We start from the raw sequence: 55,433 nt of genomic DNA, 5'->3' as shown, positions 1-55,433 counted from the left end.
CCGACGCCGATCTGGAAGGCGAGGGCAGCGACCGCCTGATCGACGCGCTGGCTCTGCACGGCGACGCGGCGACGGTGGCCCGCGGCCTGTCGGCCCACCTGGAGGCGGGCGCGGACCAGGTCGTCGTCCAGGTCCTGAACGAGGACCCGTGGCCCGCCTACCGCGCGCTGGCTGCCGAACTGCTGTGATCCTCGTCCGGCCGCCGGTTCGCCGGCGGCCGGACGCACTCCTTCTGAACCGATTCGACGTGCGGGAAAGTTTCCGTGGTTTCGGAGCGGGGACCGGTGTGCGGCGGCGGTACACCTCGTACGATGCGGTCGGGACCCATCCCTGCCAAGGAGGAATACCGATGCCCATCGCGACCCCCGAGGTCTACGCGGAGATGCTCGACCGGGCGAAGGCGGACCAGTTCGCCTACCCGGCCATCAACGTGACCTCGTCCGAGACCGTGAACGCCGCCATCCGCGGGTTCGCCGAGGCGGAGAGCGACGGGATCATCCAGTTCTCCACCGGCGGCGCCGAGTTCGCGTCCGGCCAGAAGGTCAAGGACATGGTCGTCGGCGCGACCGCGCTCGCCGAGTTTGCGCAGGTCGTGGCGGCGCGCTACGACGTCAACGTCGCGCTGCACACCGACCACTGCCCGAAGGACAAGCTGGACGGCTTCGTCCGCCCGCTGATCGAGATCTCGGCCGAGCGCGTCAAGAACGGCCAGAACCCGCTGTTCCAGTCCCACATGTGGGACGGCTCGGCGATCGACCTCGACGAGAACCTGGAGATCGCGACCGAGCTGCTGGCGAAGACGGCCGCGGCGAAGATCATCCTCGAGGTCGAGATCGGCGTCGTCGGCGGCGAAGAAGACGGCGTCGAAGCCGAGATCAACGAGAAGCTGTACACCGCCGAAGGCGACTTCCTGAAGACGATCGACGCCCTCGGGGCCGGCGAGAAAGGCCGCTACCTGCTGGCGGCGACCTTCGGCAACGTCCACGGCGTCTACAAGCCGGGCAACGTGAAGCTGCGCCCGGACGTGCTGAAGGGCGGCCAGGAAGCGGCGGCGAAGAAGCTCGGCCTCGACGCCGGCGCGAAGCCGTTCGACCTGGTCTTCCACGGCGGCTCGGGCTCGCTCCCGGAGGAGATCCGCGAGGCGGTGACGTACGGCGTGGTGAAGATGAACGTCGACACGGACACGCAGTACGCGTTCACCCGCCCGATCGTCGACCACTTCTTCAAGAACTACGACGGCGTCCTGAAGATCGACGGCGAGGTCGGCAACAAGAAGGTCTACGACCCGCGCTCGTACCTGAAGGCCGCGGAGGCCGGCATGGCCGCCCGCGTGGTCGAGGCCTGCGAGGCCCTCGGCTCGGCCGGTACGAAGGTCAAGTAAGCCGGATACGCGAAGGGCCGCCACGGTTTCCGTGGCGGCCCTTCGTCGTGTTCAAACCTCGACGACTTCGAGCAGGCTTTCGAGGCCCTGGAAGTCCTTCGCATTGCGGGTGTACAGCGGCAAGTCGTGCACGGAGGCGGTCGCGGCGATCATCAAGTCCATCTTGCGCGGTCTTGGATCGCGCCCGACGGCGATCACCATTGCGACGAATGTTCCGTACCGAGTGGCTGCGTCACCGTTGAAGGGTAGTGGGGTGAAGTCGGCGATCGCGGCGCCGAGCTTTTCGGTGCGAGCGGCGCGGACCGCGGGATCCTTGGCCGCTGCCAAACCTTGGTGCAGCTCGGCCATCGAGACTGCGGTCAGTTCGGCGACTGCCGGCAACTGCGATGGCTCCAGTAGCGCCAGATCGATGTAGACACAGGTGTCGAGCACGCCCACCTCGTGGTTCTCAGTCACGCGGCCGATCCCAGGGGTTGTCGTTGTCGCTCAATCGATCGTCGCCGAAGAACTCGTCGATGTCCTTGCGCATCTCCGCTGCATCGACTCGCGGTAGACGGCGGTGCTTGGCGATCAGTTCCTCGGTGGTGAGCCGGCGCCGCTGGGACAGCGGTCGCAACTCGGCGATCTCCACGCCGTTGCGCGTGACGTGGAAGGTCTCGCCGGCTTCGACGGCGTCCATGACCGCCGCGGAGCTGTTGCGGAATTCCCGCTGGCTGATGATCTTCACAAGAAGAGTGTAGCACCCTGTGCTACACCGTGACCCGCCTCGCGGCCAGCCTCCGGGTCACCGGCCCAGCCGCCGCCCACAGCACGAACACCGCCACCAGCGCCACCCCCGCGGTCCAGTACTCCACCGGGGGCGCCGACTCCGTGTGCGCGTCCCCGAGGACCCAGGGCCGGAACTGCGACTGCAGCCACAGCGCGCCGTACCCGAACGCCGTCACCAGCAGGGCCCCGGCTCCCGCCGTCAGCAAGGCGTGCCCGCGGCCGATCGTGAACGCCAGGTCCACCGCCAGACCCACGAACAGCAGGTAGAACGGGATCGTCGAGACCGGGAAGCCCAGCCCCAGCAGCAGCGGCCACATCACCGACCGGTACGCGAGGTACGCCAGCGCCACGAACGTCGCCGACCAGCGGCGGCCCAGGGTGTGGCGGGCCAGGGCCAGGATCAGCGCCATCACGCCGATGCCCCACAGCGGGTACACCCACTCCGGGATCGGCATCGTGAAGTGCAGGATCGCCGTCCGGTCGACCGGGTGGCCGATCTGGTTCGCCGCGAACGACAGCAACGACGGCTCGGCCTCCGGCGCGCCGCGCTCCCAGGCGCGCAGGCCGAGTATGCCGTACTCCTGCTGGCCGTTCGGGAAGAACGTGTTCTCCAGGAAGAACGCCCACAGCGCGAGCAGCACGCCGGTGCGGAAGCGGCCCGGCGGCGACAGCCGCAGCCAGCCCAGCAGCACGCCCGCCTGCATGATGCCCGTGCCCAGGTAGAGCATCATGTGCGACGGGCTCCACGCGGTCAGGTCGAGGCCGTTGACGCGGTGGTTGATGACGTCCAGCGGCGCCGCGACCAGGAACGTCAGCAGGCCGATCTGCATCAGCCGCAGTGACGTCTTGTCGGCGCCGAGGCCGGTGTAGCTGTGGATCGCCACCAGCACGACGATGATCACCGTGCCGACGGTGTTGATCAGGTGCGGCGGCGCCAGGTCGTCGCGCAGCCACATGAAGTGCCACGACATGTCCCACGACGAGCCGACGAGCTTGAACGCGAACGCCGCCAGCCACATCCCGTAGCAGAACCGGAGCACCCAGTCCGGTGTCGGCTGCCCGGGTGCGCCGCGGTGCCAGTACCGCGAGAAGAACAGCCGTGTCTTGCCGATGGGGCTGCGCGGGATCACGTCCGCGACCGGGACGTCCACTGCCTTCGCCATGCGGACATCATGGCCGCTCATGGTCACGAGCGGGCCAAGACAGTGGCAAACGACGCCAAAATCGGGGTTCACCCCTACGGGTGGACGATTTGCTTTCGCCCAGCGGCGGTTGGCAAGGTGTGCCGCCATGATGCCGAAACGAGTTGTCGCGGCGGTGCTGATCGCCGCCATGGTGCTGGCCGGCGGCGGGGTGCTGGCGGGCCTGTTCTTCTGACCCACCAGCCCCTGACCCGCGGGCGTGGGCAGAATGAGCGGCATGACGCACAACCTGCTCGGCCCCGAGCCGACGCTGCTGCCCGAGCACACCGCCGCCCAGGCCGCGCTCGACGCCGGGAACGACCCGGCGACCGTCGCGGCCGAACACCCCGACTACAGCGAGGCGTGGGCTTCGCTGGCCGAGAAGGCCTTCGAGTCGGGTGAGACCGTCGCCGCCTACGCCTACGCGCGCACCGGCTACCACCGCGGGCTCGACCAGCTGCGCCGCGCGGGCTGGAAGGGCTTCGGCCCGGTGCCGTGGTCGCACCGCCCGAACCAGGGGTTCCTGCGCGCCCTCGCCGTGCTCGGCAAGGCCGCCGGCAAGATCGGCGAGACCGAGGAGTACGACCGCTGCCGGACGTTCCTCGCGGACTCCGACCCGGCCGCCGCGGAAGCCACCGGCCTGAAGTGACCCACCGGTCGTGAGCGGCGGTCCGGGATCGCCGCTCACGACCGGGCCGTAGAACCAGTGAGGCAGGTCACCATGTCCAGCCCCGCGCCGCGCGGGCGGCCGCGGAAGCTCCCCGTCGGGGAGCAACGCGCCCGCGTGCTGCAGGCGACGGCGAAGGTCGTCGCGCAGCACGGGATGCAGGGCGCGACGATCGAGCAGATCGCGCGCGAAGCCGGCGTCTCGCGCCAAGCGGTCTACGAGCAGTTCGGCGACCGGACGGCGCTGTTCGCCGAGGTCGTGGCCGAGGTCGAGGAGCGGGCCTTCGCGGCCATCGCGCGGGCGTCGGCGGCCGACCCGCAGGCCGGGCTCCGGGCGTGGGCCCGGGCCAACTACGCCTCCATGGTCACGTTCGTCGCCGCCAGCCCGGAGGCCTACGGCGTGCTCCGGGCCGCGGAACGCGCGGGCGACCCCGCTCTCACGCGGCTGCGGGAGCGCTTGGCCGTCGTCTACGCCGACGCCAGCGCCAAGCGGTGGGCCGCGCACGGCATCGACTCCGGCCGCGCCGACCGGGCTTTGGTCACGCTCTTCTTCGCGATGACCGAATCACTGGTCCAGGCGACCTGGGACGGCGAACCGCCACCCCAGGACGCCCTGATCGACCTGCTGACCGAGTTCACCGTCGGTGGTGTCGCCCGTCTCCAGACCAAGGCGAGCGACGTCATCGACCGGCTGCGGTGAGCTAAGCCGCGGCCATTTCGAGGTCTGGCGACCCGATGACCCGGTTTCGCCCGCCGTGTTTGGCCGCGTACACGGCCGCGTCGGCGGACGCCATCACAGCCTCGATCGACGCCCCGTCGAGTGGGTACGCGGCGACGCCGATGGACGCCGTCTGCCGTTGGATGTCCACCGCCTCGCCCTCGTTGGTGGTGGTGCTGATGATCAGCTCGCTGACCCGTTGCCGGATGCGTTCCGCGGTCACGATCGCGTCCGCCTTGGACGTCGAGGGCAACAGCGCGACGAACTCCTCGCCGCCGAACCGGCCGACCAGGTCGTGCGCCCTGGTCTCCTGCCTGACCACGGCCGCGACCGCCTTGAGCACGTCGTCCCCCGCGAGGTGCCCGTAGGTGTCGTTGATCCGCTTGAAGTGGTCGAGGTCGATCATCATGGCGCCGAAGCTGCCGTTCTCGCGCTCCGCGCGGGAGATCTCGCGCACGGCGCCGTCCTGCCAGGTGGTGGCGTTGAGCAGCTGCGTCTTCTGGTCGGTGGTCGCGAGCTCCTCGAGCCGCTTGATCAGCACCGACCGCTGCAGCACGTACAGCGGCAGGATGACGAGCACCGAGAGCAGCGGCTCGGTGGTCAGGACCATGACCAGCAGGCCGCCGACGCACAGGGTGGCGAGCTCCAGCAGGTTGTCGTCCATGTTGCCGAGGCAGCCCTCGACGGTCGCCTTCTCGGGGGCGGCCAGGTACAGGCCGAGCCCGGTGAGTGCGGTGTTGGTGGCGAAGAACGCGATGGCGGCGAGCGCCACGGCCGTCATGCCGTGCCCGTGGAGCAGGTCCGCGACGCCCCCCGCGGCGAACCCGGAGAGGATCATCGTGGTCGCGTTGGCCGCGACGCGGTGAGATTCACCCGGACGGGTGCCGGACCAGCTGCGGAACGCGAGGTACACGTAGAGCAGGGTTCCCAGCACGGCGACCAGCTGCGGCGGCACCAGCAGTCCGGCGGGCAGCAACCAGACCGGCGTCATGTTGATGTGCGGGCCGTTGCTCAGGATCCGGCGCTGCCGTTCGATCCGCCTGCTGACCTCGGTCTGTGCCACCGCGAGGCCGGTGAGCAGCGCAAACGTCCCCACGTTCGCGAGCGTGACCGGTATCGTCAGTGTTGCGGTGACCGTCCAAGCGAGCATGACGGCGATCGCGGACAGCGTGGCCGCGATCCACGCGCGAGGCCTCGTCCACAGTGTCCAGTGCGCAACACCGTGTACCGAGTCTTGTCCAGCCTGTTCCCCCGATGTGACCATTTTTCCCCCAGCCCCTTGTGCAGGTACTCAGTGACAATGTACTCACGGACAGTTTCAGTCCGTTTGCCTGCTGTCCACAAGGGCTTTAGGTGTGTACTTTTTTCTTTGACACCGGAGTGAGAGGTGGCCAGCGATGCGCGGCAAAGATCAGTGACCGCACAGCGCACCGCAAGGTCGCGCAGGTCAAGCCCACGCGCGGAGCATGCCTAGGCAGGTTCTGCGCGTGCGGCTTCTTTGTCGATCCATCGATCAGGCTCCCCGGACAGGGCACGCGCCCACAGCACGGCCAGCGGCAACGTGAGGATGATCCCCGCGATGCCGAAGAGGCCGACCGTCGCGTGCGGGCTCAGCTGATCGGCCAGGACCCCGCCGATCAGCGGGCTGATCCCCATCATCGTCGTCAGGCCGGTGTTCGACAGGCCCATCACCTGCGCGCGCTGCTCGTCGGGCACGGCCAGCGTCAGTGACGCGGTCGCCTGCAGCAGGCACACCGTGCCGAACCCGCCGGACACGATGAACAGGACGATCGACGAGACCGGTCCCGGCGCGAGGAAGCAGGCGATCAGCGGGATCGCGCAGAGCGCCGACAGCGGGCCGATCAGTTTCGGCCGGGCCGACGCCGGGACCCAGCGGGTGTAGACGAACGTCGCGATCACGCTGCCGATCGGGTCCGCCGCGAGCAGCAGGCCGATCGACTCCGGGCCGCCGCCGGCCGCCGCGACGTACGGCGCCGCGATGCCCTCGTAGACCGGCAGGAACCCCATCAGCCAGGTGAACAGCACCAGCGTCCGCAGCGGCGAGTTGGCGAAGGCGACGCGGCCGCCGCCCCCGAGCGTCGCGAAGAAGGACTTGCGCTTCTCGTCGCGCGCCGCGGCCGGGCGGGCCCGCACGCCGAAGCGCACGAACGCCGCCGAGAGCAGGAACGTCGCGGCGTCGATGGCCAGCGCGACGTGCGGGTCGAGGGCGATCAGCAGCGCGCCGCCGCCGGCGAACCCGAGCAGCTGGGCGCTCTGCACGGTCATGCTCCGGATGCCCATCCCGACGACGAACCGGTCGCCTTCGAGCACCTGAGGCAGCATGGCCAGCTGGGACGCCTTGAACGGCGGGTTCAGCAGCGAGACCAGGCCGACCAGCACGCACATCAGCCAGAACGGCATCCCGGGCACGGCGACGAGCAGGATCAGCGCCGCGCGCAGGACGTCGACCAGCACCATCACGCTGCGGCGGGGGAAGCGGTCGGCCAAGCCGGTCAGGAAGATCCCGCCCAGTAGCGACGGGGCGTAGGTCAGCGCGTACGTGAGGCCGGTGAGGGTGGCCGAGTTGGTGCCGGTGAACACCAGGATGGACAGCGCGACTCTCGCCAGCTGGTCGCCCGCGATCGACAGCAGTTCCCCGAACCAGAGCGCACGGAACTCGGCGATTCCGAACACCTCGCGGAACGTGATCCGATCCGGCGGTGCTGCCATGCGTGTCTCCCGACCTCTTCTGCGGATCGTGCCCCGTGCATGACCGGCGGTGAGGGTGAGGACCGGACGGTCATGGGGTGGTCACGATACGTGATTTACCCAAGCCAGTGTCCCGTGACTGTTGGTGAATCTCTAGGTGCTTTCGCCGGTATCGAAGGTGTCACGGAGCTTTCCCGAACGTGTCAGACGATAGCCCGCAGTGTCTGAGTGGTCGCCCAGGAGTCACTAATGGATCATTCCGTACCCGTTGGCCCAGGACCAGAGGCAAAAGTAGCCACCTCGCGCGGGGCGAGGTGGCTACTGGGGGAAAGAGGCTCAGCCGTCGACGGCGAGGGCGTCCTCCGCGGGAGTCCGGGTCGTTCCGGCGGCCCGGGCCGCGTCCCGCTTGGCGACCTCTTCGCGGACGATCGGGATGACGTAGCGGCCGAAGTCGATCGTGTCGCCGAGCATGTCGTAACCCCGGGCCGAGAGGATCTCGACGCCCAGGTCGTAGTAGTCCAGCAGCGCCTGCGCGACCGTCTCCGGCGTGCCGACCAGCGCGTTCGAGTTGCCCGCGCCGCCCGTCGCGGCCGCCGTCGGCGTCCACAGGGCGCGGTCGAAGCGCTCACCCTGCGCCGCGACCGCCAGCAGCCGCTGGGAGCCGGTGTTCTCCGGCTCGGTCAGCTTGTGACGGCGGGTCAGCGGCTGCCCGCCCTTGGTGCGGTCCTTGATCGCGCCGACCGTGCGGTGGGCCTTCTCCCAGGCCAGCTCCTCCGTCGGGGCGATGATCGGCCGGAACGCGACCTGGATCCGCGGCACGTCCGTGCGGCCGGCGGCCAGCGCGGCCGCCTTGACCGACTCGATCTGCTCGGCGGTCTGGGCCAGCGGCTCGCCCCAGAGGCAGAAGATGTCGGCCTCGGCGCCCCCGGCGGCGTACGCGGCGGATGACGAGCCACCGAACGAGACACCCGGCCGCGGCTGCTGCACCGGCTTGACGTCGCTTACGTAGTCGGCGAAGCGGTAGTACTCACCCTCGAAGCCGAACGGCTCGTCCGACGTCCAGGCCTTCTTGATGATCTGGATGGCCTCGCGGGTGCGCCCGTAGCGCTGGTCCTTCGTCAGGTAGTCGCCCTCGCGCTGCTGCTCGTGGTCGTTGCCGCCGGTGATGAAGTGCACCGTGAGGCGGCCGTCGGAGATCTGGTCGAGCGTGGCGAACGTCTTCGCGGCGAACGTCGGGTACGAGACGTTCGCCCGGTGCGCCAGCAGGATCTGCAGCTTGTCGAGCTTCGTCGCGACGTACGCGGCGGCCTGCGCGGGATCCGGCGAACCCGAGCCGTACGCGAACAGCACGCGGTCCCAGCCGAAGTCCTCGTGCGCGCGGGCCAGGCGCAGCGTGTACTCCTTGTCGAACACCCCGCCCGAGCGGGCGTGCGTCTCCGATCCGTCGTGCGTGCCCCCGATGCCCAGGAACTCCACCGGCATGACGTCCACCTTCTCTCGCGTCGCTACCTCTAACGGCTACGCCTGGGCGCACCCGGGCGGCAACGACGTCCGCAGGGTGGAACCGGTCAGTGCCTCCGGTAGCGCTCGATCACCTCGATCGACGCGCGGACCTGGTCGAAGGTGGGCGGGATCGCCCGGTTGACCACGACGGTCAGGGACCGGCGTGGGACCACCACGAACTCGACGTCGACGCCGGCCGCCTCCGCGGCGGCCTCCACGACGTCCCGCCAGTGCTGCGGGTCGACGCCGTCCTGATCGCCCCATTCGTGGGCGTAGATCGCCCAGTTCCCCCTGAGCAGGGTGCCGACCACGTCCTGCGCGGTGTGGACGCGGTGCGGCGTGCCGATGTCACCGGTCAAGTCTTCGGCGTCGCGGCGACGTCGAGAAGGCCCGGGCGCCTGAGTGGGTGAGGGACAAATCCGCTCCTTCTCGCCGAGGGAAGACGCTGCGGCGGGGATTCGGCGCCCACGGCCGAAGTGTTTGGTGCGATCGGCGGAATTCCGCAGTGTGGGAAGGACGTCCGGCGCTTCGGCTCCGGCGTAGCTTCGAACGCGTGGCCGATCCAGCGCCGTTCACACTCGCCGTCGTGGGCGCCGGACCCCGCGGGGTCGGCGTCCTCGAACGGCTCGGCGCGAACGCCGCCGAACTGCTCGGCGGCCGGCGGCTCGACGTCCACCTGATCGACCCGTTCCCGCCGGGACCGGGCCGGGTGTGGCGCTACGACCAGTCACCGTTGCTGCGGATGAACTCCATGCCCGAGGACGTCACGATGTTCACCGACGACTCGGTGAAGATGGCGGGCCCGGTGCTGCCCGGGCCGTCGCTGCTGGAGTGGGCGCGGAAGGTGCGTGACGGCTCGCTCGAGGCCGAGGTGCCGCCGGACGTCGTCGCCGAGCTGACCGCGCTGGACGCCTTCCACTTCCCGACGCGGCGGCTGCAGAGCGCGTACCTGACGTGGGTGTACCGGAAGATCCTCGCTGACCTGCCCGACGGCATCGGCGTCGTCGAGCACGCGGCGCGCGCGGTGGACGTCGACGGCTCGCTCGTCCGGCTGTCGGACGGTACGGAGCTGAACGCGGACGCCGTCGTGTTCACGGTCGGGCACCTCGACGCGGAACCGGACGAGTGGGAGCGCGAGCTGGCGTCGTTCGCCGGGCGGCACGGGCTGGCCTACTACCCGGCCGGCTACACCGCCGACGTCGACTACTCCGGTGTCGCACCGGGGGAAACCGTGCTGGTGCGCGGGTTCGGGCTGGCGTTCGTCGACCTGATGCTGCTGCTCACCGAAGGCCGCGGCGGCCGCTTCGAGGAGCTGGACGGCGGCGGCCTGCGCTACCACCCGAGCGGCCACGAGCCGGTGCTGCACGTCGGCTCACGGCGCGGGGTGCCCTACCACGCGAAGATCGGCTACCGGCTGTGCGGGAAACCGTTGCGGCTGCCCAGGTTCTTCGACGCCTACGCCATCGACGAGCTGGCCGGGGCGCCGGGCGCGCTCGACTTCCGCGCCGACGTCTGGCCGCGGATCGCGAAGGAACTGGCCTGGGGCTACTACAGCGAGCTGTTCACCGGGCACCCGGACCGGGTGCGGCTGGACTTCGCCGTGTTCGCCGACGCCTTCGCCGACCTGGCCTGGGGGTCGCCGGAAATGCGGGAGCTCGTCGAGCGGGCCGTGCCCGCCGAGGAGGACCGCCTCGACCTCGACGCGCTGGACCGGCCGATGGCGGGCCGCGAGTTCGGCACGCCGGAGGAGTTCGGCAAGGAGCTGCGCGAATACGTCGAGGGCGACCTCGCGCGCCGCGCCGACCAGACGTTCAGTGCCGACCTCGGCGCGTTCATGGCGCTGCTCTCGGTGTACGGCCAGATGCCGGCGCTGGTCCAAAAGCGACGGTTGAACGCCGCCTCTCAAGTGTCCGATATGGACGGTTGGTTCCACGGCTTCTTCTCTTACTACGCCAGCGGTCCGCCGCCGCGCCGGCTGGAGGAGCTGCTCGCGCTGCACGAGGCCGGGGTGGTTTCGTTCGCGGGCGCGGAAATGCGCGTGACGGCCGATGCCGCGCGTGGCGTTTTTGTGGCGTCCGGCGCGAGCTACCCGGGCGAGGTCGAATCCCGCACGCTGATCGAGGCGCGCCTGCCGGGCCCGAGCGTCACGCGGGCGGCCGACGGCCTGCTGCGGCAGCTGCGGGACACGGGCCAGCTCGCCGAGGAGACGGTGGCGGACCCGGAAACCGGCGTTCTCCTGCCGTCGGGCCGGATCCACACCCGCGTCTCGGACTCCCGCCTGCTCGATGGCACGGGCAACCCGCACACGCACCGCTTCGCCGTGGGCCCGCACACGAGCGCCCGCTCGGCGGCGGCCTTCACCCGGCCGCGGACGAACGCGTCGTCGTTCCGCCAGAACGACGCGGTGGCGCGGGAGATCCTGGCGCTGGTCAGCCCGCCCAGCTGACGACCTCTTCGAGCACCTGCTCCGGCTCCGGCATCGCGACGATCTCCCTGGCGACGCCTTCGGCGATCTCGCGCGGCTTCGGGTCGTCCAGCAGTTCGCGGGCCGCCGCTTCGATCGCGTCCATCCGGATGGCCGCGCCCACCAGGGACTTCGCCGCGCCCAGCGCGGACAGCGTCTCCGCGTTGACGAACTGGTCGGCCCCCTGGGGCAGCACCAGCTGCGGCAGGCCGGCGGCCAGCGACGCGAGCACGGTGCCGGTGCCGCCGTGGTGCACCACCAGGCCCGCGTGCTTCAGCACCTCGGCCTGCGGCACGAACCCGGCGGCCCGCACCCGCGGCGGCAGCTCGCCCAGCAGCGCGGGATCACCGGGGCCGAGTGCCACCAGGACGTCGACCGGCAGCCGGGCCAACGCGTGGAGTGCGCCGCGCAGGACCTGCGTCGCGCCGAAGACGACCGTGCCCAGCGTCAGGTAGACGAAGCCGCCGGCCGGGAGGGGCGGGAGCGGGACGTCGGGGTCGAACGGCGTCGGGCGCATCCGGAACACCTTCGGCACGGCGGCCGTGCCCGGGTCGCGGACGCTGTCGGGCCAGACGTCGACGCAGGCGTCGCCGAACATGGCGTCCGCGGGCAGCGTGCCCCAGAGCGGCGCCAGCCGTTCGGTCGCGAAGGCCAGCAGCTCCGGCGGCATCGACCGGCCGATCACGACGGAGACGGCGGGGATGCCCGCCCGCCGGGCCGCGACCCCGGCGCCGACGTCACTCTGCTCGTAGACCACCAGGTCCGGACGCAGTTCCGTGAGCAGCGGCGTCAGGTCGTCGAGCAGCGCCAACGGCAGCAGCTCGGCGAACATCGTGATGCCGAGCTCGGCGAATCCGGCGTCCTCACCGTGGCGCCGCTTGGCCTCGGCTTCGGCGTCGCTGATGGAGATCCCGGCCCGGCGGGCCTCGAACCCGAGGTCACGCACGGTCTCGAGGAACGTCGCCCCGGTCCCGAACACGACGTCGTGCCCCGCCGCTTTCGCCGCGTTCGCGAGGGGAACCAGCGGGTACAGGTGGCCGTACGCCGGGCGGCACGAGAAGAGGATTCGCACCCCTCCGAGCGTACTGTCAGCTCCACACCCGCGACGGCAGTTCCTTCGCCACCACCGGCATGACGTCCGACGCGAACAGCTCCAGCACCGATCGCGCCTCGCCCGCGGACAGGCCGTCCACCGAGACCGCCTGGACCTCGTGACCGAACGACGCGTGATAGTCGCCGATCTTGTCGATCACCTGCTGCGGGCTCCCCACCAGCGCCGAGCCGTTGGCGATCTTCTCCTCCAACGTCGTGAACTCCGACTTGTTGTGCTGGTACGCGGGCGTCTTCGTCAGCGCCTCGAAGTACGGCCGGTACCCGTCCAGCGCCTCCTGGGACGTCCGCGCCACGTACAGCCCGCCCGCGCCCGAGCCCACCAGGGCATCGGCAGGCGGGTGGCCGTAGTGGGCCCACCGCTCCCGGTAGTGGTCGATCAGGTCCGCGTACTTCTTCTTCGGGTGGAAGCCGTTCGCGGTGAACAGCGGATCACCGAAGCGAGCCGCCAGCTCGGTCGACTCCGTGCTGGAAGCGCTTCCGTGCCAGATCCTCGGCCGGGCGTGGAACGGCCGGGGCTGGGTGGTGACGTCGGTCAGCGGCGGCCGGAAGGAACCCGACCACGTGACGTTCTCCTCGTAGAACAACCGCCGCAACAGCGCGAACTTCTCCGCCTGGTACTCCCACTGCCGTTCCTCGGACAGGCCGAACAGCGGGAAGTGCCGCGGGTCGTTGCCCTTGCCGATCATCAGCTCCAGCCGGCCGCCGGACAGCTGGTCCACCGTCGCGTAGTCCTCCGCGACCCGCACCGGGTCGAGCACGCTGATCACCGTCAACGTCGTCAGCAGCCGCACCCGGGACGTCCGCTCGGCGATCGCCGCCAGCAGGACCGGCGGGGCCGAGGACAAGAACGGTGCGCCGTGCCGCTCGCCGACGCCGTACGCGTCGAAGCCCAGCTCCTCGGCCAGGACGGCTTCGTCGATCACCCGCCGCAGCCGCTCGTGCTGCGAGCCACCGCCGGGGTAGTGCGCCACCAGAGAGAACAGCCCGAACTTCATCAGACCTCCTGGACCGAACGGCCGGGGATCGCGGCCAGCAGTTCCTTCGTGTACTCCGCCTGCGGCTCGTGCAGCACCCGGGACGCCGGGCCCAGCTCGACCAGGGCGCCCGCCCGCAGCACGCCGACCTGGTCCGCCAGCTGCCGCACCACCGCCAGGTCGTGCGAGATGAACAGGTACGACAGCCCCAGCTCCGACTGCAGCTCCGCCAGCAGCCGCAGGATCTGCGCCTGCACCGAGACGTCCAGCGCCGACACCGGCTCGTCGCACACCACCAGGTCCGGCCGCAGCGCCAACGCGCGCGCGATCGCCACCCGCTGCCGCTGGCCGCCCGACAGCTCCGACGGCTTCCGCCGGGCCACCGACGCGGGCAGCGCCACCTGCTCCAGCAGCTCGGGGACCCGGGTGCGCGGAAGACCGAACGCCCGCAGCGGCTCGGCGACGACGTCCTCGATCGAAAACTTCGGGTTCAGCGACGCGTACGGGTTCTGGTAGACGATCTGCATCCGCCGCCGCAGCTTGCGCAGTTCGGTGCCGGACAACGTCGTGATGTCCTGGCCGTCGAACTCCACCGAACCCGCCGACGGTGTCTCCAGCCGGAGCACCATGCGGGCCGTCGTCGACTTGCCCGAGCCCGACTCGCCCACCAGCGCCAGCGTCTGGCCGCGCGGGATGTCGAAGGAGATCCCGTCGACCGCGCGGATGCCGCCGTCGAACGTCTTCGCGAGGTCCCGGACGGAAACCAGCGGCTCGGCGGCCGGGGCGGGCGGGCGTGACGCGCTGGTCGTGCTCGCCGCCGCCGCCAGCAGCTGCCGGGTGTAGGGGTGCGTCGGCGCGCTGACGACCGAGGAACCCTCTTCGACGACCGAGCCCTGCGAAAGCACCACGATCCGCGACGCCCGGTCGGCCGCGACGCCCAGGTCGTGCGTGATCAGCAGGATCGCCGTCCCGGACTCGGCGGCCAGCGACGTCAGGTGGTCGAGGATCCGGCGCTGCACGGTGACGTCCAGCGCCGACGTCGGCTCGTCCGCGATGATCAGCTTCGGCCGTCCGGCCAGCGCCGACGCGATCAGCACGCGCTGCCGCAGGCCGCCCGACAGCTGGTGCGGGTACTGCTTCGCGCGCAGCTCCGGCGAGGGCACACCCGCACGTTCGAGCAGTTCGATGGCCTGCAAGGCAGCACCGCGCCGGTCGGCGAGGCCGTGGATCTTCAACACCTCCGCGACCTGGTCGCCGACCCGGTGCACCGGGTTCAGCGACACCGCCGGGTCCTGTGGCACCAGCGCGATCTCGCGCCCGCGCACCCGGCGCCACTGCTTGTCCGACAGGGAAAGCAGGTCACGGCCGTCGAAGGTGATCGAGCCGCCGTCGACGCGGCCGCCGCGGGGCAGCAGGCCGATCGCCGCGTGCGCCGTGGTCGACTTGCCCGAGCCGGATTCCCCGACGACGGCGACCACCTCACCCGCGGCGACGTCCAGGCCGACGTCACGGACCGCCGGGACCTTCCGGTACGACACGGCCAGGTCTTCGATGCGCAGCAGGGTCATCGCTCGCCTCCGTCCAGGGCGCGGGACAGCCGGTTCGCGGACAGGACCACCGCCGCGACCGTCAGCCCCGGGAACGTTGTCATCCACCAGGCCGTGGCCAGGAAACTGCGGCCGCCGGCGACGAGCGAGCCCCACTCCGGCGTCGGTGGGGTCGCGCCGAACCCGAGGAAGCTCAGCGCCGACACCTCGAGCACGGCCGTGCCGAGGGTGAGCGTCGCCAGCGCGAGCACTGGGCCCGCCGCGTTCGGCAGGACGTGCCGCAGCAGCACGCCGGACCAGCGCACTCCGCTGGCTCGCGCGGCTTCGACGAACACGCCGCTTCGCACACGAAGCACCTCCGCGCGCATGACGCGTGCGAAGGACGCGAGGTTCGCGATGCCGACGGCGATCGCGACGTTCGTCGTGCCGAAGCCCAGCGCCGTGACCAGGGCCAGCGACAGCAGGATCGGCGGGATGGCCAGGAAGACGTCGACGATCCGCATGATCACGGTGTCCGCCCAGCCGCCGCGGAACCCGGCGAGCAGGCCCAGCGCCGAGCCCGCGATCAGGGCCGTGAGCACGGCGATCGCGGTCGCGCGCAGCGAGAGCGACGCACCGTGGATCACCCGCGCGTAGACGTCGCGGCCGGTCTCGTCGGTGCCGAAGAGGTGGTGCAGCGACGGCCCCTGCAGCCGTTCGGCCGGGACGCCGGTGATCGGGTCGTACCCGGTCAGCAGCCCGGGCACGAAGGCCGCGAGCAGCACGAACGCCAGCACCACGACGGCGATCACGAGCCCGGGCTGCCGGGCCGCCGTCCGGGCCGGGGTGGCGAGGTCAACCACGGGCCACCGCCTCAGGGGTACGCGCGATCCGCGGATCGAGCAGCGGATAGAGCAGGTCGACGACCAGGTTGAGCACCACGAACACCAGCGCGGCCAGCACGATCACCGCCTGCACCACCGGGACGTCCTGGGCGGTGACGGCGGCGGCGGTGACCCGGCCGACGCCGTCGCGCGAGAACACCGTCTCGGTGATCACCGAACCGGCCACCAGGTTGCCCGCCACCACGCCGGCGACGGTCAGCGTCGGCACTGCGGCGTTGCGCAGCAGGTGTCCGAAGTGGACACGCCAGCGGCTCGCGCCCTTGGCCGCGGCGATCTCCGCGTACGGCTGCTCCTGCTGCGTGGCCAGGCTCTTCGCCAGCACCTGGCCGATGATCGCGCCGGTCGGCAGGGCGAGGGTGACCGCGGGCAGGATCAGCGCCGCGAAGCCCTGCGTGCCGAGCGCGGGCAGCAGCCGCAGCCGGAACGAGAAGAACTGGATCAGCAGCAGACCGACCCAGAACGGCGGCAGCGAGATCGCCAGCGACGGCAGGGACAGCAGCGCCTGCCGCAGCCAGCGGAACCGCGTGAACGTGCCGAGGAACGCCGAGCCGCCGCCGAACACGACCGCGAACACCAGCGCCAGGCTCGTCACCGCGAGCGTCGGCGGCAGGGCCGTGACGACCATGTGCGTGGCGTCGTCACCGGTCGCGACACTGCGGCCGAAGTCGCCGTGCAGCGCCGAGACCAGCCGTTTCAGGTACTGGACCGGCAGCGGGGAGTCGAGGCCGTACTCCGCGCGGGCCGCGGCGAGCTGCTCGGGCGTCGTCGACGACCCGGCCTCCCCGCCGGCGAGCTTCGCCGACACGGCGTCCCCCGGCAGCAGGTAGAGGATCAGGAACGACAGCGTGAACGCCGCCCACAGCACGAAGACCGCCTGCGCGACCCGGCGGAGCAGGTAGTTCCTCACGACAGCCACGCGTCGAACAGCTGCAGCCGTGACGAAGCCTCGAAGTCGACGGCGTGCGCCTTCGCGCTCTGCGCGACGACCTGGGTCAGCTCGAACACCGGCACCGCGTAGGCGTGGTCGACGATCAGTTTCTGCGCCTCGTCGGCGGCCGGCTTCCGCTTGGCGTTGTCCACAGTGGACGACTGGGCGTCGAGCGCGACGTCGAGCGGGTTGCCCGGCGTCAGCCGGCTGCGGTTGCCGGACTTCGTGGAGAACTGGCCGCGCAGGATGTCCGGGTCGGCGCGGGTCACGTTGTACCAGAGGAAGTCGTAGTTCCCGGCGAGCTGGATCTGCGTGGTCTCGGCGTTGGTGTGCTGCTCGATCTTCAGGTCGAAACCGATCTTGCGCAGCTGCTGCTGGATCAGCTCCAGCACGCTGCGGTTCTGGTTGAACACCGGCGAAAAAACGACGGCCGCGCTCAGCCGCTGCCCGTTCTTCGTGCGAATACCGTCGGCGCCGGGCACCCAGCCGTCGCCGTCCAGCAGGGCCGCGGCGCCCTTCTGGTCGTAGGCGAGCTGGGCGGACAGGTCGCTGTGCAACGGCGTCGCCGAGCCCAGGATGCTGGTGGCCGGCTTGTAGCTCGGCGTCAGCACGGTGTTCACGACCTCGGTGCGATCGACGCCCTTGAGCACGGCCTGGCGCACCTTCTCGTCGGTGAGCACGCCGCGGGTGGTGTTCGCGTGCAGGTTGAACACGACGCCCGGGTTCGGCCGGATGTTCTCGGTGAAGCCGTTGCCCGTGAACTGCGGCTCGTCGACCGGCTGGACGTCGGTGATCGCGTCGAGCTGGCCGGAGGCGAGGCTGCCGGTGCGGACGCCGGGCTCCGGCACGATCTTGTAGTCGATCTTGTCGAGGTAGGCCTCACCCTGGTGCTTGAACAGCGACGAGCCCCAGGTGTAGCCCTTGCGCTTGGCCAGCACGATCTCCTGGTTCTGCTTCAGGCTCTCGAAGACGAACGGCCCGGAGCCGATCAGGCCGGTGCCCTGGCAGCGCTGTTCGGGCGTCTTCTGGAACGCCGCGGGGGCCAGGACGGCGAGCGAAACCGTCGAGCTGGCCTGCAGGAACTGGGCGCTGGGCGCGGAGAACTCGATTCGCGCCGTCCGCGGGTCGACGACGGTCGTGCCCCGGTACCCGGCCAGGTAGCCGTAGCCGAGGGGCGCCTTGGTGCCGAGCGCCTTGAGGCCGTCGAAGCTGGTCTTGACCGCGGCGGCGTCGACCGGGGTGCCGTCGGAGAACGTCGCGCCGGAGCGCAGGTGGAAGGTGAACGCCGTCGAATCGGCGTTGCTCTCCCACTTCTCGGCCAGCCACGGCTTGATCTCGCCGCTCTTCGGGTCCTGGTCGGTGAGGGAATCCGCCAGCTGCCGGGACACGTTGATCGAGGCGTTCGTGGACGTCTGCTGCGGGTCGATGCAGTCGGGCGCGGACGAGATGCCGAGCCGGAGCGTGCCGCCGGCCTTGGGCGGCCCGGAAGCGGCTTGCTCGGTGCCGGCGGCGGAGCAGGCGGTCAGCAGGACGGGCAGGGTGAGCAGGGCCGCGGCGTTGCGGGCACGGGAAAGCGGGGACACCGACGGCCTCCAGGGGGGAGTGGTTGCGTCTTCAAGCAGCGACGCTAGTTCCGCCCCCGAGGCCGTCCCACAGAGCGAACCGGGGTCCCAATCCCTGACACCGCAGGGATTCCCCCTTGACAGCCGTGAAGGCCACCTTGAGGGACTCAGAGTCCCTCAAGGTGGCCTTCACGGCTTTGAAGTCAGGTCAGCAGCGGCCGAGCATGTCCGTCAGCGCCGTCTTCTCCGCGGTGTTGATCGTCAGCTTGAACTTGTACTTCACCGCGGTCCACATCTTCGCGTAGGTGCACCAGTAGCCGGTGAGCGGCGGCTTCCACTGGTCGGGCGACTTGTCGCCCTTCTCCTGGTTGACGTTGTCCGTCACGGCGATCAGCTGCGGGTCGGTCAGGTCGTTCGCGTACGCCTGGCGCTGGGCCGTCGTCCACGACGACGCGCCGGTGCGCCACGCGTCGGCCAGCGGCACCACGTGGTCGATGTCCACATCGGACGCGGCGGTCCAGGTCTCGCCGTCGTACGGGCTGAACCAGCTGCCGGACGTCGCGCTGCAGCTCGAGTTGGTCTGCACGTTCGTGCCGTCGCGCTTGAGCACGACCTCACGGGTGTCGCAGTTGTCGCCCTGCTGGATCCAGTGCGGGAACTTGTCGCGGCTGTAGCCGGTCTGGGACCCGTCGGCCTTGACGGTCAGCGCGGCCAGCTCGGACTTCGCCGTCGTGGCCGACGGGATGCCCGGCGGGGTGGCGTCGGCGACGCCGGCCAGCGTGCCGGAGAGCACCGCGGTGGCGGCGAGGACAGTCAAGGAATGACGAACAGCACGCCTGGTTGGCATATTGCTGCCTCCATGTCAGGTGTGGGGACAGCTAACCCTGATACACCTGTGTGGCGAGTGCAACACGTATAGGTGACATGTTGCTGCCCGTTTCCGAACGCTGAGTGTCCAGATCCTCACTTCGGAGTGAAACTCGCAGGTCAGACCGCGCCACGAACGAGTCGCAGATCCTCCGTGTGCCGGTACCAGGTCCACTTGTTCACCGCGCGTTCGTGCACGACTTCGTCGCTCACGGGCCGCGTCGGGATGCAGCCGATCTGGAACGCGCGCGAGTACAGCGTCGTCGGGCGCTTGAAGATGGTTCCCTTCACCACGCGCACGGCCATCCCCGGCCCGCCCGGGTCCGGCGTCACCTCGATCGACGCGGCCGCCCCGCGCAGCGCGACCTGCTCGTCGCAGTAGGCGACACCGCGGACGAGCCGCAGCAGCCCGCGCCCGACGAGCACCCCGCCGACGTCGTCGCGGATCAGCGGCACCGGGTCGACCTCGCCGCGCAACGCCAGCGCGAGCGCCTGCAGCGGCGTCTTCGGCAGCCCCCACAGCGCGGCGACCGACGACTCCGGCGACGATGGCACGAACCCGACCGACACGCCGGAGATCGCGTCCTTGCGCAGCAGGCGCAGCACGACGGCGGCGAGATCGGCGTCAGTGCCCGACACCACCAGGTGATCGTGTTCGCCCAGCAAGGGGTCGATTTCCGCCTTGCCGGGACGGCTCGGCACGCGGATCGATTCGACGTCATCGACCTCTTCGAAGCCCGCCGAGCCGTCGCCACAGGCCACCACTATTCCGCGCACCCGCGGGTCCTCCGTTACAGTCATGCACCGGCATTTACCAGCGCCACCGGTGTCCGTCCCGGACACTAAACCTCACGTCGTCGAACACCTTGGAGTGTCACATGCCGGCCATCGTGCTCATCGGTGCCCAATGGGGAGACGAAGGCAAGGGCAAGGCCACCGACCTGATGGGTGACCGCGTCCAGTGGGTCGTCCGCTACCAGGGTGGCAACAACGCCGGTCACACGGTCGTCCTGCCGAACGGCGAGAACTTCGCCCTGCACCTCATCCCGTCCGGCATCCTCACCCCCGGCGTGACGAACGTCATCGGCAACGGCGTGGTCGTCGATCCGGGTGTGCTGCTGGAAGAGCTGTCCGGACTGGAAGCGCGGGACGTCGACACGTCCAAGCTGCTGATCTCCGCGGACGCGCACTTGATCATGCCGTACCACGTGGCCATCGACAAGGTCACCGAGCGCTACCTGGGCAGCCGCAAGATCGGCACCACCGGCCGCGGCATCGGCCCGTGCTACCAGGACAAGATCGCCCGCGTCGGCGTCCGCGTGCAGGACCTGCTCGACGAGAAGATCTTCCGCCAGAAGGTCGAAGCCGCGCTGGAGTTCAAGAACCAGGTGCTGGTGAAGGTCTACAACCGCAAGGCCCTCGACGCGAACCAGGTCGCCGACGAGGTGCTGGCCGCGGGCGAGAAGTTCGCGCACCGCATCGCCGACACCCGGCTGCAGCTCAACCAGGCGCTCGAGCGCGGCGAGACCGTGCTGCTCGAGGGCTCACAGGGCACGCTGCTCGACGTCGACCACGGCACCTACCCGTTCGTGACGTCGTCGAACCCGACGTCCGGCGGCGCGAGCGCCGGTTCGGGCATCGGCCCGGGCCGGATCGGCACGGTGCTCGGCATCCTCAAGGCCTACACCACGCGCGTCGGCTCCGGCCCGTTCCCGACCGAGCTGAACGACGAGTCCGGCGAGTACCTGCGCAAGCAGGGCGGCGAGTTCGGTGTCACCACCGGGCGTTCGCGGCGCACCGGCTGGTTCGACGCGGTGATCGCGCGCTACGCGGTCCGCGTCAACGGCATCACCGACTACTTCCTCACCAAGCTGGACGTGCTGTCCGGGCTGGAGAAGGTGCCGGTGTGCGTGGGGTACGAGGTCGACGGCTTCCGCACGCAGGACATGCCGATGACGCAGACCGACGTGCACCACGCGATCCCCATCTACGAAGAGCACCCGGGCTGGTTCGAGGACATCTCGGGCTGCCGCACGTTCGAGGAGCTGCCCGCGAACGCCCGCGCGTACGTCGAGCGCCTGGAAGAGCTGTCGGGCGCCCGCATCTCGGCGATCGGCGTCGGCCCGGGCCGTGACCAGACGATCGTGCGGCATCAGTTCGTCTAGGTCAGTTTCGTGCTGACCGGCGTCTCGTTGCGGAACAGGTCGAGCACCGGGCAGTGCTCGTCGACCTCGCGCTTGAGGTCTTCGTAGCGCTCCCGGCTCGCCGGCCCTTCGAGCTCGACGGACACCCGGACGTCCCCGAACCCGGGGCGGGTGTTGAGCGAGAAGCCGAAGAAGCCGTGGAGGTCGAGGTCACCGTCGACGGTGACCTTGATCGAGTCGATCGGGATCCCGCGCTTGGCCGCCCAGAACTGGTACGTGATCACCTGGCACGACCCGAGGGCGGCGAGCGCGAACTCGACGGGGTTCGCGGCCTGGTCGGTCCCGCCGAGCGCCGGCGGCTCGTCGACGGTGAAGCTGTGGTCCCGCACCTTGACCGCGACTTCGGTCTTGGTGCCGGGCTTGAGGGTGTGGTCCACGCTGAAGGACACGGCGGCGTTGTGCGGGTCGGCGTCGACGGCCTTGCGAGTGCCGTCGATGACCTCGGTCAGCGACATGGGATCTCCTGAGGATGGTGATCGGGATCTCGCCCAGGGTGGGCGATTTCCGCACAGTCCGCGCGACTTCCCACGCGCTGGGAAGCCGGAAACCGGTGGCCTCGCTCGCTAACTTGGAACGCATGACCATCGGAGTCACGCTTCCCGCCGGCGACACCGCCGCCGCGCCGAACCTCGTCGACGAGCTCGTCGCGCAGGCCCGTGAGGCCGCCGATGCCGGGCTCAAGTCCGTCTGGTTCTCGCAGCTTCCGCTCAGCCAGGACGCCATCACCGTCGCCGCCATCGCGGGGCGGGAGAATCCCGGGCTCGAGGTCGGCACCTCCGTCGTGCCCATCTACCCGCGGCATCCGTTGGTGGTCGCGAACGCGGCGCAGACCGCGCACGCCGCCACCCACGGGCGGTTCACCCTCGGCGTCGGGCTCGGCTCGAAGGGATTTCTCGGGCCCGTCTACGGCGTCGAGTACCCGCCGCCCATCAAGCACCTGCGCGAGTACCTCACCGTGCTCAAGAAGGTCTTCGCCGGCGAGGAGGTCGACTTCGACGGCGAGACCGTGCAGGCGCACGCGCCTGGACTGTCCACTGTGGGCGGTGACGTGCCGATCATCGTCGCCGCCATGGGGCCGCAGGCGCTGCGAGTCACCGGGGAGCTGGCCGACGGGACGCTGCCGTTCCTGGCCGGGCCGCGGGCGCTGGCCGAACAGATCGTTCCGCACCTGCCCAGCGGCAAGCGGATCCTCGCCGCCGTGCCCGCGATCGTCACCGACGAGCCCGACGCCGTGCGCGCCCTCGCCGTCGAGCAGATGGGGTTCTACGCGCAGATCCCGTCGTATCAACGCATCCTGGCCGCGGAAGGCGTTGATCATCCGGCGGACCTGGCGATCATCGGCGACGAGAAGACCGTCCTGGCCGGGCTGCGGCGCTACTACGACGCCGGCGCGACCGACGTCCTCGTGTCGCAGACCGGCATCCGCTCGTCCGAAGAGCGGCGGCGGACCTGGGAGGTCATCAGCTCAATCGGTTCGTGAGGGTCGTCGACACCGACAGCTCCTCCAGGTCCAGCTCGCGCAGCACCTTCCCGAGGACCTCGTCGTCGAGCCGGCCGGCGCGGTTCTCCTCGATCATCGCCTTGCGCTGGGTGATCAGCAGCTCGCGCCGGGCCTTGGCGAACTGCGCGTGCGGGTTGCCGGAGCGGTCCTCGCCGGACAGCGTGATCGCCGCTTTCGCGAACCGGTAGCGCGTGTCCACGAGCCGTTCGAGGCGCTCGCGAAGCCGTTCGATCTTCTCCGGCGGCAGGTCCAGCTCGGCGAGCCGGTCGCGGCTGATCTCGCGCAGCCGCGCGTGCGCCGCCTTCTGCGCGACCTCGCGGGCCGCGAGCTCCTCGGCCTCGTCGTGGGCCGCCTCCTCCGGGTCGCCCACCTTCAGCACCCGGATCAGCGGCGGCAGCGTGAGCCCCTGGATGAGCACGGTGCCGATCGCCACCGCGTACGCGAACAACTGGATCTCCTCACGGCCCGGCGTATCGGCCGGGACGCCGGCTGCGGCCGCGAGCGTGACGACGCCACGCATGCCGGTCCACGAGATCACCGCGATCGTCTGCCAGTCCGGGGCCCGGCGGACCTGCCCGAACAGCCGCAACGTCTTCGGCAGGTACGCGAACAGGGCCACCGCCGGAATCCGGATGAGCATCGTCGCCGCGAGCACGGCCAGGGCGACCAGCGTGAGCGTGCCGTTGTCGCGGGCCGCGTGCCCGGCGCCGTCGAGCACGAACGGCAGCTGCAGGCCCATCAGCGCGAACACCAGCGCCTCCAGCAGGACGTCGATCGACGCCCACACCGATCTGTCCTGCATCCGGGTCGCGGGTGACGCGTAGAGCGACCGATGGCCGAGGTAGAGGCCCGCGGCGACGACGGCGAGCACCCCCGAGCCGCTGAACTCCTCGCCGAACGGGTGCAGGTGCTCCGCGGTGACGTACGCGCCGAACGGCACGATGATCCCGAACGCCGACTCCAGCAGCGGGTCGTCGAGCAGCCGCCGGATCCCGACGACGAGCGCGCCGATCGCCAGGCCGACCGCGATGCCCAGCACGGTCGCGACGCCGAACACCGCGAAGCCGTGCCCGGCCGAGCCCGCGGTGCCGGCGACGGCGGCCAGCGCGACCTTGTACAGCGTCAGCGCGGCGGCGTCGTTGACCAGGCTTTCGCCGGTCAGCACGGTCATCACCCGCCGCGGCAGGCCGAGCTTGCGCCCGATCGCCACGGCCGTCACCGCGTCCGGCGGCGCCACGACCGCGCCCAGGACGAGGGCCGAGGCGAACGGCACGTCCGGCAGCAGGAGGTGCACGACCAGCGCGACGACCACCGCGGTGACGGCCACCAGCACCACGCCCAGCGCGACGATCGGCCGCAGGTTGCGCTTGAAGTGCGTCAACGAGCTTTCGAGCGACGTCGAGTAGAGCAGCGGCGGCAGCACGACGGTGAGGACGAGCTCCGGCTCCAGCTCGAGCCGCGGCACGCCGGGGATCAGCGCCACCCCGAGCGCGACCACCACGACCAGCAGCGGCGCGGACAGGTTGTAGCGCCGCGCGAACGCCGTCAACGCGAGCGAGCCGGCGAGCACGCCCATCAGAACCAGGATCTCCACGCGCGTGATCTTCGCGCAGGTGGGCGCCCTGCGCCCGGCTTCCGGTGAGTGGAAGTGACCTGGCTTACGGCATGTCCGATATGCACACTTGTTCGCACAACGCACACTTGTGCGGATCACGTGCACCGACGCACATCCGGAGGTTCCCCCATGTCCCCTGGCACCCGCTCCTGGGTCGTGCCCCTGGCCTGGACCGCCGTTCTGCTCGACGGGTTCGACCTCGTCGTGCTCGGCTCCGTGCTGCCCGTGCTCCTCCGCGACCACGTCTGGGGCCTGACGCCCGGCACGGCGTCGGTCGTCTCGACGGTCGGCCTGGCCGGGATGATGCTGGGCGGCCTGGCGATCGGCACGATCACCGACGTCATCGGCCGCCGGAAGTCCCTGATCATCTCGGTCGCGCTGTTCTCGCTGTGCACGCTGCTGTGCGCGTTCGCGCCGTCGACGTTCGTCTTCGGGCTGCTGCGCTTCGTCGCCGGTCTCGGCCTGGGCGGCTGCCTGCCGACGGCCATCACGCTGGTCACGGAGTACGCGCGCCGCGGCAAGGCCGGCAGCGCGACGACCACGGTGATGACCGGCTACCACGTCGGCGCGGTGCTGACGGCGCTGCTGGCCATCGTGCTGATCTCGCCACTGGGCTGGCGCGCGATGTTCGTCGCCGGCGCGCTCCCGGCCGTCGTGCTGATCCCGCTGATGCTGAAGTTCCTGCCGGAGTCCGAGTCGTTCCAGCGGGTCCGCGAGACCGAACGCTCGGCCGGGCACGCCGTCGCCGGCCTGTTCCGCGGCGGGCTGCTGCGCGCCACCATCGCGTTCTGGGTGACGTCGTTCATGGGCCTGCTGCTGGTCTACGGCCTCAACACCTGGCTGCCGGAGATCATGCGCCAGGCCGGGTACCCGCTCGGCGCCGCGCTCAGCCTGCTGCTGACGCTGAACGTCGGCGGCATCGTCGGCCTGCTCGTCGCGGGCCGGGTCGCCGACCGCGTCGGCATCCGTCCGTCGGCGATCGTCTGGTTCTGCGCGGGCGCGGTGTTCCTGGCGCTGCTGAGCGTGAAGCTGCCGGCGGTCGGGCTGTACGCGGCGGTGTTCCTGACCGGCTGCTTCGTCTTCAGCGCGCAGGTGCTGGTGTACGCCTACATCGGCCGGATCTACCCGGACGCGATCCGCGCGACCGGCCTCGGCTGGTCCGCGGGCATCGGCCGGATCGGCGCGATCTCCGGCCCGCTGCTCGGCGGCGCGCTGCTGACGGCCGGAATCGCGTACCCGTGGGGTTTCTACGCCTTCGCCGCGGTGGGCGCCCTGGGCGCGGCAGCCGTCACGGTGGTCCGCCCCGGCCGCGAAGCCCGCGTCGAAGAACCCGCCCCGGCATCAGAGTCCCGCCCCGCCACCACCTAAAGCCGTGAATGGCACATTGAGGGACTCTAAGTCCCTCAATGTGCCATTCACGGACTTTCAGCCGAGTTCCTTGAGTTCCTGTTCCACCGCGGCCAGTTCGGCTTCCGAGCCCTGGACCTTCGGGCCCTTGAACCACTTCCGGGCCGAGACCGCCCACCAGAGGGCGGCACCGCCGAGCACCACGAGGAACGCGATCGGCGTGTAGTTGAACGAGTCCACCGTCACCGGCGACGCCTGCGGCAGCATGAACAGCACGAAGATCAGCACGACCCAGACCGTCGCGATGATGCCGACCGGCTTGCCCCAGCGCCCGAGGTGCCACGGCCCGCGCTCGAAGTCGTCACCCTGCCGCACCCGAAGGAACACCGGGATCACGTAGGCGACGTACAGGCCGACGACGGCGATGGACGTGACCGCGCTGTAGGCCGTGTAGCTCCACAGGTACGGCAGCGCCAGGATGAGCGCGCCGCCCGCGCCGAGCCAGACGGCGTTGGTCGGCGTCTGTGTCCGCTTGTTGATCTTGTGCCAGAACTTCGACCCGGGGATCGCGCCGTCACGGGCGAACGCGTAGATCATCCGCGAGTTCGCCGTCACCGACGCCATGCCGCAGAACAGCTGCGCGCCGATGCAGATCAGCAGCAGGAACTTGCCGGTGACCGCGCCGGTCGCGTCGATGAAGATCTGCGCGGGCGGGACGCCGGTGGCCGAGCCGACTTCGCCGGCGTAGTCCTGGATCGCGAACGTCAGGCCGATCAGCAGGATCCACCCCGCGACGAGCGAGACGACGATCGACATCACGATGCCGCGCGGCCCGGCCGTCGCCGCGCTCTTCGTCTCCTCGGTCATGTGCGCCGACGCGTCGTAGCCGGTCAGCGTGTACTGCGCGACCAGCAACCCGAGCGCGAAGACGTAGAACGCCGACCCCCAGCCCGTCTGGTTCACGAAACTGCCGAAGACGAACGACGCGTCCTGGTGCTTGGCGGGCACGAAGACCAGCACGCCGACGATCACCAGCACGCCGATGAGGTGCCACCACACGCTGACGTTGTTGAGGATCGCCACGATCCGGACGCCGAAGGTGTTCAGCAGGCCGTGCACCACGAGGATGATCGCGAGCAGCAGGATCGTGTGCCCCGGCGTCGCCGAGAAGCCCCACTGCAGGTCGAGGAACGCGTTGAGGAACAGCGCCGCGCCGAAGTCGATGCCCGCGGTGACGGCGATCTGCCCGACGAGGTTGAACCAGCCGGTGAACCACGACCACGCGGGGCCGTTCTTCCGCGCCAGCCGCGCCGCCCAGTAGTACAGGCCGCCCGCGGTCGGGTAGCTGGAGCAGACTTCGGCCATGCCCAGGCCGACCAGGATGACGAAGATCCCGACCAGCGGCCAGCCCCAGATCATCGCGGCCGGTCCGCCGGTCTTCATGCCGAAGCCGTAGAGGGTCAGGCAGCCGGACAGGATGGAGATGATGGTGAACGAGACGGCGAAGTTCGAGAACCCCGACATCGTCCGCTTGAGCTCCTGCGCGTAGCCGAGCTGGTGCAGTCGTGCGGAGTCGTCATCGTGGTCGGGAGTGGTCTGCTGGTCGGAGACATCCATCGGGCACCTCTTGAAAGGTATGCGGCCAGACCATTGAATTCGCCGAAGTTAGCCCTGGTGGGCGAGGGGTGTCAAGGCTTCGTCAAGAAACTCGTCCAGCTGCTTGAGCAGCGGCCCGCCGCCGCGGTGGTCGTTCGAGATCAGCGTCGCGGTGACACCATCGGAGTGCGTGCTCCGGAACGTGCCGCCGTGGTCACCGCCTTCGAGCCGGACCGGCCGGGCCACGGCAGCCAGAAGCCGAGGCCGTACCGGTCCGCGTGCGGCCGCGGCATCCGGTCGACCCACTCGCGCGGCACGATCCGGCCGCCCAGGAACGCGGGCCAGAACGCCCGGAAGTCCGGCGCGGTGCTGTAGATCCCGCCGTCGCCGTGCCGGTCCGCGATCCGTTCGGCGAGCAGCGGGGTCGGCGGCGGGTCCGCCTCTTCGTCGCAGTAGTCACCGATGCCGGAGGTGTGCGTCAGCAGGTGCTCGACCGTCACGGCGTCGTCGATCAACGGCAGGTCGTCGCCGACGACGACCAGCGCGATGAACCCCTTGGTACCGCTGGCGATCGCGAGCCGGAGAACGTCGTGAGGGGCACCTTCATGGACGAAGAGTCCATGAAGGTGCCCCTCACGGCAAAGCGATCAGTGACCCAGGAACGCGTGCAGTGACTCGAGGGCGGTGTCGGCCTGGTCGGCGAAGAAACCGTCGACACCCGCCTTGAGGAACGCCGCCTCCTCGGTGAACACGTCACCGTAGGCGTCCGGCTCCGCCGAGGAGCGCAGGTTGGCCGGCAGGAACGGGTTCTCGTTGCGGAACGTGTACGGCTGCACCTTCAGGCCGGCCTTGTGCGCGTCCGCGACGATCGAGGACGGCTTCGTCAGGTTGCCGGCCGCGTCCAGCGGGATGATCTGCCCCTTGTCCGGCCCGAGGTACTTCGCGTACTTCGCGACCTCACGCAGCCCGGACGCCGTCACGAGGTCCGCGTACGTCCGCTTGTCGCCGCTCGCGACGAAGTCCGCCGGGGCGCCGGACGCCGACGTCAGCTGCAGCAGCGGCGTGCGGACCTGCTTGTGCAGCGCGATCAGGTTCGACACCTCGAACGACTGGATGATCGCCGGCGCGTCGGGCCGGTCGAGGCCGTTCTTCTTGAGCGCCGAGACCAGCTTCGGCTCGACCGGGTTGCCGATCGACTGGAAGAACGTCGAGTGCTTGACCTCGGGGTAGGTGCCCAGCGTCCGGTGCAGTTCCTTGCCGAGCCGCTTGGTCAGGTCGAGCACCTCCTGGAAGGAGGCGATCTGGTACCGGCCGTTGTACAGCGTGTTGTGCGGGCGGTTGGCCGGGATCCGCTCGACCGCCCGCAGCGTCTTCAGCTCGGCCAGCGTGAAGTCCTGGGTGAACCAGCCGGTCGTCGAGACGCCGTCGATCACCAGGGTCTTCTTGCGGTTCGCGAACTCCGGGTGCCGCGCGACGTCGGTGGTGCCGCCGATCTCCGGCTCGTGCCGGGCGACGAGCTGGCCGTCCTTCGTCGGGACGAGGTCGACGTCGACCCAGCTCACGCCCATCCGGTAGGCGAGCTCGTACGAGGCGAGGGTGTGCTCCGGGCGGTACCCGGGCGCGCCGCGGTGTCCGATGATCACCGGGTCATCGTGACCCCGGCCGTGCGCGGCCGCATCGGCGGACCCGGTCTCGGCCGCGTTCGCCGAGCCGATCGCGAACCCGGTGACGCTCAGCAACGCCAGCCCGGCGAGTGCCAGGACGCCGACACGTTTGCGCTTCATCTGGTGACCTCTTTTCCCACAGGGTTGACCCTGACTACTCGCGCAACCCTCACTGTCGCAAGCATCCGAAGTGCGTATCCGGGCGAAAGCGGCGGTAAACGGCACGTGGCCACCCGTTCCGGGGACGGCGAAATGTCCGGCGCGAAGCCGTCCGGATACGCTGTGCGGCGTGCGCGTACTGGTAATCGGCTCCGGCGCCCGTGAGCACGCTCTCGTCCTCGCGGCGTCCGGCGACCCCACGGTCACCGCTCTGGCCTGCGCGCCCGGCAACGCCGGGACGGCCGCGATGGCCGAGCAGCTCGGTGTGGAAGCGGCCGACCCGGAAGCGGTCGCGGAGCTCGCGAAGAGCTGGCAGGCCGACCTCGTGGTGATCGGGCCCGAGGTCCCGCTCGTCGCCGGCGTCGCCGACGCCGTCCGCAAGGCGGGCATCGCCTGCTTCGGCCCGTCGGCCGCGGCGGCCCGCATCGAAGGCTCCAAGGCGTTCGCGAAGGACGTCATGGCCGCGGCGAACGTGCCGACCGCGCGCAGCGAGGTGGTCGACAACCCGGCCCGCCTCGACGCCGCGCTCTCGCGCTTCGGCCCGACCTGGGTGGTGAAGGACGACGGCCTCGCCGCGGGCAAGGGCGTCGTCGTCACGACCGACTACGACGTCGCGCGCAAGCACGCCATCATGCTGCTCGACGGCGGCCACCCCGTGCTTCTGGAGTCCTTTTTGGACGGTCCGGAGGCCTCGCTCTTCTGCTTCGTCGACGGCCACACCGTCGTGCCGCTGCTGCCGGCGCAGGACTTCAAGCGCGTCGGCGACGACGACGCCGGCCCGAACACCGGCGGCATGGGTGCCTACGCCCCGTTGCCCTGGGCACCCGAAAACCTGGTCGACGAGCTGGTCGAGCGGGTCGTCCAGCCGGTCGCCGACGAGCTGGTCGCGCGCGACGCGTCGTTCTCCGGCCTGCTCTACGCCGGGCTCGCGCTGACCTCCGAAGGCCCGCAGGTCATCGAGTTCAACTGCCGCTTCGGCGACCCGGAGACCCAGGTCGTGCTGGCCCTGCTGCGCACGCCGATCGCCGGGCTGATGCACGCCACGGCCACCGGCAAGCTCGCCGAGCACCCGCCGCTGGAGTGGGCCGGCGGTGCCGCGGTCACCGTCGTGATCGCCGCCGACGGCTACCCGGGCAAGCCGCGCACCGGCGACGTCATCACCGGCGGCGAGATCGACGGCGTGCTGCACGCCGGCACCCGCCGTCGTGACGACGGCGCGGTCGTCTCCTCCGGCGGCCGCGTGCTCTCGGTCGTCGGCACCGGCAAGACGCTCAAGTCGGCGCGCAAGCACGCGTACGAAACCGTGGAGAAGGTCCACCTCGCGGGCTCGCACCACCGCACGGACATCGCGCTCAAGGCGGCGAACGGCGAGGTCAGCGCCCCGGTGGCGCAGCAGAACGCGTGATCTGACGGATCGGGGGAACCGGCGGCGGACGAACTTCGTCCAAACTCAGGCCGCTGCTACATCCTGGTTGGTAGCCTCAACGGGAGTCGGCCGGTCACCGTCGGTATCACGTCAGGGGAGAGCATTGTCAGGACCCTCGTACGACCTCAGCACGGCCGTCCCGGTGGCGCCGGCGGCCGCGGACGTCCTGGTCCACCCGGACAAGCTGCTCGACGTCGCCCGGATCGTCGAAGAGCAGGCCAACGGCCTCGAAGACCAGCTGCTGACCCGCCTCGGCCTGCTGCGGATCGACGCCCCGTCCGCGGACGTGATCAGCACCCAGTCGATCGACGCGTGGAACGCGCTGATCGCCGACGGCGACCGTTCCTACGCCGGCCAGGTCCGCGAGTACGTCGCCGGCCTCAAGCGCCTGGTGTCGCAGCTGCGTGAAGCCGCGAAGGACTACAACGTCAGCGAAGACGAGAAGGCGGCGGTGTTCGGTGACCGCGGCAAGCACGGTGCGTAACCGGACCTTGCGGATCACCGGGGGCGTGCTCGCGACGGCGGCGCTCGCCGGCTGCTCGGCGGGCACCGAAGGCACCCCCTACCCGGTCGAGACGGCCGCGACCGCGGCGTCGCAGAGCGCCAAGGCGGCCCAGCTGCCGCAACGGCCGGCCGAGCTGACGCTGCAGAACGTCGACCTGTGCGACGTGCTGCCGCAGGTGCAGCTCGACGCGTTGAAGATCACCAGCGTCCCCCGCGAGGCACCGGAGCCGGACGGGCCGGTCTGCGTCTTCGACGCGGACGGCGCCGAGCCGATGCACTCCTACCACGTGGGGGCGGTGGCGGCGGACCTCGATCAGTGGATCACCGGCGCCCGCAAGAAGAACAGCATGACCACCGTGCCGCAGAACATCGGCGGTTACCCGGCGCTGACGAACTACCGCGCGGCCGGCGACCCGGCCGACTGCGAGACCCTCGTCGGCGTCGCGAGGGGCCAGACGCTGACCGTCCAGACCTTCGCCATCACCCGCGGCAAGCTCACCCAGCCGCAGCTGTGCGAGATGTCGGCGCACGCCGCCGACCTGGCGCTGCAGTCCTTGAAGTCACGCAACTAGGGAGGGCGCGTGGAATTCTCCGAGCTCGCGGCCGGGATCCAGAACCACCGGTTCGACGGCTGGACCAACACCGCGATCGCCGACCAGATCACGCGGATGATCAACGGCGACGGCACCGGCAGCATCGGCACCGCCGTCGACGCGCTGAAGGCCGTCGCGACGGCGCTCGCCCACACCGACCAGACCCTGCGGTCGCAGCTGCTCAAGCTCGGCGTCGAGTGGCAGAGCCAGGCGGGCGGCGCGGCCAGCCAGGTGCTCACCGAGCAGGCCGGGTTCTCCCAGGACGCCACCACGAAGGTCGCGCACGCCGCGGAAATGGTCTTCGCGCAGGGTGAGGCGTTCAACCGCACCAAGTACAAGCTCCCGGACGCCGAAACGGTCCGGAAGGGCGCGGGCGGCTACAGCCTCACCGACGGCCTGCTGCTGAGCCTGATCGGCTTCGAGACCGACCACGCGCGCCAGGTCGAAGCCGCGAACGACGCCAAGGCGCAGGCGACGCAGGCCCTGAACGAGTACGCGCAGGACAGCGGGACCAACCTGCTGTCGACGCAGTCGCTGTCGGACCCGGAGTCGCTGAAGCTGGCGGCTCCCGGCGTCACGCCCGGCGTGCTGGACGTCGCCGCCGCGTCCGTCGCGGTCACTCCCGACGGCAGCGTGCGGCCGGCTTCGGACAAGGTCCGGTCGGTGCACGTCGACCCGCCGGTGGTGCAGCCGGTGTCGCACACCGTCCACGCCGACCCGCCGACCCCGTTCTACGGCACCCCGGTGCAGCAACAGCAGCCGTCCCGGCCGCCGGCGCAGGCACCGCGCCAGACCGGCGCGACCGCCCCGGCGGCGAGCCAGGGCACGACACCCAGCTCCGCGACGGCGCCTTCGGGCGCGAAGCCGCCGACGTCACCCGGCCCCGGCTGGGTCACCGCGCCGGGCCGCGGCACGTCCGGTGAGCCCGGCCGTCCCGGCGGGTTCAACCCCGGCCTGCCCGGCGGCGGCGACCCGAACACCTTCGTCCCGCCCGGTGCGCCCGGCTCGTCCGGCGCACCCGGGCAGCTGCCCGGCGGCCCGGGCACCGGCTCGACGGCGACGTCGCCGATCAAGGGGCTCGGCGGCGGTGGTGCGTCCGGCGCCGGCGTGACCGGACTCGAAGGCTCGGCCAGTGGCGCGAACCGCGGCGCGGACGGCGTGCTGGCCAAGGGCCGCACGGTCGGCGCCGGGCCGCAGGCCCCGATCGCACCGGGACAGTTCACCGCCGAACGCGGCTTCGCGGCGAAGCCGGGCGCGACCCCGGGCGAGCTGGGCGCGGGTGCGGCGGCGGTCGGCGCAGGCGCGGCCGGTGGCGCGCTCGCCGGCGACAAGGACCGCGAGAAGCGCAGCCAGAGCCAGTCGAAGGGCCCGGTGCGGCCGCTGCCGGTCGGCGAGCTGCCCGAGGAAGAGGCGGCCGCGCTGCGGAAGTCGGAGCAGATCGGCGCGAAGCAGAAGGGCGAGGACCCGAGGTTCCTGTCGAAGGCGGCCCCGCAGGAGGAGGACGCCGAGCACGTCCGCCGCTTCGGCGTCGACGACAAGGACCTGTTCGCGGACCAGCGGATGGTCTCGCCCGACGTGATCGGTGACCATGACGCGTGAGCACGGCAGCCTCGTGCTGTCCGCGTTGGAGTTCGACGTGCTCTGGGAATCGCTCGAACTGCCCCGCCGGCACGTCGCGCTGGACGTGCCGAGTGCGGGCACCACCCGCACGGAACGCGCGGAGTTCGTGGAGTCGGCCTGGTCGTCGCTGGCCGACCGGCGGCTGGCCCGCAACCGCCGGGTGTCCGGCGAGGTGGCCGACACGCTGCACCTGCTGGCCCGCCCGCAGTTCGGCGTGGACGTGTGGGTGTGGGCCGAACGCGAGATCCGCGGCCGCGCGGTCAGCGTCCGCAGCCAGGCGGTGCTGGCGGTGGTCGACAGCGGCGAGGTGTGGCTGATCCCGGCGACGGAAGACGGCCTCCCGGAGGCGGCGGTCTCGGTGGCCGGCGACCTGGGCCCGGGCATCGGCCAGACGGTCAGCATCCCGTACGACACCCTGCGCGCGGCGGACGCGGCGGCGAATGGCGACCCGAAGGCGCTGGTCACGGCGCTGGAAGACCAGGGCGTGGTGCTGTTCCAGGCCCAGGAGCTGTCCGGGATGCTGCTGGGCCAGGAGGCCCGCGGCCAGTTCGGCGCCGAGCGCACGAGCCGCGACGGCATCGTCCACCGCGCCCCCCGCGTGGTGGCGTTCTTCGACACGGACGCGGGCCGCTACCTCTTCCAGGTGGCGAAGGACCGCGACGGCCGCGAGTGGGCGACGGTCACGCCGTCGGACAACGTCCTGCTGGCGACCCGGATCCGCGAGCTGATGGCGGAGGCCTGAGCCCCGCCGGGTGGAAGTTGGCGGAGATCGGTACGCAGAGTGCGCGGGAAGTCATAAAGTATGCGGGGAACCGTCCTGGTCACGACGACGTCTGATCGGGCGGACACAAGTTTTCCGAAGGGGATGACGAACCGTGCCTGTCTACGACACCGACTCGATGGCCATCGCGGCCGGCCAGGTGGAGAAGCTGAAGGACGAGTTCGAAAAGTCCAAGCAGAAGGTCACCGGCTTGGACCACGAGAAGGAAAGCCCCTTCGGCGGTATGGACGACAACGGCGACGCGCACGGCGCGGTCGGCAAGTTCAAGGACGGCGTGCACAGCCAGTTCGACGCCGCGGGCAAGCACATGGAGGCGCTGGGGTTCGCCATGCGCAAGGCCGCCGGCCTGATCGCCGAAACCGACCAGGTCGGGGCGAGCGATCTGAAGCTGCACGTCGACAAGTGAACTGAGCAGGGGGCACGAGAGTGGCATTGAACGGGGTCGGCGCCGGGACACCGGACAATTGGGACGCCTTCATGAAGAAGGTCGATCAGGTCGAAAAGGTCAATCTGCAGAAAATCACCGACGCCGCGACGCAGTTCCGCGATGCCGGAAAGAACGCGGGTGACCACAACGCCTCGCTGAAGACCTCGACGGACTCACTGGACGCGCAGGTGTGGGCGGGTCCGGCGGCGGACCAGTTCTTCACCTACGTCCGCCAGGTCCGCGACGCCGGCACCAAGGTGCAGACCCACCTCGAGGACGTCGCCAAGGATCTCGACGACCTGCAGCAGAACCTCGCGCAGATCAAGAAGACCGTCCAGGACAAGCAGCTGGCCGCGGAAAAGGCGGTCAACGAACGCAACACCCAGGCCGAGACCGCCATGAACAAGGCGCTGGCCGACGCCAAGACGGCGGTCGACAACGGCAAGCCGGCCCCGAGTCCCAGCGCGGCCGAAATCCTCGAGACGGCCAAGGCCGACATCCACACCATCACCGCGGGTTACGACGGTGACGTGGCCGGGCTGCAGACCCAGGCCGACACCGCGATCAAGGCCTCGCAGACGCTGATGTCCCAGCAGATCGAGGGCGGTTACGACCAGGTGCCGCTGCCGGCCAGCTCGGCCGCGGCTCCCAAGAGCACCGGCGGCATCCACTCCAACGGCGCGTCCCACGGCGGAGGCGGCGGTGGGGGCGGCGGCGGCGGTGGTGGTGGCGGCGGAGGCGGTGGCCTCGGGCCCAGCGGCGGCCCGCCCTCCTCGCCGCCCCCGGGCAACGTCCAGCAGTGGATCCAGGAGGCCATCAAGGCCCTGCAGGCCGCGGGCGTGCCGGTGACCGACGCCGACATTCCGAACATCTGGGCGATCATCCAGCACGAGTCCGGCGGAAATCCGAACGCGATCAACAATTGGGATTCGAACGCGGCTGCCGGGCACCCCTCCAAGGGGCTCATGCAGTGCATCGACTCGACGTTCAACGCACACAAGCTGCCCGGCCACGACAACATCTACAACCCGGTCGACAACATCATCGCCGGGGTGAAGTACTCGATCGACCGCTACGGCGGCCTCGGGAACGTGCCCGGCATCAAGGCCATGGCCCACGGCGGTGCCTACCAGGGTTACTGAGCCGGGTTAGCCTGGCCGCATGGTCGACCTCGGAGCCTTCGCCGGGCCCGCGCTGCGGGCCGCGGTGCCGCCCTTCCACGTCATGGACGTCCTTTCCGCGGCCGGAGCCCGGCAGCGCAGTCACGGCGACCTCGTGTCGCTCGCGGCCGGGCAGCCGTCCGCGCCCGCGCCGAAGCCCGTCCTGGAAGCCGCCGAGAAGGCCCTTCGCAGCAGCACGCTCGGCTACACCGAGCAGCTCGGCGTCCCCGAGCTGCGGGAAGCCGTCGCCGGGCATTACCGGAACAGGTACGGCCTCGACGTCACCGCGCAGGACGTCGTCATGACGACCGGGTCGTCCGGTGGGTTCCTGCTGGCCTTCCTCAGCGCGTTCGACCCCGGTGCCCGGGTCGCGATGGCCCGGCCCGGCTACCCGGCCTACCGCAACCTGCTCTCGGTGCTCGGCTGCGAGGTCGTCGAGTTCGCGACCGGCGCCGACACGAACTTCCAGCCCACCGTCGCCCTGCTCGACGAGCTCGGGCCGATCGACGGCCTGATCGTCGCGAGCCCCAGCAACCCGACCGGCACCGTGCTGCCGCCCGGGGAGCTCGCCGCCATCACCGGCTGGTGCGCGTCACACGGCGTGCAGCTGATCAGCGACGAGATCTACCACGGCATCGCTTACGGGGCCGAGCTCGACTGCGCCTGGCAGTACGGCCGCGAGCCGATGGTGCTCGGCAGCTTCTCGAAGTACTTCGCGATGACCGGCTGGCGGCTCGGCTGGATGCTCGTGCCCCAGCGCCTGCACCGCGCGGTCGACGTCCTGACCGGCAACTTCACCATCTGCCCGCCTGCCGTCTCGCAGTACGCGGCGATCGCCGCGTTCACGCCCGAGGCGTACGCCGAGGCCGACGCGCACGTCGAGCACTACCGCGCCAACCGCGACCGGCTCTTCACCGGCTTGAAGGGCATCGGGCTGGACAAGCTCGCCCCCGCCGACGGCGCCTTCTACGCCTACGCCGACGTCAGCGCCCACACCGAAGACAGCCTCAGCTGGTGTCAGCGGCTGCTCGCCGACACCGGCCTCGCCATCACCCCCGGCGTCGACTTCGACCCGGTCGACGGCGGCAAGTACGTGCGGTTCTCCTTCGCCGGGAGCGCCGGCGACATCGACGAGGGCGTCCGCCGCCTGGGGGCCTGGCTGGGCCAGGGGGAACCCTGATTCATCCCTGAACGTTGCTCTCACGAGGGGAGTTTCACCGGCCGAGGTGGCACGCTTGAGTCACCAGGCCGGAGGGGCCGCGGGAACACATCGGAGGAAGCCATGTTCTGGAAGATCGTCGGCGGCCTGATCGTCGCCTGGGTGGCGTTCATGGTGCTGGGCGCCGTGATCGGCTTCGTGTTCAAGGCCGTCCTGTGGATCGCCATCATCGGCGGCATCGTCTTCCTGGGCGCGGCCGGCTACCGCGCCATCAGCGGCAAGAAGGACCCCAAGCAGATCAACCGCTACTGAGCGGGCCGGCGGCCCGGGGGCTCAGCCGAGCCACGCCCGGGCCGCGTCGGCGCCGTTCCACAGGCGGGCCTGGAGCCCGACCGCGTTCGCACCGTCCACATTGGACTGGCGGTCGTCGAAGAACAGGCAGTCGGCCGGCTTCGCCTCGAGCTGTTCGAGCAGCAGCTCGAAGATCTTCGCGTCCGGTTTGACACACCGGACGTCACCCGAGAAGAGCGTCACCTTGAACAGCCGCGCCCAGTCCTGGGCGCGGACCCATTCGCCGAACACCGACGGTGCGTTCGAGAGCAGGGCCAGCGAAGCGCCCGCTTCGGCGAGCGCTTCGAGCAGGTCCTTCGACGACGGTTCGAGGTGGCTCCAGCCCTCGACGTCGATCCGGGTCAGCTCGTCGGAGAGCGCCTCGTCGACCGGGGCGTCCAGCGCGTCCCCGACGGCCTGCCAGTACTCCAGCGGAGTGCTGCCGGCGTCGTACGGGATCCGCAGGTCCCAGTAGGCCTGCTCGAACTCGGGCAGCGGCACGCCCAGCTTGGCGGCCAGTTCCGGGCGGGCCGCGCTCGGCTTGCTGAGCACGTCGCCGTAGTCGAAGACGATCCAGTTCACAGGTTCCCCCAGGTGGTCAGGCGCCGGCCTTGAGCCGGCGCAGAGCTTCTTCGACGTCGGCCGCGCTCAGGTCCCGGTGCGTGACGAACCGGACCTTGCCCGCCATCGGCACCGCGCGGATCCCCAGCGAGTCGAGCCAGGCGAGTGCCGTCGGCACGTCGGGTACCGCGGCCAGCACGATGTTCGTGTCCGGCGTGTTCGCCGACCAGCCGTGCTCCCGCAGGCCCTCGGCCAGCCGCCGGGCGTTCTCGTGCGACTCGGCCAGGTCGGGGACGCGGTCCAGGGCCACCAGGCAGGCCGCGGCCAGCACGCCGCCCTGCCGGACGCCGCCGCCGAGCATCTGCCGCATCCGGCGGGCCCGTTCGACGAACTCCTTGCTGCCCGCCACGACCGAGCCGACCGGCGCGCCGAGGCCCTTGCTGAAGCAGGCCGACACGCTGTCGACGCCGACGGTCAGCGCGGCCGGGGGCACCTCGAGGGCCACCGCGGCCTGCCAGATCCGGGCGCCGTCGAGGTGCACGGTCAGCCCGGCGTCCTTTGCGACGGACAGCAGTTGGGCGTGCTCGTCGGGTGGGGTCACCGCGCCGCCCGCCGCGTTGTGCGTGTTCTCGAGGCAGAGCAGAGATGTCCGTAATGTGAAGTACGGTCCGGGTTGTCCGATCGCCGCTTTGAGGGCGTCCGGCGAAGGGCGCCCCGGGCCACCGTCGTGCTCCAGGGCCTCCGGCATACCGCCGGCCAGCCACGCGGCCGAGCCCAGCTCGTTGGTCAGCACGTGCGCGCCGCGCGTGGCGAGGAACCGGTCGCCGCGGCTCAGGTGCAGGCTCAGCGCGATCAGGTTGGCCATCGTCCCGCTCGGCGTCCACAGGGCGGCCGGCATGCCCAGGACGTCCGCGGCCCGCTCCTCCAGCGCCGCGATCGTCGGGTCGTGCTCCAGCACGTTGTCGCCGACTTCGGCGGAGGCCATCGCCGCGCGCATCGTGTCGTCCGGTTGCGTGACGGTGTCGGAACGGAAGTCCAGCGGCGGCAGCGTGAAGGTCACGGAGTGATCACATCACACCGGCCGGACGAGGATCAATGAGCCCTCGGGTGGTCGAACCCGGGCGGTCCGTGCAACCGTGGACGCCCCTGATTCCGTCCTACCCACCGACGACAACAGAGCGGAGCACGACAGCGCGTGGATCAGCGCGACGAGCAGGAGTTCGCGGAGTACTTCGCCGCCAGGCGGGACGCCGTGCGCCGGACCGCGTACATGCTCTGCGGCGACTGGCACCGGGCGGACGACCTCGCGCAGACGGCGTTCGTCGCGCTGCACCGGAGGTGGAAGAAGATCAGGGATCGCGCGGCGACCGACGCGTACGTGCGCAAGACGCTCGTGCGCGCGTCGATCGACGAATCGCGGCGTCCGTGGCGGCGTGAGTGGCAGACCGAGACGTTGCCGGAACGGGTCGACGACGGTCCCGGCCTCGACGACCTCGTGGCGACCAGGGAGGACCTGCTCGCGGCGTTGAAGGAAGTACCGCCCAAGCAGCGGGCGGTGCTGGTCATGCGGTTCTTCGAAGGACTGGACGTGACCGGCGCGGCGCAGGCGCTGGGCTGCAGCGAAGGCAACGTGAAGAGCCAGACCGCCCGCGGGCTGGCGAACCTCAAGCAGGTACTGGAACGGGAGGTGGAGACCAATGGATGAGCAGGAGCTGCGCTCGTTGTTCTCCGCCGCGCCCGGAGACGAGCCTTCGGCGGGTTTCACGCAGGAGGATGTCGTCCGCGAGTCCCGCCGCCAGACCCTGCGGCGCCGGAACCGGATCACCGCCGGGGTGAGCGCCGCGGCGCTGGTGGTCGTCGGCTTCGGAGCTTACGGACTGCTCTCGGGGGGTACCCCCGGGTTGACTTCGGCGAAGGACAACGCCGTGTCGGCGCAGTCGGGGCAACCCGGCCTCGGCCCGGCACGTCCTCAAGTCGGTGGGGAGTCACCGAACTTCTCCTCCACGCCGCCTCAGCAGGGGGGCAGCGGGGACGGGAAGACCGGCCAGCTGGCCGAAGGCGCCTCCGGGTGCGAACAGGTGGACGGGGAGCTCGCCATCGCCCTCGCTGGCGAGCTCCCCGTCCACGTCGCCGCTGCCCAGGCGTCCCCGGGCAGCGCCTGTACGACGGCGTCGCGGTCCGCGGGGTTCCCGGTTCCGGGCGGTGAGGTCGCCGCGGCTGTCTACCCGAAGGGCATCCCGGTGGCCTTCAAGTCCCAGCCGGCCGGCACGGTGACGGCCCAGGTGGCCACGATGTCCGGCGGCACGCTGGTGCTGGTCAGCGTCCCCGGCGCGCAGAACGCGGCCCCCTACGCGGGTGACGTCGACCGGTTCGCGCGCGAACTCGCGCCCCGCTTCTGAGCCGGGCCGCACCCGGTTGGCAGAATCTACGGTCATGACCGCCGCGGCCACGCCCAAGGGAGAACGACGGCGCGCCGCGCTCGTCGAGGCCGCCGCGAAGCTGCTCGTCGAGGGTGGCTTCGACGCCGTGCGGCACCGCGCGGTCGCGGAGCGGGCCGAGCTGCCGCTCGCGTCCACGACGTACTACTTCGACTCGCTGGAAGACCTGGTCGCCGCGGCCGTCGAGCACCACGGCAACGCCGAGCTGGCGACCGGCCGCCGCCGGCTGGAGGAGCTCGCGACCCGCAACCGCGGGGTCCAGGCGATGGTGGAGCTGGTTCTCGACCTGCTGCTCGGGCCGGAGAGCGGTGACGAGGAAGCGGACGCCGAGGCGGTGCTCCTGCGCTACGAGCGCCTGGTCGCCACCGGCCGCCGCCCGTACCTGCGCCCGCTGATGCGGACGCTGTCGGCGCAGCTCAACGAGCTGCTGACGGAGATCTTCGCGCGTTCGGGCACGCCGGTGTCCGAGGCCGAGCTGGAGAAGCTGGTCGCGCTGGTCGACGGCGCGGTCGTCAACGCGCTGATCGCCGTCGACCCGGCTCCGCGCGCCGCGGCGGCCCGGATGCTCCAGGCCGCCCTCGACGGCTCGTGACCCCTCACGACTTCTTGCGCTGAGCCTTCGCCAGGTCGTCACGGGACTTGGTGACCAGCGCCAGCATCGCCTGCTCGGCGGCGGCGGGGTCCTGGGCGATGATCGCGTCCAGCACCTTCCGGTGGGACGGCACCGGGTCCTCCGCCGCCGAAGCGCCGTGCACCAGCTTGTCGCGCTCGGCCAGCCCGATCGCGATGACGCGCTCCATCCGCATCAGGAAGTTGTTGTGGGTGGCGGCCATCAGCCGCCGGTGGAAGGCCAGGTCGGCCTGGACGCTGGCCTCGGCGTCGGTCGCCGCGGCCATGTCGGACAGCGCCTCGCGCAGCGAATCCAGGTCCTCGTCCGACGCCCGTTCGGCGGCGATGCGCGCCGCCGCCGGTTCGACGACCGTGCGGACCTCCGTCAGCTCGTCGAGCAGGCCGGGGTCGTCGGCGGCCGCGGTCTGCCAGCGCATGACGTCGGCGTCGAGCATGTTCCACTTCTCGCGCGGCTGGACGAACGTGCCGCGCTTCTGCCGCGCGTCGATCATTCCCTTGGCGGCCAGCACTTTCAGGGCCTCACGCAGGGCCGTGAGGCTGATGTCGAGCTCTTCGCGCAGCGCGGGCAGGTCGAGGACGGTGCCCTCGCCCCACTCGTCGGAGAGGATCCGGCTGGCCAGTGCCTCCACGGTCTGGCCGTGCAGCCCGCGTGGCCGGTGTTCGGTCAATGGAGGGCCCTCTCAGCTGGCGGCGGTCGTGCTGCGAGCATCCTACGCTGCCCACGAAGTCGTCATAAATTATGAATACATCTTGACACCGGCGTCGCCCGGTTGCACTCTTTGGCAGCAGTCACGCCAGTGCACATGACAAAGGGGTCACGACATGACGAGTGCAGGCCTGTCCCGCCGTCGTTTCCTGCGCAACGCGAGCTTGGCCGGCCTGGGCGCGATCGGGTCCGGCAGCTTCCTGGCCGCCTGCGCCACTTCCGCGTCCACCGGCCCGGTCAAGCAGGCCGCCGGCGCGGTGACCGTCCAGTCGAACCTCTCTTCGCCCGAGGCGAAGAAGGCGATCGAGGCACTGGCGAACGCGTTCAGCGCGAAGGGCGGCACGAAGGCGACGGTCAACACCGTCGCGTCCGAGACCTTCCGCACCCAGCTGCCCAGCTACCTCACCGCGGCCAACCCGCCGGACACCTTCACGTGGTACCCGGGTTCGCTGCTGTCCGGGTACGCGCGCAAGGGCCTGCTGCTCGACGTCGGCGACGTCTGGCAGACCATGGGCAACTACAGCGCGGCCTTCCGCTCCCTTTCCGGCGACGGCGCCGGGCACCAGGTCTTCGTCCCGACGTCCTACTACTGGTGGGGCTTCTTCTACCGCAAGTCGAACTTCGCGAAGTGGGGTGTGCAGCCGCCGACCAACTGGAGCGAGTTCCTCGCGCTGTGCGAAACCCTGAAGGGCAAGGGCATCGCGCCGATCGGCATGGGCGCCGGCGGCACCACGCCGTGGACCGCGTCGGCCTGGTTCGACTACCTGAACATCCGGATCAACGGCGCGCCGTTCCACCGCGAGCTGCTGGCCGGCAAGCAGCGCTTCGACGACCCGCGCGTCAAGAAGGTCTTCGACCCGTGGCGCCAGGCGCTGCCCTACACCGACCCGAACGGCACCGCGATCGCGTTCCAGGACGCCACGACCGTGCTGCTCCAGGGCCGCACCGGGATGATCCTGACCGGCACGTTCTTCGCCGACGCCGCCCCGAAGGACGCCCTCGACGACCTCGACTTCTTCCAGTTCCCGATCCTCGACCCGGCCGTGCCGGTGGCCGAGGAGGGCCCGACCGACGGCTTCTTCGCCAGCGCGCGCACCCCGCACGTCGCCGAGGTGAAGGAGTGGTTCTCCTACGTCGCGACGGCCGAGGCGCAGGAGCTCTACATCAAGAACTCCTCCGGCACGGTCCTGCCGACCAACCCCGACGCCAAGGACAACGGCACGCCGTTGGTCCAAAAGGGACGGAAGCTGCTCACCGACGCCAAGGAGATCACGCAGTTCTTCAACCGCGACTCCTCCGACGCGCTGCAGCCGACGGCCGACGCCGCGCTGATCCGGTTCATCCAGAAGCCGAACGAGCTCGACTCGATCCTGAGCGACTGGCAGACCGCCGCGCAGAAGGTCTGGCAGTCCTGAGATGGCGGTGCTGACCGCGGAACGACCCAAGACGGCCGCGCGGGCGGCGAAACGTCGTCGCCGGATCTCGCCCGTGCTGCTGGCGTTCGTCCTGGTGCCCCTCGTGGTCGAGGGGTTCTGGGTGTTCTGGCCCGCGTTGCAGGGGTTCTACCTGTCGCTGACGAACTGGGACGGCGTCTCCGCGCCCGAGTTCGTGGGCCTCGGGAACTTCGCCGAGATGTTCTCCGACGACATCTTCGGCACCGCCGCGCTCGACACGGTGATCTGGATCGTGCTCTTCGGCGGCCTCTCGGCCGTCGGCGGGCTCGCCCTGGCCACGCTGTTGCAGCGCGAGAGGAAAGGTGTCGGCTTCTACCGCGCGGCGCTGTTCACGCCGGTGGTGTTTTCGCTGGTCGCGACGTCGCTGATCTGGCAGGTGATCTATCAGCCGGACGGCGTGGTCAACAAGGTGTTCGGTGCGATCGGGCTCGGCAGCTGGCAGCACGCCTGGCTCGCCGACCCGAAGACCGCGCTGTACGCGGTGCTCGTCCCGGCGCTGTGGCGGCAGCTCGGTTACGTCATGGTGCTGTACCTGGCCGGGCTCAAGGGCATCGACCCGGCGCTGTACGAAGCGGCCAAACTGGACGGTGCCACGGCGTGGCAGCAGTTCCGCAACGTCACCTGGCCGCAGCTGCGCAGCGTCAACTCCGTGGTCCTGTCGGTGATCATCATCGACTCGCTGCGCTCCTTCGACGTCGTGTGGTCGATGACCAAGGGCGGGCCGTACCACTCGTCCGAGCTGCTCAGCACGTACATGTACGCGACGGCGTTCCAGTCGCTGCGGCTCGGGTACGCGTCCGCGCTGGCCGTCGTCATCTTCGTGCTGGCGTTCGGCGTGATCGTGACGTACCTCGTGCGCGCATTCCGGGAGGACTCGTGAGGAGGACGCGGACGGCCGGGTTCCACCTGCTCGCGGGTGGCCTCTCGGTGCTGTGGCTGCTGCCGATCGCGCTGGTGCTGACCACCAGCGTCCGGACGTTCTCGGACATCGCGTCGAACGGCCTGGGCGCGCTGCCCGCGTCGTTCTCGCTCGACGGCTTCGGCCAGGCGTGGGGCGAGGGCGGCGGCGGGCACGCGATGCTCAACAGCCTGATCGTCACGATCCCGACGGTGCTGCTGTCCCTGCTGCTCAGCGCGGCGGCGGCGTTCGCGCTCAGCCGCTACCGGATCCCGTTGCGGCGTACGATCATCCTGGTGATGTTGTCAGGAAACCTGCTACCGCCGCAGATCCTGCTGGTGCCGGTGGCGAAGCTGTCGGAGCTGCTCGGCATCTACGACACGCTGACCGCGCTGATCATCGTGCAGGTCGGGTTCGGCCTCGGCTTCTACACGTTCGTGCTGCAGGGGTTCATGCGGTCCATCCCGGACGAGATCCAGCAGGCGGCCCTGATCGACGGCGCCGGCGTCGTGCAGGTCTTCGCGCGGATCATCCTGCCGATGACCCGCCCGGCGCTGGCCGCGCTCGGCGCGCTGGCGTTCACCTGGACGTTCAACGACCTGCTGTGGTCGATCACCGTGCTGCGCACCGGCACGGTGATGCCGGTGACGCCGGCACTGCTCGGCCTGCAGGGGCAGTACGTGTCCAACTGGAACGTGATCGCGGCGGGCTCGGTCATCGCGGCCGTGCCGACGGTCGCGGTGTTCCTGCGGTTCCAGAAGCACTTCATCTCGGGGCTCGCGATCGGGGCGATCAAGTGACGTGGACCGTGCCGCTCGCGACCACGTCGTACACCGTGGCGCTGGATCCGTCTTCTCGATGGGCCGAGCTCGTCGCGTGGGGGCCGCACGGTGTCGAGGACGGCCCGTCGGTGTTCACGAACGCGGGCTCGGTGCACTTCATCACCGAGGCCGACGCGGCGCCGGTCGAGTACGCGCCGCTGGGCCTGCGCCCGTTCTCCGGCGCGGACGTCGCGGTCCGGGGCGGTTCGTGGTGGCGGTTCGACGGTGCTGTTTCCGACGGTTTCTTGCGACTGGCCTTTGTGGACGAACTGACCGGGCTGCGGGCGGAACTCTGTTACCAGCCGGTGCCCGGCACCGACGTGCTCACCCGCTGGGTCGAGTTCTCGAACGGCGGTGCGTCGACGCTGGAGTTCGACCGGCTGGGCTCGGCGGGCGTGTGCGTCCCGACGGTCTCCGGGGCGCGCCTGACCTACCTGACCGGGCAGTGGTCGCAGGAGTTCACGCGGCAGTCCGTTGCGCTGCCCGCGGGCGGGTTCCGGATGGAGAGCCGGTTCGGCGTCCCGGGCCACGCTCATGTGCCGTGGCTGGCGGTGCAGGACGCTTCCGGCGGCCCCGCCTACGGCGTTTCCGTGGAGTGGCCGGGCTCGTGGGAGATCTCCGCCGACGTGGAGCCGTCCGGGCTGACGCGCGTCCGAGCCGGCCGGCTGCCGTCACCGGGCCCGGTCCTCCTGGAACCCGGCGCCTCCCTGACGACTCCGCGCGTCGCCTTGGCGTCCAGTGTGGACGGTCTCGAGGGGCTGGCTTCGGTGTGGCACGACTACGACCGCGTGCTGGCCGGCTCCCGGTGGCGACGCCCGCGTCCGGTGCTCTACAACTCCTGGGAAGCCACAGGGTTCGACGTCCGGAGCGCACACCAGCTGGAGCTGGCCAAGCGCGCGGCCGGCATCGGCGTCGAGCTGTTCGTGGTGGACGACGGCTGGTTCACCGGCCGCGACGACGACACCGGCGGCCTGGGCGACTGGACGCCTGCGGAGTCCTCCTTCGGCGCATTCGTCTCTTCGGTGCGCGAGCTGGGCCTGGAGTTCGGCCTGTGGGTCGAGCCGGAGGCGGTCAGCCCGAAGTCGCAGCTGTACGCGTCGCACCCGGACTGGGTGTACCGCATCGACGGCCGCCCTTTGACATTAATCCGAAACCAGCTTCTACTGGACCTGGGTCTCCCCGAGGTGGTCTCCTTCGTCAAATCCACTTTGGACTCGTTGCTGTCGACGTACCCGATCTCGTACCTGAAGTGGGACATGAACCGCCCGCCAACGGAACGAGGACGTCCCGGTGCGCCTTTCGCGGACCTCGACGCGGAGCACGTCGCGGGCTACCTCGCGGTCCTGGACCACCTGCGCGTGGCCCACCCCCACGTGACGATCGAGGCCTGCGCGGGCGGCGGCGGCCGCACGGACCTGGCCACGGTCGCGCGCACGGACGTCGTCTGGCCAAGCGACAACACGGGCCCCCTGGACCGCCTGGCCATCCAGGACGGCTTCCTGCTGATGCACGCACCGCACCTGATGAGCTCGTGGGTGACGGACGCACCGGGCGTCTTCGACCCGCGCCCGAGGTCGCTGCGCTTCCGCTTCGTGACGGCGATGGCCGGGGTGCTGGGCATCGGCGCGGACCTGTCGAAGTGGTCTGACGCCCAACACGCCGAAGCGGCTTCGCTGGTTTCTCTCTACAAGCAGATCCGCAACGTGATCCACCACGGCGCCGCCCGGGTCATCCACGGCCCCGCCGAACCCACCGCGGCCACGCAGTACACCTCGGAGGACGGCGACACGGTGGTCGTCCTGGCCTGGAACACGGGCGCCCTGACCGGAGCACCGCTGGTCCCCGGCCGGTCGTCCCGGGTGCGCCTTTCGGTGGATCCGGACTCGTCCTATGTGGACTCGGCGGGAAACCGCTATTCGGGAGCGCACCTGAAGCACGCGGGCCTCCCGTTCGACTGGACGGCAGATCACGACGCCGACGTGGTGATCCTCCGGCTTCAGGGAAGCGAGACCGGCAGCACGAACGTCGGCGATCCCGTCGGATAGCGGCGCAGCTCGGACTCGCCCGACGCGGTCAGCGTGAACGCCGTGATCGCGTCGTCGCTCTGGGCTGCGACGTAACACGTGCCGTCCACCAGGGCGAAGTGGCGGGGGTTCGCGCCACAGGGCTGGTCGGCGACCGCCAGGGCCTCGTCGAGGGCGAACTCCGTCACGCAGTCCGGGCCGCGGTTCGACACGTACATCCGTGAGCCGGTCAGCTCCAGGTGGGCCACCAGGTTCGGCGTCACCGAAGACAGCGTCGAGGCAGTCACCGACACCACCGAAAACGCGCCCGGCGACGTCTCGCGGACCGTCACCACCGTTCCGGCCAGCTCGCCCACCACGTACGCCAGGTCGGTGCCAGGACGCCGGACGAGCTGGCGTGGACCCGTGCCCGGCGGCAGGGACGAGACCGCGAGCGGCGTCAACGAGCCGTCAGAAGACAGCGTGTAGCTGCGGATCTCGTCCGTGCCCAGGTCGACCGCGCTCACGATGCCGTCGCCGGGAACCGCCATGTGGACGTGCGCCGCTTCCTGCCGATCCGCGGACGGGCCGCTGCCGGTGTGCTGGACCAGCGCCGTCCGGGAGCCCAGCGCACCGTCGGGAGACAGCGAGAACACCGCCAGGCTGCCGCCGGTGTAGTTGGCGCACAGCAGGAACCGGCCGTCCGGGGTCACCGCCAGGTGACACGGGTGCGCACCGCCCGTCTCCACCGTGCCCAGCACCGACAACGCGCCGGAGGAATCGAAAGAAAGCGCCGTCACACCGCCCGAAGCCGTCTCGTTCGCCGCGTAGATCACCGGCAGCGACGGGTGCCGCGTCAGCCACGACGGCGACTCCAGCGGCAGCGAGGCGACCTCGGTCAAGCCGGAGGACGATCGCGAGAACGTCGTGATCCCGGTGCCGTTCCCCGCGTCGCCGGTGTAGCAGCCGACGAAGACCAGCTCAGCCATGCGCGCTCCTCAACAGCGTCTCGACGCGGGCGGAGATCTCCTCGGTGGTGCCGCGGGTCAGCGCCGAGCCGACCCCGCAGGCCACCGCGCCCGCCGCCAGCCAGCGTGGCACGTCGTCCGGGCCGATGCCGCCGGTGGGTACCAGGGGCGCCTGCGGCAGCGCGGCCCGCACGTCCTTCACCCACGACGGGCTGAGAGCGGAAGCCGGGAACACCTTCACCGCGTCGGCGCCTTCCTCCAGTGCCCGCACGATTTCCGTCACCGAGCCCGCGCCCGGGAACGCCGCGACGCCGTACCGGTGGGCGGTGCGGATCACCGCGGCGTCCACCGACGGCGACACCAGGAACCGCGCGCCGGCGCGGATCGCCAGCACCGCCGACGCCTCGTCGAGCACCGTGCCGGCGCCGATCGTCGCGTCCGGGTACGCCGCGGACAGCCCCGAGATCGCGTCCAGCGCGCCCCGATTGGTCAGCGGCAGCTCCACCGAGCGCAACCCCGCCTCCAGGACAGCCCGCGCCGCCTCCACCGCGGATTCCGCGTCGTGCGTGCGCACGATCCCGACGACGCCCTGGCGCAGCGCGTCCGCCGTGATCTCCCAGCGGTAGGTCATCGGTCCACCTCCGTGCCGATCAGTGCCTTGGCCAGTTCGCCCTGGTCGGGCAGGCCTTCGAGGTCGGTCCGCGTGCCGACGACCAGCGCCGCGCAGGCCGCGCCCGCGCGCAACGCTTCGGCCGGCGACGCGCCCCGAAGCCAGGCCGACAGGTAACCCGACGTCAGGGCGTCCCCGGCCCCGACCGGGTCGACGATCCGCGTGACCAGGCTTTCCTGCTTCCACGAGCCCTCCGCCGTGACGGCCCGCGCGATCTTGTCCCGCTGCTTGACGACCACCGTCTGCGCCCGGCCCGCGAGCAGCGCGTCCGGCGACTGCCCGAGCAGCTCGAGCTCGTCCTCACCGGTGAAGACGAGGTCCGCCCTGCTCAGCAGCGGCCCGACGGTCTCGCGCCAGCGCTCCGGACGGCCGAGCTTCAGCCGGACGTTCGGGTCGAAGGACACCCAAGCGCCCGAAGCGCGTGCAAGCGCGAAGAGCACTTCGACGGCTTCGCGCGCGTCAGGCGAGAGCATCGCGGTGATGCCGGAGACGTGGACGAGCCGAGCGCCGTCGAAGCCTGCTTCGCGCACGTACGCGGCTGACAGAGCCGAAGCAGCGGAGCCGCTTCGGTGGTACTCGACCGTCTCGGTGTCCCGGATCAGGAAGCCCGTGAAGCGCGTGGGATCGACCTCGACGCGCGAGACGTCGACGCCGTCCGCGCGCAGCGTCGCAAGGATCGAAGCGCCGGACGGGTCGTCGCCGACGCGGCTCAGCCAGCGGACGCCGTGCCCGAGCCGGGCCAAGCCGACCGCGACGTTCGTCTCGGCGCCGGCGACCGACGAGGTGAAGGTGTGCGCGCGCCGCAGCGCGACGCCGGGCTCGGCGAGCAGCAGCCGCATCGCCTCGCCGAGAGTGACGACTTCGGTGTTCATCGAGAAGAGCATAGCGCGTGAAATCTTAATTTAGGATTTATTCTTGACGGAGGATCACACGCCCCGGCATGCTGCTCGACGGCTAGCTCGACGCTGTTTCACTGGAGAAGGGTGTCCAGCAACATGCTCTTGAAGCGATCCCTAGCGGTCGTAGCCGCGGTCGCGGCCGCGCTCGCCGCCGTCGCGATCCCGGCCCAGGCCACGCCGGCCGTAGACCAAGGCGCTCCCGACTACTACGACAGCGGGGTCGCCAAGACCCCGTACATGGGCTGGAACACCTACTACGGCCTGGGCGCGCCCAGCGAGACGTCGGTCAAGTCCGTCGCGGACTTCCTCGTCTCCAGCGGCCTGCGCGACGCCGGCTACCGCTACGTCTGGATCGACGGCGGCTGGACCGCGCCGGACCCGCGCGACCAGAGCGGCAACCTCCTCGCGGACCCGGCCAAGTTCCCGAGTGGACTGTCCACTTTGGTCGGCTACCTGCACGCCCGCGGACTCAAGGCCGGCATCTACACCGACGCGGGGGCGTCGGACGGCAAGAACTGCGCGGCCGGTTCCGGCGGCCACTACGAGCAGGACACCAAGCGGTTCGCGAACTGGAAGTTCGACGCCGTCAAGGTCGACTTCCTCTGCGGCATCGCCCAGAACCTCAAGCCCGCCGACGCGTTCTCGCAGTTCAGCAAGGCCCTCGCCAAGGCGGGGCGGCCGATGGTGCTGAACGTCTGCAACCCGGTCACCGACGAGTGGGGCACCCCGCACGGACCGGACCAGGTCGCCGGCATCGCCTACAGCTACGGGCCGCTCGTCGCCGACTCCTGGCGCACCAGCACGGACATCGCGTTCGGCACGCCGTACGAGGGGATCTGGACGGACGTCCTGCGCAACATGGACGCCAACGCCGCGCACCCCGAGGCCAACGGGCCGGGGCACTACAACGACCCCGACTACCTGATCCCGATGCGCAAGACCGAGCAGGACACCTACGAGCTGAACGAGGAGGAGTCGACCACCCAGTTCGTCATGTGGGCGGAGATGGCCTCCCCGCTGATCCTCGGCTCGGACCCGCGCACGCTGCCCGCGTCGATGATCAGCACGCTGAAGAACCCGGAGATCGTGGGCGTCAACCAGGACCGCCTCGGTACCCAGGGCGTCCGCGTCGCGACGAACGGCAGCACCGACACCTACAGCAAGGTCCTCTCCTCGGGCGGCGACCGCGCGGTGGTCCTGCTCAACCGCGGTGAGACGCCGAACCGGATGACGCTGAACTTCGCCGACGCCGGGCTCAAGGGCCGGGTGTCCGTTCGCGACCTGCGCGCCCGCGCCGACCGCGGCAGCGCGACCGGCTCGTACACGGTCACCGTGCCCGCGCACGGCACGGCCTTCCTCCGCCTGCACGGCACCGATCTCGTGCCGGGTGACGACCTCGGCGGCGACGCGTCTGCCAGCCCGGCGATCGTCCGGACCGGCGGCAAGACGGTGACGTTCTTCCGCGACCAGGGCGGCTCCCTGCAGGTCGAGGGCCTCGACGGGCCGCATCAGGTCGGTGGCAGGTTCCTCGGCCAGCCCACCGCCGTGGCCTCGGACGGCAAGATCGACGTCTACGTCCGCGGTCTCGACAACGCGGCTTACCAGCGCACCTACCGTTACGGGCACTGGGGCGGCTGGAAGCGGCTCGGCGGAACGCTGACCGATTCGCCGTCCGTGACCAGCGACGGCACGCTCTTCGCGCGCGGCGCCGACGGCCAGGTCTGGCAGCGGACCAGCGCCGGTCAGTGGTCCGGGCTCGGCGCGCCCGGCGGCAAGCCGATCTACGGCCGTCCCGGCGCGGCGACGGCCACGGGCGGCACGGTCGTCGCGGTCCGCACCGCCGACGACAGCGTCTGGGCCCGCACCAAGGTCGGCACCACGTGGTCGGACTGGACGGGCATCGGCGGCACGGTCAGCAGCAGCCCGACGCTTGTCGCGGTCGGCGCGAACGTCGCGCTCACCGCGTCCGCGAGCGACTACTCGCTGTGGGCCAACGAGTGGTCCGGCACCTGGTCGGGCTGGTTCAAACGGCCGGAGTACCCGAGCGGGAGCATCGTGGGAACCCTCGGCGCGGCGTCCGACGGCGGGTCGTTGTGGTTCGCCGCCCGCGGGCCGGACGACCATGTCCATGTAGCGAAGTTCTAGGAACGGGAGAGGCGATGTCCACGCGGACTGCGGTGGTGACCGGTGCGGCGTCCGGGATCGGGGCGGCGACCGCCCGGAAACTGCTCGACGACGGCTACCGCGTGCTCGGCGTGGACATCGCCGAACTCCCCGGCGGCGTCACCCCGGTCCGGGGCGACGTCACCGACGAGACGACCTGGGCGGCCATCGGCGAGGTGGACGCCCTGGTCAGCAACGCCTACGTGCCCAGCGTCGGCCCGCTGCACGAGATCGACCGCGCGCAGTGGCAGCGGCAGCTCGACGTCAACCTGACCGGCACGTACCTCGCCTTGAAAGCCTGCCTGCCCTCGCTGCGGGCCCGGCGCGGCGCGGTCGTGCTCGTCTCGTCGGTGCACGCGCACTTCGGCCTGCCGGGTCACCCCGCGTACGCCGCCAGCAAGGGCGCGCTGGTCGCGCTGGCCCGGCAGCTGGCCGTGGAATACGCGCCGGCCGTCCGCGTCAACTCCGTGCTGCCGGGGCCGGTGCTGACCGAGGCCTGGAACCGCATCTCGCCCGAGGACCGCGAGCGCAGTGCCCGCGCCACGCCGGCCGGGCGGCTCGGCAAGCCGGCGGAGGTGGCGGACGTGATCGCCTTCCTGCTCTCGGACGCCGCGTCGTTCGTCACCGGGGCCGAGCTGACCGTCGACGGCGGCTGGTCCGCCGCCAAGGATTCCGCGTAGATGGGGGACACGGGTGAAGATCACCGGCATTGAAACGTTTCTGGTCGCCCCGCGCTGGCTGTTCCTCAAGGTCAGCACGGACGAGGGCATCAGCGGCTGGGGCGAACCCGTGGTCGAGGGCCGCGCGGAGACCGTGCGCGCGGCCGTGCACGAGCTGTCCGAGCTGCTCATCGGCCAGGACCCGCTGCGGATCGAGGACCACTGGCAGGTGCTGCGCCGCGGCGGGTTCTACCGCGGCGGGCCGGTGCTTTCGAGTGCCTTGGCCGGGTTCGACCACGCGCTGTGGGACATCGCCGGCAAGGTCCGCAACGCCCCGGTGCACGAGCTGCTCGGCGGCCCGGTCCGCGACCGCGTCCGGGTCTACAGCTGGGTCGGCGGCGACCGGCCCTCCGGCATCCGCGAAGCCGTGACCGCGCAGGTCGAAGCGGGATTCACGGCCGTGAAGATGAACGTCGCCGGGCCGTTGACGGCGATCGCGTCACCGCGCGAAGCCGACGCGGCGGTGGCGCGCGCGTGGGAAGCGCGGGAGGCCCTCGGGCCGGACCGCGACCTCGCGATCGACTTCCACGGCCGCGTCTCACCCGCGATGGCGCGGCGGCTGGTGAAGCTCCTCGAGGACGTCCAGCCGATGTTCGTCGAGGAGCCGATCCTGCCGGAGACGCAGGGCGGCGCGCTGCGCTCGGTCGTCGAGGCGTCGACCGTGCCGATCGCGGTCGGCGAGCGGCTGTACTCGCGCTGGGAGTTCAAGCCGGTGCTCGACGCCGGGGTCGCGGTCCTGCAGCCGGACCCGTCACACGCCGGTGGCATCTCCGAGCTGCGGCGGATCGGCGCGCTGGCCGAGATGTACGGCGCCTCGCTCGCACCGCACTGCCCGCTCGGGCCGATCTCGCTGGCGGCGTCGCTGCAGGTCGCGTTCGCGACACCGAACTTCCTGATCCAGGAACAGAGTGTCGGCATGCACTACCACGAGGGCAGCGAGCACGCCTACCTCCTCGACCCGTCGATCTTCACCTTCCAGGACGGGTACGCGGCCCGCCCGCTCGGCCCGGGCCTCGGCATCGAGGTCGACGAAGCCGCCGTCCGCCGCGCGGCCGAGATCGGGCACGCCTGGCGCTCGCCGGTGTGGCGCCACGACGACGGCGGCCTCGCCGAATGGTGACCTGGCTCGACCACGGCGACCTGCGGCTCGGCCTGGTCCCGGAGCTGGGCGGCCGGCTGCTGTCGGTGCGCCACCGCGGTGCCGAGCTGCTGTGGCGCAACCCCGAGCACCTGGACGACGACCTGCGCGGCGAGTACGCCCCGAACTCCGGCCGGATGGGCGACTGGGTCAACTACGGCGGCGACAAGACCTGGCCCGCGCCGCAGGGCTGGTCCGGCCCGGACGAGTGGGCGGGCCCGCCGGACCCGGTGCTGGACTCCGGCCCGTACTCCGTGGCCGCCGACGGCGACACGGTCACCATGACCAGCGTGCCGGACCCGCGCACCGGCCTGCGGTTCACGCGGGCCGTCACGATCCTCGACGACGGCTACCGGCTGGACCTGCGCGCGGAGAACGTCTCCTCGCGCGAGGTCCGCTGGGCGTTGTGGAACGTGACCCAGCTGCCCGGCGGCGGCTCGGTCACCGCGGGTCTCAGGCGTCCCGACGTGGTCGCGCTGGTGGCCGGGACGGGCACGCCGGAGTACACAGTGGACGGTGACCGGCTGGTCGTGCCGGCGCAGGACGTCGTCGGCAAGCTGGGTGTGCCGGGCACCGCGGGCTGGGTTTCGTACGGCGGCTTGACCCTCTCCTTCGACGTCGACCCGACCGGCGAGTACCCGGACGAGGGCTCGCCGCTGGAGATCTGGCTGGAGCACCCGCTCCCGTCGCCGCTGAAGGAGCTGGGTGATCTCGACCCGCCGGCGCGCATCGTCGAGCTGGAAGTTCTCGGCCCACTGACCACTTTGGCGCCGGCAGGCTCGACCGCGCTGACCATCCGTGCCACGGTTGGCGCGTGACCTCCACTGTCAGAAGTCTTGTCGTCGCGGCGTTCGCGCTGGCGATCTCGGCCGCGGTCCCAGTCACCGCGCACGCGGCTGACACTCCCACCCCGGAATGTCCCACCAACCTCGACTGCCGGTTCGTCCCGGCGGCCTACGACTGGTCGTCCGCGGACCACACCAACCCCAACAACTACGGCAACTACGACCCCGCGAACCGGCCGGACGACGGCCAGCAGATCCAGTACATCGTCATCCACGACACCGAAACCCTGCCCGGCAGCACGGTGAGCCCGTACGACCAGGCCATCGCCACGTTCCAGAAGGCGTCGAGCGGGTCCAGCTCGCACTACGTGATCCGCTCGTCCGACGGCCAGGTCACGCAGATGGTGCCGACCAAGGACGTCGCCTGGCACGCCGGCAACTGGACGATGAACGAGCACTCGATCGGCATCGAGCACGAAGGCATCGCGACCGAGGGCGGCACCTGGTACACCGAGCAGATGTACCGCGCGTCCGCGGACCTCGTGAAGTTCCTGGCCGCGAAGTACCACATCCCGCTGGACCGGCAGCACATCCTGGGCCACGAGGACATCTCGCGGGAGCGCACGAGCAACTTCGCGGCCGCGCACTGGGATCCGGGGCCCTACTGGGACTGGGCGCACTACATGGACCTGCTGGGCGCGCCGATCAAGGCCACCGGCGGCCCGGCGAGCCAGGTCGTGACGATCAATCCGGACTACGCGACCAACCAGCCCGAGATGACGTCCTGCACCGGCACGACCTGCACACCGCTGCCGGCGCACGGAGCGAACTTCGTGCCCCTGCACACCGCGCCGGACGCCGCGTCCCCGCTGATCACCGACCCCGTCGTGCACCCGGACGGCTCGCCCGGCACGACCGCGATCGACGACTGGAGCGACAAGGCCGTCACGGGCCGCTCGTACGCGCTCGCCGGACAGCAGGGCGACTGGACGGCCATCTGGTACGGCGGGCAGCAGGCGTGGTTCGACAACCCGGGACACCGCTCGACGGTCCCCGGCCGCGGCCTGCTGCTGACCGCGCCGGACGGCGTCTCCTCGGTCCCGCTGTACGGGCGCGCCTTCCCCGAACAGACCGACTACCCGGCCACGATCCCGTTCGACGCGACGTGGACGGTCGCCCCGATCCCGTGGACGCTGCCCGCGGGCCAGAACTACCTGGCGACCGGTTCG

The 55,433-nt window shown here is 70.7% G+C and carries 57 protein-coding genes (2 of these 57 running past the window's edge); 31 read left to right on the top strand and 26 right to left on the bottom strand.

The genetic code is table 11. From position 1 onward, the window contains the following. Together ACGFMK_RS08490 and fbaA are read left to right on the top strand one after the other, a co-directional pair. Positions 1-188, top strand: the end of a protein-coding gene (locus tag ACGFMK_RS08490; RefSeq protein WP_392759656.1) for an LLM class F420-dependent oxidoreductase. Its footprint begins 634 nt before the window's first position; the window shows 188 of its 822 coding nt (coding positions 635-822); its start codon lies off the left edge, out of view; the stop codon is at positions 186-188. A gap of 161 nt (positions 189-349) precedes the next feature. After that, complete coding sequence (gene fbaA / locus ACGFMK_RS08485; protein WP_392759654.1) at positions 350-1,381, top strand: class II fructose-bisphosphate aldolase; 1,032 nt, start codon at positions 350-352, stop codon at positions 1,379-1,381. Between the two features lie 51 nt (positions 1,382-1,432). Here the strand turns inward: fbaA and ACGFMK_RS08480 are convergent, their stop codons facing one another. From ACGFMK_RS08480 to ACGFMK_RS08470, 3 genes are read right to left on the bottom strand one after another with little or no spacing between them, the layout of a single operon-like run. Continuing rightward, complete coding sequence (locus ACGFMK_RS08480) at positions 1,433-1,837, bottom strand: type II toxin-antitoxin system VapC family toxin (RefSeq protein WP_392759652.1); 405 nt, start codon at positions 1,835-1,837, stop codon at positions 1,433-1,435. Next, positions 1,830-2,108, bottom strand: coding sequence for a type II toxin-antitoxin system Phd/YefM family antitoxin (locus ACGFMK_RS08475; protein ID WP_392759650.1), 279 nt, complete (start codon positions 2,106-2,108; stop codon positions 1,830-1,832). Before ACGFMK_RS08475 ends, ACGFMK_RS08480 begins: the two co-directional genes overlap by 8 nt. Before the next feature lie 22 nt (positions 2,109-2,130). Further along, positions 2,131-3,312, bottom strand: coding sequence for a hypothetical protein (locus ACGFMK_RS08470; protein WP_392759648.1), 1,182 nt, complete (start codon positions 3,310-3,312; stop codon positions 2,131-2,133). A 19-nt stretch (positions 3,313-3,331) separates the two neighbouring features. Here ACGFMK_RS08470 and ACGFMK_RS08465 point away from each other — a divergent pair, with 19 nt between their 5' ends. The 3 genes from ACGFMK_RS08465 to ACGFMK_RS08455 all read left to right on the top strand — a co-directional run bounded on the left by ACGFMK_RS08465 (position 3,332) and on the right by ACGFMK_RS08455 (position 4,696). Further along, entirely contained in the window at positions 3,332-3,526 is a 195-nt protein-coding gene (locus ACGFMK_RS08465) for a hypothetical protein (RefSeq protein ID WP_392759646.1), read from the top strand. A gap of 42 nt (positions 3,527-3,568) precedes the next feature. Next, positions 3,569-3,979, top strand: a complete 411-nt coding sequence (locus tag ACGFMK_RS08460; protein ID WP_392759645.1) for a DUF3151 domain-containing protein — start codon at positions 3,569-3,571, stop codon at positions 3,977-3,979. Positions 3,980-4,051: 72 nt separating this feature from the next. Continuing rightward, the gene (locus ACGFMK_RS08455; protein ID WP_392759643.1) at positions 4,052-4,696 is read left to right on the top strand and encodes a TetR/AcrR family transcriptional regulator; all 645 of its coding nucleotides are present in this window, start codon (positions 4,052-4,054) and stop codon (positions 4,694-4,696) included. A 1-nt stretch (position 4,697) separates the two neighbouring features. On the opposite strand, the gene ACGFMK_RS08450 is transcribed toward ACGFMK_RS08455, so the two are convergent. The 4 genes from ACGFMK_RS08450 to ACGFMK_RS08435 all read right to left on the bottom strand — a co-directional run bounded on the left by ACGFMK_RS08450 (position 4,698) and on the right by ACGFMK_RS08435 (position 9,285). Continuing rightward, complete coding sequence (locus tag ACGFMK_RS08450; protein WP_392759641.1) at positions 4,698-5,864, bottom strand: GGDEF domain-containing protein; 1,167 nt, start codon at positions 5,862-5,864, stop codon at positions 4,698-4,700. A gap of 320 nt (positions 5,865-6,184) precedes the next feature. Next, positions 6,185-7,444, bottom strand: a complete 1,260-nt coding sequence (locus tag ACGFMK_RS08445; RefSeq protein ID WP_392759639.1) for an MFS transporter — start codon at positions 7,442-7,444, stop codon at positions 6,185-6,187. 315 nt (positions 7,445-7,759) lie between these two features. Next, entirely contained in the window at positions 7,760-8,905 is a 1,146-nt protein-coding gene (locus tag ACGFMK_RS08440) for an LLM class flavin-dependent oxidoreductase (RefSeq protein WP_392759637.1), read from the bottom strand. An 86-nt stretch (positions 8,906-8,991) separates the two neighbouring features. Next, positions 8,992-9,285 carry a hypothetical protein gene (locus tag ACGFMK_RS08435; protein ID WP_392759636.1) on the bottom strand — a complete coding sequence of 98 codons (294 nt, stop codon included), beginning with the start codon at positions 9,283-9,285 and terminating at the stop codon, positions 8,992-8,994. A gap of 194 nt (positions 9,286-9,479) precedes the next feature. Between ACGFMK_RS08435 and ACGFMK_RS08430 the strand changes: the two genes are divergently transcribed. After that, a complete protein-coding gene (locus ACGFMK_RS08430; RefSeq protein WP_392759635.1) occupies positions 9,480-11,372 on the top strand; it encodes an FAD/NAD(P)-binding protein in 1,893 nt (630 codons plus the stop codon). On the opposite strand, the gene ACGFMK_RS08425 is transcribed toward ACGFMK_RS08430, so the two are convergent. From ACGFMK_RS08425 to ACGFMK_RS08390, 8 genes are all read right to left on the bottom strand, one after another. Further along, positions 11,356-12,462 (bottom strand): glycosyltransferase, encoded by a 1,107-nt coding sequence (locus ACGFMK_RS08425; RefSeq protein WP_392759633.1) that lies wholly within the window; start codon positions 12,460-12,462, stop codon positions 11,356-11,358. The two genes, ACGFMK_RS08430 and ACGFMK_RS08425, sit on opposite strands and share 17 nt — an antisense overlap. A 16-nt stretch (positions 12,463-12,478) precedes the next feature. Next, positions 12,479-13,498, bottom strand: a complete 1,020-nt coding sequence (locus ACGFMK_RS08420; RefSeq protein ID WP_392759631.1) for an LLM class flavin-dependent oxidoreductase — start codon at positions 13,496-13,498, stop codon at positions 12,479-12,481. After that, on the bottom strand, positions 13,498-15,045 hold the full coding sequence (locus ACGFMK_RS08415) for a dipeptide ABC transporter ATP-binding protein (protein ID WP_392759629.1): 1,548 nt from the start codon (positions 15,043-15,045) through the stop codon (positions 13,498-13,500). Before ACGFMK_RS08415 ends, ACGFMK_RS08420 begins: the two co-directional genes overlap by 1 nt. Next, positions 15,042-15,866, bottom strand: a complete 825-nt coding sequence (locus ACGFMK_RS08410) for an ABC transporter permease (RefSeq protein ID WP_392759627.1) — start codon at positions 15,864-15,866, stop codon at positions 15,042-15,044. The genes ACGFMK_RS08415 and ACGFMK_RS08410 overlap by 4 nt, the downstream gene beginning before the upstream one ends. Further along, complete coding sequence (locus tag ACGFMK_RS08405; RefSeq protein WP_392760096.1) at positions 15,859-16,815, bottom strand: ABC transporter permease; 957 nt, start codon at positions 16,813-16,815, stop codon at positions 15,859-15,861. Before ACGFMK_RS08405 ends, ACGFMK_RS08410 begins: the two co-directional genes overlap by 8 nt. Then, positions 16,812-18,419: an ABC transporter substrate-binding protein gene (locus tag ACGFMK_RS08400; RefSeq protein ID WP_392759624.1), complete on the bottom strand. Its 1,608-nt coding sequence runs from the start codon at positions 18,417-18,419 to the stop codon at positions 16,812-16,814. The genes ACGFMK_RS08405 and ACGFMK_RS08400 overlap by 4 nt, the downstream gene beginning before the upstream one ends. Before the next feature lie 187 nt (positions 18,420-18,606). After that, entirely contained in the window at positions 18,607-19,245 is a 639-nt protein-coding gene (locus ACGFMK_RS08395; RefSeq protein ID WP_392759622.1) for an HNH endonuclease family protein, read from the bottom strand. 140 nt (positions 19,246-19,385) lie between these two features. Beyond that, complete coding sequence (locus ACGFMK_RS08390) at positions 19,386-20,066, bottom strand: hypothetical protein (RefSeq protein ID WP_392759620.1); 681 nt, start codon at positions 20,064-20,066, stop codon at positions 19,386-19,388. A 77-nt stretch (positions 20,067-20,143) separates the two neighbouring features. On the opposite strand from ACGFMK_RS08390, the gene ACGFMK_RS08385 reads away from it, so the two are divergent. Further along, positions 20,144-21,430 carry an adenylosuccinate synthase gene (locus ACGFMK_RS08385; RefSeq protein WP_392759618.1) on the top strand — a complete coding sequence of 429 codons (1,287 nt, stop codon included), beginning with the start codon at positions 20,144-20,146 and terminating at the stop codon, positions 21,428-21,430. On the opposite strand, the gene ACGFMK_RS08380 is transcribed toward ACGFMK_RS08385, so the two are convergent. Beyond that, positions 21,427-21,924, bottom strand: a complete 498-nt coding sequence (locus ACGFMK_RS08380) for an OsmC family protein (protein WP_392759616.1) — start codon at positions 21,922-21,924, stop codon at positions 21,427-21,429. The genes ACGFMK_RS08385 and ACGFMK_RS08380 overlap by 4 nt on opposite strands. 122 nt (positions 21,925-22,046) lie before the next feature. Here ACGFMK_RS08380 and ACGFMK_RS08375 point away from each other — a divergent pair, with 122 nt between their 5' ends. Continuing rightward, positions 22,047-22,949 (top strand): TIGR03564 family F420-dependent LLM class oxidoreductase, encoded by a 903-nt coding sequence (locus ACGFMK_RS08375; RefSeq protein WP_392759614.1) that lies wholly within the window; start codon positions 22,047-22,049, stop codon positions 22,947-22,949. On the opposite strand, the gene ACGFMK_RS08370 is transcribed toward ACGFMK_RS08375, so the two are convergent. Continuing rightward, a complete protein-coding gene (locus ACGFMK_RS08370) occupies positions 22,930-24,564 on the bottom strand; it encodes a Na+/H+ antiporter (RefSeq protein WP_392759612.1) in 1,635 nt (544 codons plus the stop codon). The genes ACGFMK_RS08375 and ACGFMK_RS08370 overlap by 20 nt on opposite strands. A 150-nt stretch (positions 24,565-24,714) precedes the next feature. Here ACGFMK_RS08370 and ACGFMK_RS08365 point away from each other — a divergent pair, with 150 nt between their 5' ends. Further along, a complete protein-coding gene (locus tag ACGFMK_RS08365) occupies positions 24,715-25,953 on the top strand; it encodes an MFS transporter (protein WP_392759610.1) in 1,239 nt (412 codons plus the stop codon). A gap of 57 nt (positions 25,954-26,010) precedes the next feature. On the opposite strand, the gene ACGFMK_RS08360 is transcribed toward ACGFMK_RS08365, so the two are convergent. After that, positions 26,011-27,549 (bottom strand): amino acid permease, encoded by a 1,539-nt coding sequence (locus ACGFMK_RS08360; protein WP_392759608.1) that lies wholly within the window; start codon positions 27,547-27,549, stop codon positions 26,011-26,013. 140 nt (positions 27,550-27,689) lie between these two features. Next, positions 27,690-28,028, bottom strand: coding sequence for a hypothetical protein (locus tag ACGFMK_RS08355; protein ID WP_392759606.1), 339 nt, complete (start codon positions 28,026-28,028; stop codon positions 27,690-27,692). On the opposite strand from ACGFMK_RS08355, the gene ACGFMK_RS08350 reads away from it, so the two are divergent. Next, on the top strand, positions 28,014-28,202 hold the full coding sequence (locus ACGFMK_RS08350) for a hypothetical protein (RefSeq protein ID WP_392759604.1): 189 nt from the start codon (positions 28,014-28,016) through the stop codon (positions 28,200-28,202). The two genes, ACGFMK_RS08355 and ACGFMK_RS08350, sit on opposite strands and share 15 nt — an antisense overlap. On the opposite strand, the gene ACGFMK_RS08345 is transcribed toward ACGFMK_RS08350, so the two are convergent. Beyond that, positions 28,176-29,312, bottom strand: coding sequence for a glycerophosphodiester phosphodiesterase (locus ACGFMK_RS08345; RefSeq protein ID WP_392759602.1), 1,137 nt, complete (start codon positions 29,310-29,312; stop codon positions 28,176-28,178). The genes ACGFMK_RS08350 and ACGFMK_RS08345 overlap by 27 nt on opposite strands. Before the next feature lie 169 nt (positions 29,313-29,481). Here ACGFMK_RS08345 and purD point away from each other — a divergent pair, with 169 nt between their 5' ends. From purD to ACGFMK_RS08300, 9 genes are all read left to right on the top strand, one after another. Further along, positions 29,482-30,756 (top strand): phosphoribosylamine--glycine ligase, encoded by a 1,275-nt coding sequence (gene purD, locus ACGFMK_RS08340; protein ID WP_392759600.1) that lies wholly within the window; start codon positions 29,482-29,484, stop codon positions 30,754-30,756. Positions 30,757-30,919: 163 nt separating this feature from the next. Continuing rightward, positions 30,920-31,261, top strand: a complete 342-nt coding sequence (locus tag ACGFMK_RS08335) for a hypothetical protein (RefSeq protein WP_323325719.1) — start codon at positions 30,920-30,922, stop codon at positions 31,259-31,261. A 25-nt stretch (positions 31,262-31,286) separates the two neighbouring features. After that, a complete protein-coding gene (locus tag ACGFMK_RS08330) occupies positions 31,287-31,853 on the top strand; it encodes a DUF3558 domain-containing protein (protein WP_392760095.1) in 567 nt (188 codons plus the stop codon). Positions 31,854-31,862: 9 nt separating this feature from the next. Beyond that, positions 31,863-33,473, top strand: coding sequence for a hypothetical protein (locus tag ACGFMK_RS08325; protein WP_392759598.1), 1,611 nt, complete (start codon positions 31,863-31,865; stop codon positions 33,471-33,473). Then, entirely contained in the window at positions 33,463-34,236 is a 774-nt protein-coding gene (locus ACGFMK_RS08320) for an ESX secretion-associated protein EspG (protein WP_392759597.1), read from the top strand. The genes ACGFMK_RS08325 and ACGFMK_RS08320 overlap by 11 nt, the downstream gene beginning before the upstream one ends. 133 nt (positions 34,237-34,369) lie before the next feature. Next, positions 34,370-34,681: a hypothetical protein gene (locus tag ACGFMK_RS08315; RefSeq protein ID WP_392759595.1), complete on the top strand. Its 312-nt coding sequence runs from the start codon at positions 34,370-34,372 to the stop codon at positions 34,679-34,681. Between the two features lie 71 nt (positions 34,682-34,752). After that, positions 34,753-35,844 carry a transglycosylase SLT domain-containing protein gene (locus ACGFMK_RS08310; protein WP_392759593.1) on the top strand — a complete coding sequence of 364 codons (1,092 nt, stop codon included), beginning with the start codon at positions 34,753-34,755 and terminating at the stop codon, positions 35,842-35,844. A 19-nt stretch (positions 35,845-35,863) separates the two neighbouring features. Then, the gene (locus tag ACGFMK_RS08305) at positions 35,864-37,042 is read left to right on the top strand and encodes a pyridoxal phosphate-dependent aminotransferase (RefSeq protein ID WP_392759591.1); all 1,179 of its coding nucleotides are present in this window, start codon (positions 35,864-35,866) and stop codon (positions 37,040-37,042) included. Between the two features lie 102 nt (positions 37,043-37,144). Beyond that, positions 37,145-37,333: a hypothetical protein gene (locus tag ACGFMK_RS08300; RefSeq protein WP_392759589.1), complete on the top strand. Its 189-nt coding sequence runs from the start codon at positions 37,145-37,147 to the stop codon at positions 37,331-37,333. Between the two features lie 21 nt (positions 37,334-37,354). Here ACGFMK_RS08300 and ACGFMK_RS08295 read toward each other — a convergent pair whose 3' ends face one another. Together ACGFMK_RS08295 and ACGFMK_RS08290 are read right to left on the bottom strand one after the other, a co-directional pair. Then, positions 37,355-37,933 carry an HAD family hydrolase gene (locus ACGFMK_RS08295; RefSeq protein WP_392759588.1) on the bottom strand — a complete coding sequence of 193 codons (579 nt, stop codon included), beginning with the start codon at positions 37,931-37,933 and terminating at the stop codon, positions 37,355-37,357. A gap of 16 nt (positions 37,934-37,949) precedes the next feature. Then, complete coding sequence (locus ACGFMK_RS08290; RefSeq protein ID WP_392759586.1) at positions 37,950-38,972, bottom strand: threonine aldolase family protein; 1,023 nt, start codon at positions 38,970-38,972, stop codon at positions 37,950-37,952. 135 nt (positions 38,973-39,107) lie between these two features. Between ACGFMK_RS08290 and ACGFMK_RS08285 the strand changes: the two genes are divergently transcribed. The 3 genes from ACGFMK_RS08285 to ACGFMK_RS08275 are packed head-to-tail and all read left to right on the top strand — an operon-like array spanning position 39,108 to position 40,942. Then, positions 39,108-39,617 (top strand): SigE family RNA polymerase sigma factor, encoded by a 510-nt coding sequence (locus ACGFMK_RS08285; protein ID WP_392759584.1) that lies wholly within the window; start codon positions 39,108-39,110, stop codon positions 39,615-39,617. Next, entirely contained in the window at positions 39,610-40,311 is a 702-nt protein-coding gene (locus ACGFMK_RS08280) for a hypothetical protein (RefSeq protein WP_392759583.1), read from the top strand. Before ACGFMK_RS08285 ends, ACGFMK_RS08280 begins: the two co-directional genes overlap by 8 nt. Before the next feature lie 34 nt (positions 40,312-40,345). Beyond that, complete coding sequence (locus tag ACGFMK_RS08275) at positions 40,346-40,942, top strand: TetR/AcrR family transcriptional regulator (RefSeq protein ID WP_392759582.1); 597 nt, start codon at positions 40,346-40,348, stop codon at positions 40,940-40,942. Positions 40,943-40,946: 4 nt separating this feature from the next. On the opposite strand, the gene ACGFMK_RS08270 is transcribed toward ACGFMK_RS08275, so the two are convergent. Beyond that, positions 40,947-41,648 (bottom strand): FadR/GntR family transcriptional regulator, encoded by a 702-nt coding sequence (locus ACGFMK_RS08270; RefSeq protein WP_392759580.1) that lies wholly within the window; start codon positions 41,646-41,648, stop codon positions 40,947-40,949. 154 nt (positions 41,649-41,802) lie between these two features. On the opposite strand from ACGFMK_RS08270, the gene ACGFMK_RS08265 reads away from it, so the two are divergent. The 4 genes from ACGFMK_RS08265 to ACGFMK_RS08250 are packed head-to-tail and all read left to right on the top strand — an operon-like array spanning position 41,803 to position 46,904. Next, a complete protein-coding gene (locus ACGFMK_RS08265; RefSeq protein ID WP_392759579.1) occupies positions 41,803-43,101 on the top strand; it encodes an ABC transporter substrate-binding protein in 1,299 nt (432 codons plus the stop codon). A 1-nt stretch (position 43,102) separates the two neighbouring features. Beyond that, positions 43,103-44,020: a carbohydrate ABC transporter permease gene (locus ACGFMK_RS08260; protein ID WP_392759577.1), complete on the top strand. Its 918-nt coding sequence runs from the start codon at positions 43,103-43,105 to the stop codon at positions 44,018-44,020. Then, positions 44,017-44,838: a carbohydrate ABC transporter permease gene (locus ACGFMK_RS08255; RefSeq protein WP_392759575.1), complete on the top strand. Its 822-nt coding sequence runs from the start codon at positions 44,017-44,019 to the stop codon at positions 44,836-44,838. The genes ACGFMK_RS08260 and ACGFMK_RS08255 overlap by 4 nt, the downstream gene beginning before the upstream one ends. Continuing rightward, positions 44,835-46,904 (top strand): alpha-galactosidase, encoded by a 2,070-nt coding sequence (locus ACGFMK_RS08250; RefSeq protein WP_392759573.1) that lies wholly within the window; start codon positions 44,835-44,837, stop codon positions 46,902-46,904. The genes ACGFMK_RS08255 and ACGFMK_RS08250 overlap by 4 nt, the downstream gene beginning before the upstream one ends. Here ACGFMK_RS08250 and ACGFMK_RS08245 read toward each other — a convergent pair. Genes ACGFMK_RS08245 through ACGFMK_RS08235 form a run of 3 tightly spaced genes read right to left on the bottom strand, consistent with a single transcriptional unit; the run spans position 46,856 to position 49,372 of the window. Beyond that, on the bottom strand, positions 46,856-47,851 hold the full coding sequence (locus ACGFMK_RS08245) for a lactonase family protein (RefSeq protein WP_392759571.1): 996 nt from the start codon (positions 47,849-47,851) through the stop codon (positions 46,856-46,858). The genes ACGFMK_RS08250 and ACGFMK_RS08245 overlap by 49 nt on opposite strands. Then, on the bottom strand, positions 47,844-48,461 hold the full coding sequence (locus ACGFMK_RS08240) for a bifunctional 4-hydroxy-2-oxoglutarate aldolase/2-dehydro-3-deoxy-phosphogluconate aldolase (RefSeq protein ID WP_392759569.1): 618 nt from the start codon (positions 48,459-48,461) through the stop codon (positions 47,844-47,846). The genes ACGFMK_RS08245 and ACGFMK_RS08240 overlap by 8 nt, the downstream gene beginning before the upstream one ends. After that, on the bottom strand, positions 48,458-49,372 hold the full coding sequence (locus ACGFMK_RS08235; RefSeq protein ID WP_392759568.1) for a sugar kinase: 915 nt from the start codon (positions 49,370-49,372) through the stop codon (positions 48,458-48,460). The genes ACGFMK_RS08240 and ACGFMK_RS08235 overlap by 4 nt, the downstream gene beginning before the upstream one ends. A 123-nt stretch (positions 49,373-49,495) precedes the next feature. Here ACGFMK_RS08235 and ACGFMK_RS08230 point away from each other — a divergent pair, with 123 nt between their 5' ends. The 5 genes in view from ACGFMK_RS08230 to ACGFMK_RS08210 are tightly spaced (at most 14 nt apart) and all read left to right on the top strand, a layout consistent with a single transcriptional unit that may run on beyond the window. Beyond that, positions 49,496-51,544 (top strand): hypothetical protein, encoded by a 2,049-nt coding sequence (locus tag ACGFMK_RS08230; protein ID WP_392759566.1) that lies wholly within the window; start codon positions 49,496-49,498, stop codon positions 51,542-51,544. Positions 51,545-51,558: 14 nt separating this feature from the next. Then, entirely contained in the window at positions 51,559-52,242 is a 684-nt protein-coding gene (locus tag ACGFMK_RS08225) for an SDR family NAD(P)-dependent oxidoreductase (RefSeq protein WP_392759564.1), read from the top strand. A 13-nt stretch (positions 52,243-52,255) separates the two neighbouring features. Next, positions 52,256-53,401, top strand: a complete 1,146-nt coding sequence (gene dgoD, locus ACGFMK_RS08220) for a galactonate dehydratase (RefSeq protein ID WP_392759562.1) — start codon at positions 52,256-52,258, stop codon at positions 53,399-53,401. Further along, a complete protein-coding gene (locus ACGFMK_RS08215) occupies positions 53,395-54,237 on the top strand; it encodes a DUF4380 domain-containing protein (RefSeq protein WP_392759560.1) in 843 nt (280 codons plus the stop codon). The genes dgoD and ACGFMK_RS08215 overlap by 7 nt, the downstream gene beginning before the upstream one ends. Continuing rightward, positions 54,234-55,433: the 5' portion of an N-acetylmuramoyl-L-alanine amidase gene (locus tag ACGFMK_RS08210; protein WP_392759559.1), read on the top strand. The gene runs 159 nt beyond the window's last position; the window shows 1,200 of its 1,359 coding nt (coding positions 1-1,200); its start codon is at positions 54,234-54,236; its stop codon lies off the right edge, out of view. The genes ACGFMK_RS08215 and ACGFMK_RS08210 overlap by 4 nt, the downstream gene beginning before the upstream one ends.

The organism is Amycolatopsis sp. NPDC049252 (assembly GCF_043197175.1).
GTDB lineage: Bacteria > Actinomycetota > Actinomycetes > Mycobacteriales > Pseudonocardiaceae > Amycolatopsis.
Note: the sequence above shows the minus strand (reverse complement) of the source record. Positions and strands in the feature narration are given on the sequence as shown.

Bases quoted from the DNA above. Each gene is read 5' to 3' on its own strand.
- ACGFMK_RS08345 (WP_392759602.1), bottom strand. From the start codon at position 29,312: ATGAAGCGCAAACGTGTCGGCGTCCTGGCACTCGCCGGGCTGGCGTTG.
- ACGFMK_RS08275 (WP_392759582.1), top strand. From the start codon at position 40,346: ATGACCGCCGCGGCCACGCCCAAGGGAGAACGACGGCGCGCCGCGCTC.
- ACGFMK_RS08305 (WP_392759591.1), top strand. From the start codon at position 35,864: ATGGTCGACCTCGGAGCCTTCGCCGGGCCCGCGCTGCGGGCCGCGGTG.
- ACGFMK_RS08235 (WP_392759568.1), bottom strand. From the start codon at position 49,372: ATGAACACCGAAGTCGTCACTCTCGGCGAGGCGATGCGGCTGCTGCTC.
- ACGFMK_RS08450 (WP_392759641.1), bottom strand. From the start codon at position 5,864: ATGCTCGCTTGGACGGTCACCGCAACACTGACGATACCGGTCACGCTC.
- ACGFMK_RS08230 (WP_392759566.1), top strand. From the start codon at position 49,496: ATGCTCTTGAAGCGATCCCTAGCGGTCGTAGCCGCGGTCGCGGCCGCG.
- ACGFMK_RS08460 (WP_392759645.1), top strand. From the start codon at position 3,569: ATGACGCACAACCTGCTCGGCCCCGAGCCGACGCTGCTGCCCGAGCAC.
- ACGFMK_RS08265 (WP_392759579.1), top strand. From the start codon at position 41,803: ATGACGAGTGCAGGCCTGTCCCGCCGTCGTTTCCTGCGCAACGCGAGC.
- ACGFMK_RS08300 (WP_392759589.1), top strand. From the start codon at position 37,145: ATGTTCTGGAAGATCGTCGGCGGCCTGATCGTCGCCTGGGTGGCGTTC.
- ACGFMK_RS08320 (WP_392759597.1), top strand. From the start codon at position 33,463: ATGACGCGTGAGCACGGCAGCCTCGTGCTGTCCGCGTTGGAGTTCGAC.
- ACGFMK_RS08395 (WP_392759622.1), bottom strand. From the start codon at position 19,245: ATGCCAACCAGGCGTGCTGTTCGTCATTCCTTGACTGTCCTCGCCGCC.
- ACGFMK_RS08380 (WP_392759616.1), bottom strand. From the start codon at position 21,924: ATGTCGCTGACCGAGGTCATCGACGGCACTCGCAAGGCCGTCGACGCC.
- fbaA (WP_392759654.1), top strand. From the start codon at position 350: ATGCCCATCGCGACCCCCGAGGTCTACGCGGAGATGCTCGACCGGGCG.
- ACGFMK_RS08465 (WP_392759646.1), top strand. From the start codon at position 3,332: ATGGTCACGAGCGGGCCAAGACAGTGGCAAACGACGCCAAAATCGGGG.
- ACGFMK_RS08375 (WP_392759614.1), top strand. From the start codon at position 22,047: ATGACCATCGGAGTCACGCTTCCCGCCGGCGACACCGCCGCCGCGCCG.
- ACGFMK_RS08215 (WP_392759560.1), top strand. From the start codon at position 53,395: ATGGTGACCTGGCTCGACCACGGCGACCTGCGGCTCGGCCTGGTCCCG.
- ACGFMK_RS08365 (WP_392759610.1), top strand. From the start codon at position 24,715: ATGTCCCCTGGCACCCGCTCCTGGGTCGTGCCCCTGGCCTGGACCGCC.
- ACGFMK_RS08310 (WP_392759593.1), top strand. From the start codon at position 34,753: ATGAAGAAGGTCGATCAGGTCGAAAAGGTCAATCTGCAGAAAATCACC.
- ACGFMK_RS08280 (WP_392759583.1), top strand. From the start codon at position 39,610: ATGGATGAGCAGGAGCTGCGCTCGTTGTTCTCCGCCGCGCCCGGAGAC.
- ACGFMK_RS08445 (WP_392759639.1), bottom strand. From the start codon at position 7,444: ATGGCAGCACCGCCGGATCGGATCACGTTCCGCGAGGTGTTCGGAATC.
- ACGFMK_RS08385 (WP_392759618.1), top strand. From the start codon at position 20,144: ATGCCGGCCATCGTGCTCATCGGTGCCCAATGGGGAGACGAAGGCAAG.
- ACGFMK_RS08470 (WP_392759648.1), bottom strand. From the start codon at position 3,312: ATGGCGAAGGCAGTGGACGTCCCGGTCGCGGACGTGATCCCGCGCAGC.
- ACGFMK_RS08415 (WP_392759629.1), bottom strand. From the start codon at position 15,045: ATGACCCTGCTGCGCATCGAAGACCTGGCCGTGTCGTACCGGAAGGTC.
- ACGFMK_RS08455 (WP_392759643.1), top strand. From the start codon at position 4,052: ATGTCCAGCCCCGCGCCGCGCGGGCGGCCGCGGAAGCTCCCCGTCGGG.
- ACGFMK_RS08245 (WP_392759571.1), bottom strand. From the start codon at position 47,851: ATGGCTGAGCTGGTCTTCGTCGGCTGCTACACCGGCGACGCGGGGAAC.
- ACGFMK_RS08260 (WP_392759577.1), top strand. From the start codon at position 43,103: ATGGCGGTGCTGACCGCGGAACGACCCAAGACGGCCGCGCGGGCGGCG.
- ACGFMK_RS08240 (WP_392759569.1), bottom strand. From the start codon at position 48,461: ATGACCTACCGCTGGGAGATCACGGCGGACGCGCTGCGCCAGGGCGTC.
- ACGFMK_RS08440 (WP_392759637.1), bottom strand. From the start codon at position 8,905: ATGCCGGTGGAGTTCCTGGGCATCGGGGGCACGCACGACGGATCGGAG.
- ACGFMK_RS08390 (WP_392759620.1), bottom strand. From the start codon at position 20,066: ATGACTGTAACGGAGGACCCGCGGGTGCGCGGAATAGTGGTGGCCTGT.
- ACGFMK_RS08360 (WP_392759608.1), bottom strand. From the start codon at position 27,549: ATGGATGTCTCCGACCAGCAGACCACTCCCGACCACGATGACGACTCC.
- ACGFMK_RS08420 (WP_392759631.1), bottom strand. From the start codon at position 13,498: ATGAAGTTCGGGCTGTTCTCTCTGGTGGCGCACTACCCCGGCGGTGGC.
- ACGFMK_RS08225 (WP_392759564.1), top strand. From the start codon at position 51,559: ATGTCCACGCGGACTGCGGTGGTGACCGGTGCGGCGTCCGGGATCGGG.